Below are 57,671 nucleotides of genomic sequence, written 5' to 3'. Positions count from 1 at the left end.
ACTGGTCGGACTGGCACAGAAGTACAAAGCATTCCCGAAGGAATTGTCCGGTGGAGAACAGCAGAGAGTTGCAATTGCCAGAGCTGTTGTAAATGAGCCTGCCATTTTGCTGGCTGACGAACCGACAGGAAACCTGGATCCAACCAACTCATGGGAGATCATGAAACTTCTTGAAGAAGCGAACGAGAGAGGAACTACAGTTCTGGTAGTTACTCACAACCAGGAAATTGTAAACGAGATGAAAAAGCGCGTTATTACGATGAAGAAGGGTGTCATTGTCAGCGACGAACAAGAAGGTGGGTATAAGCATGAGGATTAGTACAGTTGGATACTCCGTGAAACAGGGAGTTAAGAATATTGGAAGAAATAAGATGTTTTCACTGGCATCTGTTGCAACTATGGCTGCATGTATCTTTGTGTTCGGACTGTTTTTCTCAATTATTATGAACTTCCAGTATATTGTACACAAAGCAGAAGAAGGCGTGGCAATCACTGTATTTTTTAATGATGATGCAACGCAGGAGCAGATTGATAATATTGGCGCACAGCTTAAAAAGCAGGATGGTGTAAAAGAGATCAAGTATGTGTCTGCGGACGAAGCATGGGAGACATTTAAAGATCAGTATTTTGGCGAATCAAGTGATCTTGCAGAAGGATTTAAAAATGATAACCCTCTGGCAGGATCTGACAACTATGAAGTATATATGACAGATGTGGCTTCACAGAAGAAGCTGGTTTCTTTTGCGGAAAGCCTTGATGGGGTTCGCAAGGTTAACAAATCAGATACCGTAGCCAATACACTGAACAGCGTGAACAAGCTGGTATGGTATGTATCGGTTGTTATCATCGCGATTCTTCTGGCAGTATCCATTTTCCTGATCAGCAATACGGTCACAATGGGTATTACTGTCCGAAGGGAAGAGATTGCAATTATGAAATATATCGGTGCGAAGGATGGTTTTGTACGGGCACCGTTCATCATTGAAGGTATCCTGATCGGTCTTGTCGGTGCGGCGATTCCGCTTGGTATCCTTTATGTACTTTATAATAAAGCAATTACTTATATTCTTACAAAATTCAGTCTGCTGAATAATATTCTGGATTTCCTTCCGGTGGGGCAGGTATACAAGACACTGCTTCCGGTCGGACTTTTACTGGGAATCGGAATTGGTTTTGTGGGAAGTTTCTTTACGATTAGAAAGCACTTAAGAGTCTAGTCGCATAATATTTAAGGGAGACGAATATGATAAGAGGGAAAAAGATACTTGGGGCGTTACTGACGTTTACGCTTTGCTTCAGTATGGTAATTCCGGCACAGGCTGATGATATTTCGGATGCGAAAAAGAAGCAGCAGGAGCTGGAACAGCAGAAGAATACGGCTGAGGCGGAGAAGTCGGAACTTTCTTCTGAACTGGATTCCATTGTATCAAAGATGGAGAAGACACAGTCAGATCTGACTGCAAAAGAGACGGAGATCAATGATGCAGAGACAGAGCTGGTAACTGCGAAAGCCAACGAAGATGACCAGTACCAGACGATGAAGCTACGTATCAAGTATATGTATGAGAACGGGAGCAATGAATTCCTGGAGATCCTGATGGAAGCTAACAGTATTGCAGATCTGCTGAACAAAGCAGAATACATCAACAAGATTTCCAAATGTGACCGTGAACTTCTTGTAGAATACGAAGATACAAGAAAAGATGTCGAGAACAGAGAAAATGCACTTAAAAAAGAGTATGCAGAGCTGGAAAGCCTGCAGGATGAACTTGCAGGAGAACAGGCAAACGTAGAAAAGCTTCTTGCTGATAAGAACATTCAGATCAATAACCTGACATCTGAGATCAGCAGTAATGCTGACAAGCTGAAGCAGCTGATTGCAGAAGCAGAGGCGGCAGAAGCCCGCAGAAAAGAAGCAGAAGCAACGGCAGCCGCTCAGGCTGCACAGGCAGCGGCGGCAGCTCAGGCATCAGCTTCGTCAGGCACAAGTAGTTCAGGCAATACGAGCAGCAATGCAAGTGCAACGGGAACCGGATCACTTACACATCCGGTACCGGGAGCAGCGATTACCAGTGGCTTTGGCGGACGTGTGGCACCGACTGCAGGTGCAACAACCGGTCATGACGGAATCGATTATGGTGCAGGATACGGAGCTGCGGTTTATGCGGCTGATTCTGGAACTGTTATTACCGCACAGTACAATAGTGCACGTGGAAATTACATCGTAATCAATCACGGTAATGGAATGCAGACATGGTATCAGCATCTGAGTTCGATGAATGTTAGCGTGGGACAGACGGTGGCAAGAGGTCAGGTGATCGGAAATGTCGGTACGACCGGAATTTCCACAGGACCACATCTTCACTTTGAAGTTCATGTAGGTGGTGTACCGGTCAATCCACTGAACTATCTGTAAGATAATACATAACAGGTATGAAAGAGTAAATGATGGAAAATAATAAAAAGAATTTTTGGAAGGGGGCGCTTACAGGCGCCCTCGCCATGTTTATGGTAGGTGCTGCGGCACTTGGAATTATGAATGTCGCAGGTGTAGACCTTGGGACCAGTCAGGAAAAGGTCGTAAATGCGCAGGAAGAGAAAAAACTGAATAAACTGAAAAAGCTGATTGATGAAAATTATCTTTATACAGATGATTTGAAAGAAGAAGATCTGGAGAACGGACTTTACAGTGGATACATTAATGCACTGGGAGATCCGTATTCTGTATATTATGATGAAGAACAGACCAGATCCCTGCAGGAATCAACTTCGGGAGAGTATTCGGGAATCGGAGTTGTTTTTTCGCAGAATCAGGAAACTAAGGTGATCACTGCAGTTCAGGTTTATGAGAACAGCCCGGCGAATGAAGCAGGTATCCAGGCAAATGATATTCTGTATAAGGTCGGAGATAAGGATGTAAGTGGAACGGATCTTTCCGATGTTGTACAGCTGATCCGCGGTGTAGAGAATACGACTGTTGATATCACAGTCCTGCGTGGGGATGATGCGAAGGAAGTGACAATGACGGTTACCCGGAGAAAAATCCAGGTGGAGACAGTCAAGTCTGAAATGAAGGATGACCAGATCGGTTATATCCGGGTTACGGAATTTGACAGTGTGACCTATGACCAGTTCAAGAGTGCACTCGGCAGTCTGGAGGACCAGGGGATGAAAGGACTTGTGGTTGATCTTCGGGCGAATCCGGGAGGCAATCTTGCGACAGTCACACAGATGCTGGATCTGCTGCTGCCAAAAGGTACGATCGTGTCAACAAAAGACAAGAGTGGTCACGAAGAGGTGATCTCATCGGATGATGAACACCAGTTTACGAAGCCGATGTCGGTTGTTGTTGACGGCAACAGTGCAAGTGCTTCCGAGATTTTTGCCGGAGCGATCCAGGACTACGGACTTGGATCGATCGTCGGAACAACAACTTACGGAAAAGGAATCGTTCAGCAGATTTTTGATCTTGGAGATGGAACCTGTGTGAAGCTGACAATGGCTGAGTACTATACTCCGAATGGAAGAAATATTCACAAAAAAGGAATTACGCCGGACGTAGAAGTTGAATATCAGCAGGATGAGAATAATCCGGATGCAGATAATCAGCTTGATGCAGCATTGGAACAGGTGAGAAATAAAATCAATCAATAACAGAAATCCGGAGGGAATGCCGAAAACGGCATTCCCTTTTAGTTTTTAATATGATATCATAAGTAAAGAATATTTTTTTTCAGGTAACAAAAGGACAATACTTTCTGTTACAGCAAAAATATAAATAGAAAACTGGAGGGAATAAGATGATTAACAAATTAGTCGCTAACATTAAAAAAACAGGAGCACCTATCGTTGTCGGACTGGATCCGATGCTTTCCTATGTACCAGAGCAGGTACAGAAAAAGGCATTTGCAGAGTATGGAGAGACTTTGGAAGGAGCAGCAGAAGCTATCTGGCAGTTCAACAAAGAGATCGTGGATAAGACTTATGATCTGATCCCGGCAGTTAAACCGCAGATCGCTATGTACGAACAGTTCGGAATTCCGGGACTTCAGGCATTCAAGAAGACGGTAGACTACTGTAAAGAAAAAGGACTTGTTGTCATCGGAGATATCAAGAGAGGTGATATCGGTTCTACTTCAGCAGCATATGCTGTTGGACATCTTGGAAAAGTTCAGGTAGGAAGCAAATCCTATGTACCGTTCGATGAAGATTTCGCTACTGTGAATCCGTATCTTGGATCTGACGGAGTAAAGCCATTTATCGAAGTATGTAAAGAAGAGAAGAAAGGTCTTTTTATCCTTGTTAAGACATCCAATCCATCCAGTGGAGAATTCCAGGATCGGTTGATCGATGGCCGTCCGCTTTACGAACTGGTCGGAGAAAAGGTTGCCGAGTGGGGAGCAGACTGCATGGGTGATGATTATAGCTACATCGGAGCAGTTGTGGGAGCTACTTATCCGGAGATGGGAAAAGTCCTTCGTAAAGTAATGCCGAAATCCTACATTCTGGTTCCGGGATACGGTGCACAAGGTGGAAAAGGAAAAGATCTGGTTCATTTCTTCAATGAAGATGGACTTGGAGCAATCGTAAACTCATCCAGAGGAATCATTGCAGCATATAAACAGGAAGCTTATGCAAAATACGGTGCAGAGAACTTTGGAGATGCATCCCGTGCCGCAGTAGAAGCCATGGTAGCAGATATCAAAGGCGCGCTTGAGAACAGATAAGAGAAAAGAATGAGCCGGTGTGACAGAAGCTTCTGACATACCGGCAAATCCGGATTATAGGAGAATAGAAGATGACTACAAAGAAAAAAGAACAGGCAAAGGTTGTATCGCAGGAGCAGCTTGCTGATGGAATCTTCAGTATGTGGATCCAGACAGAAGCAGCAGGGAGTGCAAGACCGGGGCAGTTTATTTCCATGTATACCAATGATGGAAGCAAGCTTCTTCCACGCCCGATCAGTATCTGTGAGATCGATAAAGAAGGTGGAAAACTTCGTGTGGTTTACCGTGTAACAGGGGAAAAAACCGGAACAGAAGAATTTTCACAGATGAAGGCAGGAGATACAATTCCGGTGATCGGACCACTTGGTAATGGATTCCCATTTGAGAAGGCCGAAGGAAAGAAGGTATTTCTGATGGGAGGAGGAATCGGTGTGCCGCCGATCCTGGAGCTTGCAAAACAGATGGAATGTGAAAAAAAGCAGATTGTGGTTGGATACCGTGATGCACATACCTTCCTGAAAGAAGAATTTGAACAGGCAGGAGAGCTTTATATTTCAACCGAAGATGGCAGTGTCGGAACAAAAGGAAATGTCATGGATGCAATCCGTGAGAATGCGCTGGAAGCAGATATGATCTATGCCTGTGGACCAACTCCGATGCTTCGTGCGATCAAACAGTATGCAGAAACAAACGGAATCGAATGCTATATTTCTCTGGAAGAGAGAATGGCATGTGGAATCGGTGCCTGTCTTGCGTGCGTGTGCAAATCAAGGGAAAAGGATGCGCACAGCAATGTGCACAACAAACGTATCTGTAAAGACGGACCGGTATTTCTTTCTACGGAGGTGGAAATCTAATGGATATGCGTGTAAATATTGCCGGAGTAGAATGGAAGAATCCGGTAACAGTGGCATCAGGAACCTTCGGATCAGGAGAAGAGTTTTCTGAATTTGTAGATCTGAACAAGCTTGGAGCTGTGACAACAAAAGGTGTGGCAAATGTACCGTGGCCGGGCAATCCGACTCCGCGTGTAGCCGAGGTTTACGGCGGAATGATGAACGCCATAGGACTTCAGAATCCGGGAATCGATCTGTTCTGTAAAAGAGATATTCCGTATCTGAAAAACTATGATACCAAGATTATTGTGAATGTCTGCGGACATGCACCGGAAGAGTATCTTGAAGTGGTAGAACGCCTTGCGGATGAACCGATCGATATGATGGAAATCAACATTTCCTGCCCAAATGTCAATGCAGGATTCCTTGCTTTCGGACAGGATGCAAAGCATGTAGAAGAGCTGACCGGACAGATCAAGAAGATCGCAAAGCAGCCGATCATCATGAAGCTGACACCGAATGTAACCGATATTACTGAGATAGCAAAAGCGGCAGAAGCAGGCGGTGCGGACGCAGTTTCCCTGATCAATACACTGACCGGTATGAAGATTGATATCAATCGCAAGACATTTGCAGTGGCAAATAAGACCGGAGGTGTATCAGGACCGATCGTCAAACCGATCGCTGTCCGCATGGTATATCAGGTAGCACAGGCAGTGAACATCCCAATCATCGGGATGGGCGGTATTTCCTGCGCAGAAGATGCGATCGAGTTCCTTCTTGCAGGAGCAAATGCCGTATCCGTAGGAACAGCCAACTTTCACAATCCGGCAGTGACGATGGAAGTGATCGATGGAATTGAAGCCTACATGAAGAAGAATGGCTTTGAGTCTGTGAAAGATATGGTTGGAATTGTAAAATAAAGAACATATAAGAGATGGAGGATAAATAAAATGGAAAGCTACAAACAGGAATTTATTGATTTTATGGTAGAAAGCCACGTGCTTAAATTTGGAGAATTTACACTGAAAAGCGGAAGAAAGTCCCCTTTCTTCATGAATGCAGGAGCTTATGTGACAGGATCACAGCTCAAAAGACTCGGTGAATATTACGCAAAAGCAATCCATGACAAATACGGGGATGATTTTGATGTATTATTCGGACCTGCTTACAAAGGAATCCCGCTTGGAGTTGTAACCGCGATCGCTTACAGTGAATTATACGGAAAAGAGATCCGTTACTGCTCAGACCGTAAAGAAGAAAAAGATCACGGAGCAGATAAGGGAAGCTTCCTCGGAAGCAAGCTTCAGGACGGAGACCGCGTGGTTATGATCGAAGATGTTACCACATCCGGCAAATCCATGGAAGAGACTGTACCGAAGGTAAGAGGAGCCGCTGATGTAACAATTGTTGGACTGATGGTATCCCTTGACCGTATGGAAGTAGGAAAAGGCGGTGTGAAATGCGCACTCGATGAAGTAAAGGATCTTTACGGATTTGAAACTAATGCAATCGTAACCATGAAGGATGTAGTAGAGCATCTGTACAACAAACCATGCAATGGTGAAATTGTTATCGATGACAAGATCAAGGCTGCAATCGACGCATACTATGAGCAGTATGGTGCAAAATAAGGAGGAGTTACAGTGACAGAAAAGACATATAAGGTGATGGGACTTGCCGGCGGTGCCAATATTGCGATCGGAATTATTTCTATTGTTGTTGGTGTGACAACCGGGATCATTTTGCTTGTCAGCGGTGGAAAGCTGCTTGGTGCGAAAAAGGGACTGACATTTTAGGAAGGGCGCTTTAAGTTGAAAGCAAAGAACAGAAAAAGACTTCGGGTTCTTGGGAAGATTTTATTTGTCCTGTATATTGGATTTTTATTTTACTTTCTGATTTTTTCTGACTGGTATGGACGGGAAGGAACCGGGGAATATCATTATAACCTGGTTCTTTTCTGTGAAATAAAAAGATTTTGGCTGTATCGAGATGTTTTGGGATGGGTATCTTATGCAAATCTGTTCGGAAATGTCCTGATTTTCATACCATTTGGATTTTTTATGCCGATGGCAAGCCGGTATCGCAGCTTTTTTCTTACCCTTTTCTACAGTTTTGGAGTGAGCTTCTTTGTGGAGTGCTTTCAGCTGGTAACAAGAGTGGGGAGTTTTGATGTGGATGATATGCTGCTCAACACCCTTGGCGGTGTGATCGGGTATATCGTCTTCGCGATTTGTAATATGATAAGGAGATGGCACGATGCGAAGCAGGAGAGATAAAAAAAGAGCACGCGAAAGAGATCGAAATAAAAGAAGCCGGAAGTATGGTCAGATAAAAAGAAAGCATTCCCGCAAGGGAATCTGGTCCTGTGTGATGGCAGTACTTGTTACGGCAGTGATAGCGGGATTGATTGTAATGGCATTTATGAATAAAGGGAAATCAGCAGCAATGGCAGGAAGCTTTGGGGTTTTCGATATGATTCTTGCCTGCATCGGTATTGTAACGGGTGTAAAAGGATTTAAAGAAAGAGATAAAAATTATCTGACCTGCAAGATCGGAATTGTTGTAAACGGACTTATTTTACTTGCCATGATCTTAGTATTTATAAGAGGATGTGTATAAATGGAAGAAAGATATAATCTGGCAATTGACAGAATGAAAGCAATAATAGAAGAAAAAACAGTAGCAGAGCCATATCGGGAGTATTTCCAGCATGTGGCTCGGTTTATTTTAAAGCTTGATGAGCTGAAACAGAATGTGGAAAGCGGAAAGCAGAAAGAGATGTCAGAAGAAGAGCTGCAGGAAGAGATGAAGGATCTTTATGCAGACGAACTGGAAGCAAACTATGAGAAATCTTATGCAAATCCGGCTTATGCGGTTTTGGTACTGGGAGGAGAACTGGGAAGCTTTTTGTCTGCGGTTTACACCGAGATCCGCGGAAGCATTTCTTATGTTCAGGAACAGCGTATGGAGTATGTTGTGATCGGAGCAGAGCTTTTGATTGAAATCTACAATAAATTTGAAGAAGAAAAGCAGCCGCAGCCGGAAAGCCTGAAGGAAATCTTTTACTGGTATGCAAGTGATTACTGCGATGTATTTGCGGCAGACCGCATCAAAGACCAGATCGATCCGGAAAGAGGATGCTTCATTGTGAATATGATCATGAATGAAGATCTTTCCGATCTGCGTTATCTCTACCGTATGGGAGAATATGTTGGGGTAAATGAAAGAGAGACAGCCGCATACTTAAATTCACTTTCACAGGAGAAGATTGATAAGATGGCAGATACCTTCAGTGAAGGATACAGGATTGGTTTTGTAAATACCGGAAAAGACCTGTCAAAAAAATCTGTAGTCAACATTTACTATGCAATGGGATTTGAACGGATCGTAAAAAAAGCCATTGAGAATTTTGCCAAAATGGGATTAAAGCCGAGTATTTTCCGGACAAGTCACAGCGTGATCACAAGAGGACGCAACAGCCAGATCGGATTTTTCAATATTTCCGGCAACAAGCAGTATGTCTATGACCACAGAGATGATATCGGGCTTGTGATGGATAAACAGTATGTAGAGCGAAAGCTGGAAGTGATGCGTACCACTTACGAGCAGAATAAAGAGATTGCAGCAGGCTATGCAGGACCGGCAGTGATCGACATTTTCGGAGAAAAGACTTTTGTTCCGCAGGCTAAACCAGAGGCAGTTAAATTAAGCGAAAAGCAGGAAGAACTTCTGGTTGCGATGAATGGAAGGGCCGGACGTCTGACCAATGAATATCTTCCGGGAGATGAGAGAAGTTTTACGATCATTTCCTGGCCGGTTCCGGAAATCGGAGAGCAGTATCATGAGATCTTTGATGAAACGATCAAGATCAATACTCTGGATTACAAGCTTTACCAGAAGGTGCAGCAGACAATGATCGATGCACTGGATAAAGGAGAGTATGTAAAAGTAACAGGCTCAGGCGAAAACCAGACGGATCTGAAAGTGATGCTTCATCCGCTTGCCGATCCGGCAAAAGAGACGATCTTTGAAAACTGTGTTGCCGATGTCAATATCCCGGTAGGTGAGGTGTTCACTTCCCCGGTACTGGAAGGAACAGAAGGTACCCTTTTTGTGAGCAAGGTATTCCTTCACGGACTTCCGTATTACAATCTGAAGATCAGTTTTAAAGAAGGAAAGATCACAGAGTATACCTGCACCAATTTTGATTCAGAAGAAGAAAATAAAAAATATATTTTCGATAACATTCTGCACAATCATCAGACACTTCCGATCGGCGAGTTTGCGATCGGAACCAATACCACAGCTTATGCGGTTGCGAAGAAATATGATATTGCAGATAAATATACGATTCTGATCGCTGAAAAGACGGGACCGCATTTTGCAGTAGGGGATACCTGCTACAGCTGGGCAGAGGATGTAAAGGTTTACAATCCGGATGGAAAAGAGATTATTGCAAGAGACAACAGCATATCGATCTTGAGAAAAGAGGATCCGTCGAAAGCATATTTCCAGTGCCATACCGATATCACCATTCCTTATGATGAGCTGGGAAGCATTGTTGTAGTGGCGAAAGACGGAACAGAGACAGAAATTATCCGTGATGGACGGTTTGTTCTTCCGGGAACAGAGATCCTCAATGAACCTCTGAATTAGTATTAGTTATGGATTTTCAATAATACCAATAAGTAAAATTAAATAATGGTCAGATAAGTAACGGTTGACATACCGCAACAGACTTAGTAAAATAACTTATAAGTGGTTAGCTATTTATTAAAATACTTATAGATAAAAGAAAAGGAGATCATTATGCCAAAAGTTGGAATCGTAATGGGCAGCGACTCAGATATGAAAGTAATGGGAAAAGCTGCTGACATGCTGGAAAAGTTTGGAATCGATTATGAGATGACGATCATCTCGGCACACCGTGAGCCTGACGTATTCTATGAATATGCGAAGTCTGCAGAAGCAAAAGACTTCAAAGTAATTATTGCAGGTGCAGGTATGGCAGCACATCTTCCTGGAATGTGTGCAGCAATCTTCCCGATGCCGGTTATCGGAATCCCAATGTCAGGGAAGAATCTGGAGGGTGTCGACGCACTCTATTCAATCGTTCAGATGCCGCCTGGAATCCCGGTTGCCACAGTTGCGATCGACGGCGGAGCAAACGCAGCAATTCTGGCTGCAAAGATTCTTGCAACCTCAGATCCTGAGCTTCTTCAGAAACTGAAGGATTACACTGCAGAAATGAAAGAAACCGTCCAGAAAAAAGCAGAAAAGCTTGAAAAAATCGGACACAAAGAATATATCAAGCAGATGTAGGCATACAGATGTCAGTGAAAATACCAGGAGGATATAGAAAATGTTGGATTATAAGACAGCCGGCGTAGATATCGAGGCAGGATATAAATCAGTAGAACTTATGAAAAAGCATGTAAAAGAAACCATGAGACCGGAAGTATTAGGTGGGCTTGGTGGTTTTGCAGGTGCATTTGATTTAAGTGGAATCAAGAATATGGAAGAACCAGTACTTCTTTCCGGAACAGATGGATGTGGAACAAAGGTGAAGCTTGCATTTGTAATGGACAAGCATGATACGATCGGTATTGATGCCGTTGCCATGTGTGTGAATGATATCGCATGCTCTGGTGGAGAACCGTTATTCTTTCTGGATTATATTGCCTGTGGCAAGAATTACCCGGAAAAGATCGCTACCATCGTAAGCGGTGTGGCAGAGGGCTGCAAGCAGTCAGGATGTGCACTTGTAGGTGGAGAGACAGCAGAGCATCCGGGACTGATGCCGGAGAATGATTACGACCTTGCAGGTTTTGCAGTCGGAGTTGTAGATAAGAAAGATATTATCGATGGTTCTGATATTAAGCCAGGTGATGTACTTGTTGCAATGCCGTCTACAGGGGTTCACAGCAATGGATTTTCACTGGTTCGTAAGGTATTCGACATTACAGAAGAATCCTTAAATACATACTATGATGAATTAGGAAAGACACTTGGCGAAGCACTTCTTGCTCCGACCAGAATTTATGTAAAAGCACTGAAGAACGTAAAAGAAGCCGGTGTAAGAGTCAAAGGATGCAGCCATATCACAGGCGGTGGATTCTATGAAAATATTCCGAGAATGCTTCCGGAAGGAATCCGTGCAGTGGTAAAGAAGGACAGCTATGAAATCCCTGCAATCTTCAACCTGATCGCAAAGACTGGCAACATTGCAGAAGAGATGATGTACAATACCTTCAATATGGGTATCGGTATGGTTGTCGCTGTCGATGAAAAGGATGTAGATGCTACAATTAAGGCAATGAAAGAAGCTGGAGATGAAGCATTTGTGGTTGGTTATGTAGAAGCAGGAGAAAAAGGAGTTACTTTATGTTAAGAGTTGCTGTACTTGTATCCGGAGGCGGAACCAATCTGCAGGCAATCATTGATGCAGTGGAAAATGGCACGATCACCAATACAGAGCTGGTCGGTGTCATCAGCAATAATAAGAACGCATATGCACTCACAAGAGCCGGGAATCATCAGATCCCGGCACAGTGCGTTTCGCCGAAGGATTTTGAGACAAGAGAAGAGTTTAACAAAGTTTTTCTTGAAAAGGTAGACGAACTGAAACCGGATCTGATCGTTCTGGCGGGATTTTTGGTTGTGATCCCGGAAGAAATGATCAGCAGATACCGGAATAAGATCATCAATATCCATCCATCTCTGATTCCGTCGTTCTGCGGAACGGGATATTATGGACTGAAGGTTCATGAGGCAGCACTTGCCAGAGGGGTAAAGGTGGTTGGAGCAACCGTACATTTTGTAGACGAAGGAACGGATACCGGTCCGATCATTCTCCAGAAGGCTGTCGAAGTAGAAGAAGGCGATACACCGGAGGTTCTGCAGAGACGTGTGATGGAGCAGGCGGAGTGGAAGATCCTTCCACATGCGATCGACCTGATCGCAAATGGAAAAGTAACAGTAAAAGATGGCAGAGTGTCAATTGCCCGTTAGAGAAGGAGGAGCACCAATGAAAGTATTGATCGTAGGCGGTGGCGGAAGAGAACACGCAATTGCATATTGTGTAGCAAAGAGCAGCAAGGTAGAGAAGATGTACTGTGCACCGGGAAATGCCGGGATTGCAGAGCTTGCAGAATGCGTACCGATTGGTGCGATGGAATTTGACAAGCTGGTTACATTTGCAAAGGAAAAAGAGATCGATCTGGCAATCGTAGGAATGGATGATCCGCTGGTTGGCGGCCTTATAGATGAATTTGAAAAAGCCGGGATCCGCGCATTCGGACCAAGAAAAAATGCAGCAATCCTGGAGGGAAGCAAGGCATTTTCAAAAGATCTGATGAAAAAATATGACATCCCGACCGCAGCATATGAGAACTTTGACAATGCAGACGAAGCGCTGGCTTATCTGGAGACAGCCAAATTTCCGATCGTTCTGAAGGCAGATGGTCTGGCACTTGGAAAAGGTGTACTGATCTGTAATACGTTGGAAGAAGCAAAAGCCGGCGTGAAAGAGATCATGCTGGACAAGAAATTCGGTGCATCCGGTAATACCATGGTTGTAGAAGAATTCATGACAGGACGTGAGGTTTCTGTTCTTTCCTTTGTAGATGGAAAGACCATCAAGACTATGACAAGCGCGCAGGATCACAAGAGAGCAAAAGACGGAGATCAGGGATTGAATACCGGTGGTATGGGAACTTTCTCACCGAGTCCTTTCTATACAAAAGAAGTTGACGAATTCTGCCGGAAATATGTGTACCAGAAGACGGTAGATGCAATGGCAGCAGAGGGAAGAGAGTTCAAGGGGATCATCTTCTTCGGACTGATGCTTACCGAAGACGGACCGAAGGTTCTGGAATACAATGCCAGATTCGGAGATCCTGAGGCACAGGTTGTTCTTCCGCGTATGAAGAATGATCTGATCGATGTGATCGAAGCCTGTATCGACGGAACACTGGATCAGGTAGATCTTCAGTTTGAAGACAATGCAGCAGTCTGTGTGGTACTTGCATCTGACGGTTATCCGGTCGCTTATGAAAAAGGACTTCCGATCACAGGTCTTGACGAGTTCAAGAAGCATGAAGGATACTATTGCTTCCATGCCGGAACCAAATTCGACGGAGACCAGATCGTGACAAACGGAGGACGTGTCCTCGGTGTGACAGCCAAAGGAGCAACGCTCAAAGAGGCCCGTGCCAATGCTTACAAAGCAACCGAATGGGTTAAATTTGATAACAAATATATGCGCCACGATATCGGAAAAGCGATTGACGAGGCTTAGGAATTTAGGGCGGGATCTTTCTTATTCAGAGGGATTTCGCCTTTTTTGAGTTAAGTGAAAAATTTAATCTTTAAGAAGTTCTAAAGATTTCATGAACTTCTTGACAAATCGGACTTTGAATACTATGATTATCAATAGTTATGGGAAAAGGCAATGAGAAAGAGGAGTATGCAGACTGGTCCGAAGAAGAGAAAACCGTTCACAGGCTGAGAGACGGTTTACGGGAAGTGGTTGCAGAAGGTAGCTTTGGAGCCGGGTATCTGAAAAAGGGCGAGTAGGATATCACGGGGTGGTTTCCGTTATAGAACTGTGAGAGATACGAGATGGATTTATTTCGTGGAACAAAGGTGGTACCGCGTTTATACACGCCCTTTACATATTGTAAAGGGCTTTTTTTATTCTTTAGAGAGAGAGCAAAAGTGCGCGGTGGACTTATAAGAGGAGGAAACAATGAGTAAGAATCTTGAAAAGACCTACAATCCGAAAGAGATTGAAGCGAAACTTTATGAAAAATGGTGTGAAGAAAAGTATTTTCACGCTGAAGTTGACAGAAGTAAGAAACCATTTACAACGGTAATGCCGCCACCGAATATCACCGGTAAGCTGCATATGGGACATGCTCTCGATAATACACTTCAGGATATCCTGATCCGTTACAAGAGAATGCAGGGATATAATGCACTGTGGATCCCGGGAACAGACCACGCTGCAATTTCAACAGAAGTAAAGGTTACAAACCAGTTAAAGGCAGAGGGAATTGATAAGAAAGAACTCGGAAGAGAAGGATTCCTTAAGAGAACCTGGCAGTGGAAAGAAGAGTACGCAGGAACCATCGAAGGTCAGTTGAAAAAGCTTGGTGTATCCTGTGACTGGGACAGAGAACGTTTCACCATGGATGAAGGATGCTCGAATGCGGTCAAAGAAGTATTCCTTCGTCTTCATGAAAAAGGATTTATCTATAAAGGTTCCAGAATCATCAACTGGTGTCCGGTATGTAAGACTTCCCTTTCTGACGCAGAAGTTGAGCATGAGGAACAGGCAGGACATTTCTGGCACATCAAGTACCCGATCGTAGGAACAGAACGTTTCCTTGAGATCGCAACTACACGTCCGGAAACTCTGCTTGGAGATACAGCGATCGCCGTACACCCGGACGATGACAGGTACAAAGATATCGTAGGAAAGAATGTCATCCTTCCGTTAGTTGGAAGAGAAATCCCGATCGTGGCAGACGCTTACGTTGATAAAGAATTCGGAACAGGTGCGGTTAAGATTACACCGGCACATGACCCGAATGACTTTGAAGTAGGAAAGAGACATAATCTTCCGGAAATCAACATCCTGAATGATGATGCTACCATCGTAGAAGGATACGGAAGATATTCCGGAATGGATCGCTACGAAGCAAGAAAAGCAATCGTAGAAGATCTGGAAAAAGAAGGATACCTTGTAAGCATCGAAGAACATGTACACAACGTTGGAACACATGACAGATGTAAGACAACCGTTGAACCGATGATTAAACCACAGTGGTTTGTTAAGATGGATGAGCTTGCCAAACCGGCGATCAATGCGATCAAGACCGGCGAATTAAAATTCGTACCGGAACGTTTTGGTAAGATCTACCTGAACTGGCTGGAAAATATCCGTGACTGGTGTATTTCACGTCAGATCTGGTGGGGACACAGAATTCCGGCCTACTATTGTGATGAATGTGGAGAAGTGGTTGTTGCACGTGAGATGCCGGAAAAATGCCCGCATTGCGGATGCACACATCTGACACAGGATGAAGATACACTGGATACCTGGTTCAGTTCAGCACTGTGGCCGTTCTCAACACTTGGATGGCCGGAAGAGACAGAGGACTTCAAGTATTTCTATCCGACAGATGTACTGGTAACCGGTTATGATATTATTTTCTTCTGGGTAATACGTATGGTATTCTCCGGATATGCACATACTGGAAAAGCACCGTTCCATACTGTTCTGATCCATGGACTGGTAAGGGATTCCCAGGGACGTAAGATGAGTAAATCTCTTGGAAATGGTATCGATCCACTGGAGGTCATTGATGAGTACGGTGCAGATGCACTCCGTCTGACTCTGATCACAGGAAATGCACCCGGAAATGATATGCGTTTCTACAACGAACGTGTAGAATCCAGCCGTAACTTTGCCAATAAGGTATGGAATGCATCCAGATTTATCATGATGAACATGGAAGATAAGGTAATTTCCAAACCGGATGAGGCAGACTTTGAAGTAACCGATAAATGGATTTTATCCAAGGTAAATACACTTGCAAAAGATGTAACTGAGAACATGGATAAATTTGAACTGGGTATTGCAGTACAGAAAGTATATGACTTTATCTGGGATGAATTCTGTGACTGGTACATCGAGCTTGTAAAATACAGGATCTACCATTCTGATGAAAATTATAAGAGCGCCAATGCAGCACTTTGGACACTGAAGACGGTTCTTGGTAATGCACTGAAGATGTTACATCCATTTATGCCATTTGTAACAGAAGAAATCTACAGCGCACTGGTACCGGAGGAAAAATCTCTGATGATGTCAGACTGGCCGCAGTTTAGCGAAGACTGGTGCTATGCAGACGCTGAAAATATAACAGATCATATGAAAGAAGTTATCCGTGGTGTCAGAAATGCGCGGGCAGAAATGAATGTACCGCCGAGCCGTAAAGCAAAGGTTTATGTAGTATGCGAAGATGAGAAGCTCTGTGAAGGATTCGAAGAGCTGGCAACATGCGCATGCCCGCTTATGAGTGCTTCTGAACTTGCTGTCCAGGCTGATAAGGCAGGTATTGCGGATGATGCCGTATCGATCGTAGTACCGGATGCTTCTGTATATGTACCACTGGAAGAGCTGATTGACTTCGAACAGGAAATCGAGCGTCTGACAAAAGAAGAAGAAAAGCTTACAAAAGAAATCAACCGTGCAAAGGGAATGCTTTCAAATGAAAAATTCGTCAGCAAAGCACCACAGGCAAAGGTTGATGAAGAAAAAGCAAAGCTTGAAAAGTATACACAGATGATGGAACAGGTGAAAGAACGTCTGGAGACTTTAAAGGCAGGAAGATAATCACTGCAGGAAAGTACTAAGGCATATTCTTTTTTAGCCGGATATACCGTCAGGCGTAGCATAAACTGCGCCTGACGGTACAGAAACACGTAAGGGGTTAAAAGACGATGAAGGAAATTCATTTTAAAAAGATTCAGTGGAAAAAACCGGATCTGAAAGGAAAATGGCAGAAGCTGAAGAATATGAAGCCAGGAGATATAAAGGCGCATTTAAAAAAGCAGCATGAGCGAAGACAGCAGATTCTTGAAAAGCGGAGAAACAGCAAATTCGCAAAAAAGATGGCACCGTACTATAAGATAATGAACCGGTTCTCTTTGCCGCTTCAGGCACTGTGGGCTTGTATCATTAACTTTATCATTGAAGCACTGTCCAGACATTCTGCAATTGCAGCTTGGCAGTATATGACAGGAACACCGCTGGTATTTTTGTACAATGCCGGAATGATTTTCGTTACACTTTTAATCGCTTATCTGGTGCGGCGCCGGGTGTTTACACGACTGATCATCAGTGCATTGTGGCTCTTTCTGGGTGTTGTCAACGGAGTGATGCTGGCAAAGCGTGTTACGCCGTTTAATGCACAGGATCTAAAGACATTTACAGAAGGACTGTCACTGTTTACAAACTATTTCTCGGTGGCAGAGCTTGTGATGATGGGAATTGGTGTTCCGGCACTGCTCATCTGGCTGGTTGCCATGTGGAGACGTGCCGGACAGTATGAAGGAAAGATGCACAGGATCCCGATGCTGATTATTGTTGTTGCAGCGTTTTTTGGATATTCTGTACTGACAAATGTTGCTGTAGATAAGAGGATTATTTCTACTTACTTTGGAAATATCGCATTTGCTTATCAGGATTACGGACTTCCGTATTGTTTCTCAGCCAGCCTTTTTAATACAGGTATTTCAGAACCGAATGATTATAACAAAGACACGATCGAGAAGATCACGGATAATGGAGAGATGACAGAGAGTACATCCGACAATGGTGTGAGACCGAATGTTTTGTTTGTACAGCTGGAATCTTTCTTTGATCCTATTGAATATGAGGATCTGCAGATGTCAGAGGATCCGATTCCGAATCTGCGCAAGATGTTTGAAAATTATTCTTCCGGATATTTTAAGGTTCCTTCCGTAGGAGCCGGAACAGCCAATACAGAATTTGAAGTGCTGACAGGTATGAACCTGCGTTATTTCGGACCGGGCGAGTATCCTTATAAGACAAAGCTTAAGAATCAGGTATGTGAAAGTGCAGCAACTGCATTTTCTGCATTCGGTTACGGAACCCATGCGATTCACAACAACGGTGGTAATTTCTACAGCCGTGCGAAGGTATTTAACAATATTGGTTTTGACAGCTTTACAAGTAAAGAGTTTATGAATATTCTCCAGACAACAGAGAATGGATGGTCGAAGGATGATATTCTTCTGACGCACATCAAAGACGCTCTGGACTCTACCGAGCAGGAGGATTTTGTATTTACAGTCAGTGTACAGGGACATGGAAATTATCCGACAGAAAAGGTGATTGAGAACCCGAAGATCACCGTAACAGGAGCACCGACAGAAGAGAAGAACAATGCCTGGGAATACTATGTGAACCAGGTATATGAGATGGATCAGTTTGCCGGTAATCTGGTAAAAATGATGGAAGAACGCGGTGAGCCGACTGTGATCGTATTCTATGGTGACCATCTGCCGACAATGGGACTGGAAGCAAAGGATATGAAGAACCGTTATCTGTACAATACAAATTATGTGATCTGGGACAATCTTGGACTTCAGAAAGAGGACCGGAACATTCCGTCCTACCAGATCATGGCGGATGTGATGGACCGCCTGGGATTACATTCCGGTACGGTATTCAACTATCACCAGCAGAGACGCCAGACAAAGGATTATCTGAAGGATCTGGAGCTGTTACAGTATGATATTCTGTATGGAGACCAGTATGTATACAATGGTAAGCCGCCGATCACAGAAGGCCATATGCAGATGGGGATCAAGGAGGTTACGCTCACGGATCTTGTAGAAAATCTGGATGAGACCTATAGTCTCTACGGAACAAACTTTACTAAATGGAGCAAGGTTTACATCAATGATGAAAAGCAGGAATCTACTTTCCTCAATAATACAAGGATCGAACTTCCGGACAGTAAGCTGAAGGATGGAGACATCATTACGGTCAGCCAGGTCGGATCAAGCAATACCATCTTCAGGACTTCAAGCGAATATATTTACATGGATGGAAAAATCCTGGAATATACAGATGAAGTAAAAGAACAGCTAAAGAAAGAAAAAGAACAGAAGAATTCTGTAAAGACGGACGGCGATCAGCAGAAGACAGAAAATGCCGGACAGTCCGGAGAACAGCAGGATCAGAATAATAAAGAAGAAAAGAGCGGGCAGCAGTAGAGTTCCGCTTAAGAAAGACGGGAAAGATTGTGAAGTATGAAGAAGTAGTCCGATATATAGAGGACATACCAAAATTTACAAAGAAGCATACGCTTTTGCATACCCGTGAATTTATGAGAAGATTGGGGAATCCCTGCCAGGGAAGAAAGGTTCTTCATGTGGCAGGGACGAACGGAAAGGGAAGCGTCTGCGCATATATGCAGGCGATTCTTCTTTTTGAGGGAAAGCGTGTTGGATTTTTTACATCACCACATCTGGTGAAGCTCAACGAGCGGATCCGGATCAATGGAAAAGATATTGACGATGATACCTTCTGCCGGATTTTTGCAAAGGTGCGGCAGGTGGCAGAAGAACTGGAAAAGGAAGGGCTGGAACATCCTTCTTATTTTGAATTCCTGTATGGAATGGGTATGCTTGCATTTGAAGAGAATGATGCAGAGTATATTGTACTGGAGACAGGACTTGGCGGAAGGCTGGATGCGACTAATTCCTTCGAGCATCCGTTCCTGAGCATGATCACATCGATCGGACTGGATCACACAGAGATCCTTGGAGATACGATTGAAAAGATCGCGGGAGAAAAAGCCGGAATCATCAAAAAAGGCGTACCGGTATTTTTTGACGGCTCTGATGAAAGAAGTAGTCGGGTTATAGAAGAAACTGCCGAAAATGTAGAAGCACCGTGGTATAAAATGGAAAAAGATGCGTTGAAAATTCAAGAAATTACAGACAAACATATTGCTTTTTCTATTTTGGATGAGTATGATAATAATACCGTATGGCAGGTGGCCAGCACCGGAATCTATCAGGTGATGAACGCAGCACTTGCAATCCGGGCGATGAGATATACATTTGGTGACAAGGCAGAAATCTGCAAATGGCAGAAGGTGGTTGCATCTGTTAAATGGCAGGGAAGAATGGAAGAGGTTCTTCCCGGAGTTATCTTTGACGGGGCGCATAATCTTGCGGCAATCCGTGAATTTACAAAGAGTATCCGGATGCAAAGAGAGGCGGAAGGGGAAATCCATCCACTGATAATCCTTTTTTCAGCCGTTGCAGATAAGGATTATAGTCATATGATCGAGCTTTTATGCAGAGAATCGAAAGCAGATGCTTATGTCATTGCCAAAGTAGACAATAAAAGGGGAGCGCAGGCAGATACACTTGCCGCGTTGTTCCGGAAGTATACAGACAGACCGGTCTATCGGGAGGACACGCTTGCTGATGCATTTACACGTGCACTGAATGAAAAGGGCAGCGAAGGGAAACTTTACTGTCTGGGGTCGCTCTATCTGATAGGGGAGTTAAAAGAACTGATAGGAGGACAAGATGCTTAATTTTGAAGAAGAACTTAAGAAGTTTAAACCAAGTCTGGAAGTAGAAGATATCGAGAATGCAGTATATCAGGAGGATCTGTCTGATATGACAGATATCTTAAGAGAGATGATGGATCAGAAAAAATAGGGGAGATTTTGATGGACTATAAGCAGAAACTCGAGTACCAGTCGAACTACTGGTACAATGATGGACTGAAGAAAGCGCAGATCCGGGATCTGTCCGGGGCAATTGTGTCGTTAAAAAGAAGTTTGCAGTTTAACAGAGAAAATATCACAGCGAGGAATCTTCTCGGACTTGTCTATTATGGACGTGGAGAAGTAGCGGAGGCTCTTGTAGAGTGGATCATCAGTAAAAACTTCAGGGCTTCAGAGAATATTGCCAGCTACTATATCAGTAAGGTTCAGGATAATCCAAGTGAGCTGGAGAAGGTGAATCAGGCAGTTCACAAATACAACCAGTGCCTTGGATACTGCAGACAGAATGGAGAAGATCTTGCGATCATCCAGCTGAAAAAGGTGGTTGTGGCACATCCGTCTTTCCTGAAGGCATATCAGCTTCTGGCACTTCTTTATATGCATTCCGGACAGTATTCCAAAGCAAGACAGAGCCTGAAGACGGCACTCAAGCTGGATGTGACGAATGATATTACGCTCCGGTATATGCATGAGCTGAACCGTCAGCGGAATCGGCAGGTTGCACATATTAAAGAGGAAAAGCATGGCAGACAGTCGGTTGTCACATACAATCTGGGAAATGAGACGATCATTCAGCCTGCAGCAACACTGCGAGACAATGCGGCAGTGATGACAGTTGTCAATATTCTGATCGGTATGGTGGTTGGAGCGGCAGTGGTGTGGTTCCTGATCGCTCCGGCGGTAAACCAGACAAAGTCGTCTACAAAAAACCGGAATGTCATTGCACTAAGCGAGCAGATAGCTTCACAGAAGACACAGATCCAGACGCTTAAGGATGAACTGGAGGGATACCGTAACAGCAGTGATGAGGTAGAATCGGCAAAGCAGACCGCCGCATCCACACAGGACAGCTATGATGCCCTGATCAAGGTATATCAGCAGTATTATGGCGGAACAACGAGCAATGCGGATATGGCAGATACGTTGCTTGGACTGAACAGGGATTCGTTGGGAGAAGAGGGACAGAAAATCTACGATTCGATCTCCGGTTCCGTGTTCCCACGAGTATGTGTGAGCCTGTATTCGACCGCGCAGTATGAAGTGCAGAGTGGAAATTATGATGATGCCATTTCGGATCTTGAAAAGATCCAGAAGATGGATGACTCTTATAGTGATGGTGGTGTGTACAAGCTTCTTGGAGACGCGTATGCCGGTAAAGGTGATAAGGACAATGCAAAGAGCAATTACGAAAAAGCAGCGACCGATTATCCGGGAACACAGGCAGCATATTCGGCACAGAGCGCACTGGATGCAATGGGATCAGATGGAACTTCGGAGAATACTTCCGGTGGAACAGGCACCCAGGGACAATAAAATATAAAAGGCACAAAAGAGAAAGTAGCGAAAAAAGGCGTTACTTTCTCTTTTGTTTTTATAGGAAATTCCGAAGGAACTTCCTATAAAACAAAAGGCACTACGTGCCGTAAATGCGCACTCTTTTTATAAATCCATCAAGGCTATTGGCGTATTTGTATAAATAAAAAAGACAGAAAGGGGTTTAACCAAAAATGCAGTATCAGATCAAAGAAAATTGTCTTACGATTTTTCTTCCAGCAGAGGTGGATCATCACAATGCGGAGGAGATCAAACGGGAGGCGGATAAGGTGATCGAGGAGCAACATATCAAATATGTGATTTTTGATTTTGGAAGAACGAATTTTATGGACAGTTCCGGGATTGGAGTGATCATGGGACGGTACCGGCATATCTTTCTTCTTGGCGGGGAAGTATGGGCGATACATACAAGTGAACGGATGCGGCAGATTCTGAATATGTCCGGCGTGACGAAGATCATACAGATTTATGAGGAGGGAATGATGTAATGGAATATTTTAACGAGATGGAAGTAGTTTTTGACAGCAGATCGGAGAATGAGGGATTTGCAAGGGTGGCAGTGGCTGCGTTTATGACGCAGATGGATCCGGTTCTGGAGGAAGTGGCAGACGTGAAGACAGCGGTCTCCGAAGCAGTGACGAACAGCATTATTCATGGATATGAGGGCCGGACGTCCGGAAAGATCACGGTCTGGTGCGGGATTGAAAAAGATAAGAAGACCATTCTGGTCACAGTGAAGGATCAGGGCATCGGTATCGAAAACGTGGAGCAGGCGATGGAGCCACTCTATACGACCAGGCCGGATATGGATCGGTCCGGGATGGGATTTGCATTTATGGAGGCATTTATGGATGAAGTACAGGTGGAATCTGTGCCTGGAAAAGGGACTACGGTTTGGATGAAGAAAACGACAGGAGGGGAAAAGAAGGAAGCTGTATGGACCACACAATCGCATTGATCAGACGGGCTCACGAAGGGGATGAAAATGCGAGGGCACAGCTTGTGGAGGAAAACACCGGTCTGATCTGGTGTGTGGTGAAAAGATTTTACGGACGGGGCACAGAGGCAGAGGATTTATTTCAGATCGGAAGCATCGGGCTTTTAAAAGCGATCGATAAGTTTGATCTGGGCTATGATGTGAAATTTTCAACCTATGCAGTTCCGATGATCACGGGAGAAATAAAGCGTTTCCTGCGTGATGATGGGATGTTGAAGGTCAGCCGTTCCTTAAAAGAGATTGCATATAAAGCATATCAGGCAAAGGAGGCGCTCACGGAAAAGCTTGGAAGAGAACCGCTGCTGGAAGAAATTGCGGAAGAAACGGGTGTGGAAAAAGAGGAGCTGGTGATGGCGATGGAGGCAGCAGGAGAAGTGGAATCGCTTCACAGACCGGTCGGTATGAAAGATGGAAATGAAGTAATGCTGCTGGAAAAGATTGCAGATACAGGCGGTGCAGAAGAAAAGATCCTGGATCATCTTCTGCTTACAGAGCTGATAAAAGAATTAAAAAAAGACGAGAGAAAGCTTCTGTATCTGCGCTATTTTGCAGATAAGACGCAGACAGAAATCGGCGAAGAGCTTGGAATTTCCCAGGTGCAGGTATCGCGGATGGAGAAAAAGATCCTGAAAACCATGCGGGAACACGCAAAAGAATAAAAGGATGTATGTTTTCTGGAAAAACAGGGATACTATTTCCTATCTGAAACAGATCACAAAGGAGGCGGATGCGATTGGAAAGAAGAAAAAAATATATCTGGGGCTGTGTTCTTTGTGCCCTGCTGACAGCTGTTCTGATCGGAATGATCTACTATTATAATGACGTCCGGGGGACAGACCAGGTAAGTGAAGGAACGCTGATCTGGCAGGCACTACCGGTAAAAGAAAGGACGGATACAGATGTCTTCGGGAAATGAAATACTTTATATCAAAGGGGAAAAGAATACCGAGGTGAAAGAACCAAATGTGACATTAGGAGATATCCTGACAATGGAATGCAGCAATTCTTCCATCATGAACAGGATTAAACCACTGCGGATCCTGAAAATCCCGAAAAAAGAACAGCACAGATATGTGGTGTCTGTTCTGAAAATCATAGAATGTATCCATCGGGAAATTCCCGGACTACAGATTCAGAACGAAGGAGAAAGTGACCTGATCATTACCTATGAAGGGGAGAAAAAACGAAATGCTATCTGGCAGGGAATTAAAGTGGTTGTAGTTGCGGGAATCACATTTATCGGAGCAGCATTTTCCATCATGGCATTTAACAATGATGTGTCGGTGACAAAGATGTTTTCCCGGATTTATCTGCTTCTTACCGGAGAAGAATCGAATGGATTTACCCTGATAGAGCTGACTTACTGCATCGGGCTGATCGTAGGGATCCTGATTTTCTTCAATCATTTAGGAAGAAAGAAATTTACAGCAGATCCGACGCCGATGGAAGTGGAAATGCGTTTGTATGAAAATGATATTCAGGAAACTTTGATCGAAGCTTATGCGAGAAAGGAAAAAGAAGTCGATGTGGATTAGGCAGATTTTGGTGGCGGTGGTTGGTCTTGCATCCGGATTTGCAGTCGCGGCAGGACTGTTTTCATTTATTATCGGACTTGGCGTAGTGTCAGATTTTGCAGACCGGACACATACCGGGAAGCATGTCATGCTGTATGAAAACTGCATTATGGCAGGTGGGATCCTTGGAAATATTTTCTGGATATACGGGCTCGCGATGCCTGGCGGCAAATGGATTGTCCCGGTGTTTGGACTTTTTTCCGGAATTTTTGTTGGTTGCTGGTCAATGGCACTTGCGGAAATCCTGAATATTTTTCCGATCTTTATCCGGAGGATCAAAATCCTGAAATGTGTGCCATGGCTGATTTTTGGGATGGCGCTTGGGAAAAGCCTTGGAGCACTTCTGTTTTTCTATAAAAGATGGTAACTGGAGGAGAAAATGAAGCAACAAGAGAAAGAAAAAGAGTATGAAACATATGTAAAAGAGAAAACACCGGTCAGGAAGCCTGGACCTGCGATGGCAAAAGCATTCGTGACCGGCGGGATCATCTGTACGATTGGACAGACGATCTTAAATGCGTGCGAAAAGGCGGGAATGTCAAAGGATATTTCTGCAAGCTGGTGTTCACTGATCCTGATCCTGGCAAGTGTGGTGCTGACCGGATTTGGAATCTATCCGAAGATCGCGAACTGGGGAGGAGCGGGAGCACTGGTGCCGATCACCGGATTTGCCAATTCCGTTGCGGCGCCGGCAATTGAATACAAAAAAGAGGGGCAGGTTTTCGGAATTGGCTGCAAGATATTTACGATTGCAGGACCTGTGATCCTGTACGGAGTTTTCACCAGCTGGGTTCTGGGACTGCTCTACTGGATTGGGACGCTGATCGGAATTGTGTGAGCAAGGAGGGATGGACATGAATGCGATGAAAGGGACACAGAGTATTGCATTTTCGGAAAGTCCGTATCTGGTAAGCGCCGGATCGGTTGCCGGAAAAAAAGAAGGAGAAGGACCACTTGGAAAATATTTTGATATTGCATCGGAGGATGACCTTTTCGGAGAGAAAACCTGGGAGCTTGCAGAAGGAACAATGCAGAAGCTTGCGTGTAAGCTGGCATTGAAAAATGCGGGAGTACAGCCGGAGGAGGTACGCTATCTCTTTGGCGGCGATCTTTTAAGACAGGGAATTGCTACATCGATGGGGGCGGAAGAACTTCAGATCCCGGTGTTTGGTCTTTTCGGCGCATGTTCCACATCCGGAGAGGCACTTGCCCTTGCTGCAATGACTGTGGCGGCAGGCTATGGAGATCTGGTGCTTGCTGCAACATCGAGTCATTTTGGAAGTGCAGAAAAAGAATTCCGTTTTCCACTTGGCTATGCGAATCAGCGACCACTTTCTTCTACCTGGACAGTGACAGGAAGCGGAGCCTTTCTGGTAGGAAAAAAGAAAAGCCGGGTGCGGATCAGTGGAGTGACGATTGGGAAAATTGTGGATTATGGGCTGAAGGATTCACAGAACATGGGAGCGTGTATGGCACCGGCAGCGTGTGATACGATTCTGCAGAATCTTATGGATTTTGGAAGAGGTGAAAAGGATTACGACCGGATCATTACCGGAGACCTGGGCTATGTGGGACAATCGATTTTATTTGACCTGCTTCGTAAGAAAGGGCTGGATATCAAAGAAAATCATATGGACTGCGGAATGACGATCTTCGATCAGCAGACACAGCATACCAATTCCGGTGGAAGCGGCTGCGGCTGCGCGGCGATCACTCTTGCAGCATATATTATGCCACAGCTGATATCGGGGGAGTGGAAAAGGATCCTTTTTGTACCAACGGGGGCGCTGATGTCGACGGTCAGCTTCAATGAAGGAGAAAGCGTTCCGGGAATTGCACATGGAATTGTGCTGGAACATTGTTAAAGGAGGAAAGAAAATGGACTATATCAATGCATTCTGGGTAGGAGGACTCATCTGTGCACTGGCGCAGATCCTGCTTGACCGGACGAAAATGATGCCGGGAAGAGTCATGGTAAGCCTGGTGGTACTTGGCTGCATTCTTGGTTTTGTACAGATATTTAAACCATTGCAGGAGTATGCGGGGGCAGGAGTGAGCGTGCCACTGCTCGGTTTTGGAAATACTTTATGGAACGGGGTAAAAGAGGCAGTCGACAAGGAAGGATTTATCGGAATTTTTCTTGGAGGATTCAAGGCAAGTGCGGCAGGAATCAGCGGCGCATTGATTTTTGGGTACATTGCATCATGGATATTTGAACCAAAGATGAAGGGGTAATGGGAATAATTTTCGTCAGAACTACGAAAGAAAATTTATTGTACAGAGAGAAAAATGATGTTAAGATGAAATCGTGGCTGTGTAAATGGCCTGTAAAATAAGAATCAGAGTGAAAAAGAAAAAGTACATAAGAGGAGATAACACGACTATGAAGTACACAAGTATCATTATTCCGTTTGTCGGAGGCCTTGGTATGTTCATTTATGGAATGCAGATCATGGCACAGGGGCTGGAGAATGCTGCCGGCAACCGGATGAAGTCATTGCTTGAAGCACTTACAAAGAATAAGTTCTTCGGTGTATTGCTTGGAGCGTTCATTACCGCAGTGATCCAGAGCTCATCTGCGACGACTGTCATGGTAGTCGGTTTTGTAAATGCCGGTATCATGAACCTTCAGCAGGCGATGGGAGTTATCATGGGTGCGAACATCGGTACAACAGTTACCGGATGGCTGGTATCCAGTGTAGAATGGGCCAAATTTTTAAGTCCGTCCAATCTGGCACCGGTTGCGATCATGATCGGTGTGATCATTATGCTGACCGGAAAGAGGCGTTCGACAAAAGATATCGCAAGTATTGTGGTTGGTTTCGGACTTTTATTTGTCGGGATTTCATCCATGTCCTCAGCGGTGGAACCACTGAAAGATAATGCAGCATTCTGCAATATTTTCGTATCACTGGGACACAATCCGTTGCTTGGAATTGTGGCGGGTGCAGCAGTTACGGCGATCATCCAGAGCTCATCTGCATCGGTCGGAATCCTGCAGAGCCTTGCAGCAGCAGGTCTTGTACCGTTTGGCGCAGCAATCTATATTATCATGGGACAGAATATCGGTACCTGCGTAACTGCAATCCTGTCCAGTGTGGGTGCAAAGAAAAATGCGAAAACCGCAGCGCTGATGCATCTGATCTTTAATATCATCGGAACGATCATTTTCAGTATTATTGCGATCGCATATCTGAGTATTGTGAATCCGGCATGGGCGCATGGAAATATCACCCAGACACAGATCAGTATGGTGCATACGGTATTCAATATTGTGACAACCGTTCTGCTGTTCCCGGTTTCTGACTGGATCATCAAGCTTGCCAAGAAGATCGGACATGTGGAAGAAGAGGTACAGGATGAAAGTGTAGTCCTTCTGGATGACCGTATGCTGGAGACCCCTGGTATCGCGATTCAGTCAACCGTTTCCGAGCTTGTCCGAATGGGACATGTGGTTGCGGATTCTCTGGAGGTTGCAAGAAAAGTTATGTTCGAACGAAAAGAAGAACAGATTGCGTTCCTGAAGGAAGAAGAAAGCAAGGTAGACCGGTTAAGTGCCGGTATCACATCCTATGCGATCAAGCTGTCGACTCTGCAGATCAATGAACGTGAGCATGAAGAGGTGGCGCATATGCTCCAGATCGTGTCAGATATGGAACGTATCAGTGATTACTGTGAAAACATTTCTGAGTTCGCGGAATCACTGCTGGAAAAGCAGGTGGATTTCTCTGAGGTTGGAGTGGAACATCTGAACAAGATGCTGGATGTCTGCATTGCAAGTTATCTGTATGCGTTGGAAGCCTTTGAGTCCAATGACCGCGAAAGTGCGTTAAAGACCATCGAGAAAGAAACAGAGGCAGACGGGCTGGAGATTTCCCTCCGCGCAAAGCATATCAAGCGTCTTACCAACCAGCAGTGTAACACAGAAGCCGGAGTGGTATTCCTTGATTCTCTGGTATGCCTGGAAAGAATTTCCGACCATGCCAGAAATATTGCGGAAGAAGTGCTGGCGGAATAGAAGATAGGAAAATGCAAAAGTGCATGTGGCCTGACGGCTACATGCACTTTTCTGAAAGATATGAACAGCAAATATGTATATCCAAATGTATTCATGAGTATCGAAGATACCAATAAAGTGTCACAGTATGATACCGACATCAAAAAATATGCAGAGCAGAAGAAAGCCGACTGGATCTTAAATGGTGGAATCGAAAAAGAGTGGGATTCTTACCTTGATAAAATGGAAAAGTACGGACTTTCCGATTATCTGGCTATTAAACAGAAGTATTTCGATCAGTACCAGAAATCGCTTTCAGAAGAGAATAAGTAGCAGGAGAAAATGCATGAGTGAGATGTTAGAAAAAGCAAGAAATTATGAGACAGAAAAACAAGTGTATGTAAAGAAAACGACCAAACCACTGTTCCATGTTACGGCACCGACCGGATGGATCAATGATCCGAATGGTTTTTCCGTATATGATGGGAAAATACATTTGTTCTATCAGTACAATCCATATCAGAGAGAGTGGGGACCAATGCATTGGGGACATAGTGTGACTGATGATATGGTCCGCTGGGAGCAGCTTCCGGCAGCGATTGCACCGGATCAGGAATATGATAAGGCAGGATGTTTTTCCGGAAGTGCGATCGAAGCAGATGGAAAGCATGTACTTGTATATACCGGAGTTACCAGAGTAAAGCAGGCAGATGGAAGTGAGCAGGAACGGCAGAATCAGTGTATTGCATTTGGTGATGGAAAAGATTATGTAAAGTATGAAAAGAATCCGGTTGTGACAGGTGAGATGCTTCCGGAAGGATGCAGCCGGATTGATTTCCGTGATCCGAAGATCTGGAAAGAAAACGATACCTATTATCTGATCGTTGGAAATAAGAATGATAATCAGGTTGGGCAAGTTGTGCTTTGTTCGAGCAAAAATCTGACAGACTGGAAATTTGAGACAATTCTGGCATCAAATGAAAATGGTGATATAGGAACGATGTGGGAATGCCCGGATTTCTTTGCTTTAAAAGACAAACATGTGCTGATCTGTTCGCCACAGGATATGAAGGCGCGGAAATATGAGTTTCACAATGGACATAATTCGGTGTATTTTTTGGGAGACTACGATGCAAACAGATGCAGATTCAGCAAAGAACAGCCGCATACACTTGACTATGGTATGGACTTCTATGCTCCACAGACAACAGAACTTCCGGATGGCAGACGGATCATGATCGCATGGATGAAATCATGGGATGCCTGTGTGATACCGAATTCGCAGGACTGGCAGGGAATGATGACATTTCCGAGAGAATTGGAGATAAAAGAAAACCGTATCTGGCAGAATCCGGTGAAAGAACTGGAAAATTATCATCAGAATCCATGTTGCTATGAACACGCAGAAATCGAAGGCGAGACAGTGCTTGCAGGAGTAGAGGGACGCACAATTGATCTTACGGTGACACTGGAAGATGGAGAAAATACAATCTTTTCTATCAAACTGGCAGCAGATAGTGAGTATGAAACGAGTTATACCTATAATAAGGAAACCAGACTTCTGGAAATCGACCGTACATACTGCGGTGTTACAAAAGATGTGGTATGTGTACGAAAATTCAGAATTGAGGATCCGGTAGGGCTTAAAAAGATGCGTTTTATCCTGGATTATCATTCGATCGAACTTTTTATTAATGATGGACAGCAGACGGCGACCACTGCAATCTGTACGCCTCTGAATGCGAAAAATATTTATTTTTTCAGCGATAAGAAAATGACAATGAGTGTTGAAAAGCATGATATTATAATGTAAAAAGCAGGAGAATAAGAAATGGACGTAGTAGCTTTAGGGGAATTGCTGATTGATTTTACAGAAAATGGTATTAGTAGACAGGGAAACCCATTGTTTGAGGCAAATCCGGGAGGGGCACCATGCAATGTCCTGGCAATGTTAACGAAGTTGGGACACAAAACGGCTTTTATTGGAAAAGTAGGAAATGATTTTTTTGGAAAGCAATTGGAAGATGCAATTAAAGAAATTGGAATCAATGTGACCGGTCTGAGGAAAGATGATAAAGTACATACGACATTGGCATTGGTTCATACTTATCCGGATGGAGACAGAGATTTCTCTTTTTATCGAGATCCGGGAGCGGATATGATGCTGACAGAAGAGGAAATTCCAGAGGAATTAATTCTTGAGACACGGATTTTTCATTTTGGAACCCTGTCTATGACACATGAGAACGTACGCAGAGCGACAAAAAAAGCAGTTGCAATTGCAAAACAGGCTGGTGCGATCATTTCATTTGATCCTAATATACGTGAGCCACTGTGGAATTCAATGGATGAGGCAAGAGAGCAGGTATTGTATGGTCTGGGACAGTGTCATATCCTGAAAATTTCAGATAATGAAATTCAGTGGCTGACAGGAAAAAATGACTATACAGAGGCTGTAAAATGGATCAGGGAGAAATATGATATCCCGCTTATCCTGGTATCTATGGGAAAAGAAGGCAGTAGAGCTTATTATCAGGACAGGATGGTTGAAAAAGCACCTTTTATAAACGAAAATACAATAGAAACAACTGGTGCCGAAGATACATTTTGTGCATGTGTTTTGCATTACATATGTAAACATGGACTAGAAAATCTGACTGAGAAAAATTTAAAGGAAATGCTGACTTATGCAAATGCTGCCGCATCAATTATCACAACACGTAAGGGAGCATTGCGGGTGATGCCACGACCGGAAGAAATTGAGGCATTGATTGCAGGACATCACTAAATGTGGAGAGAAAGGGGATGTGAAAAAAGAATAATCCCCAAAAAAGAAAGACCAAGAGTTTATAATGAACTCAAGGTCTTTCTTTCTGTTATAATTAACTTGTGATGCATATGATATTTAAGCCAAAGGATATTCGAAAGTCATGCAGCGGATATCAATGGAGATGGAAACGTAACGATTACAGATTTAATGCGATTGCTGAATTATGTAAGTGGAAAAAGCGCAACTTTATAATTTTAAACAACTTTAAAGAACTGTATACAGAAATCCTATAGCAGAGAGTTCCCCTCTCTGCTATAATCATATCAGAAGATAAAAAGTACGAACCAATATATCTATCGGGGAGGTTATTACACATGCAGACAACTATTTTACAGGAAAGTAACTACAAAGAAGAAATGCAGACCATCGTAGAACCGTTTCTTGCATCTATCGGAATGGAATTCTATCTGGAAAGACGCGCAGGGCAGAAGATCCACTGTATGCATTATGTTCCGGAAAACCCACATGCGGTTGTGATGTTGTCACATGGATTTGTTGAAAACGCGGAAAAATATGAGGAGATCGCCTATTATTTTGCAAAGGAAGGGTTTAGCGTATATCTTCCGGAGCATTGCGGACATGGCTTCAGCTACCGTCTGACAGAAGATGAATCCCTGGTGCATCTGGACAATTTTGAGCGTTATGTAGAGGACTTCATCTTTGTAACCAAGAAGGCAAAAGAGGACAATCCGGGGATGAAGATTTATCTGTACGGACATTCTATGGGAGGCGGAATTGCGGCAGCAGTTGCGGCAAGAGCGCCGGAAATATTTGAGAAGGTAATTCTGTCGTCACCGATGATCCGCCCACTGACCGGAGGGGTGCCGTGGCATGTGGCAAAGGCGATCGCAAAGACATCCTGCAAGGTTGGTAGAGACGCAAAATATGTAGTCGGTCAGAAACCATACAAGGAGCCAGGAAAATTTGAAGAGAGCTGCTCCCTTTCCCGTCCGAGATTTGAGTATTATGAAGAAAAAAGGACGAAGGAAGCCCATTATCATCTGAACGCACCGTCTTATGGATGGCTCGGAAATGCAATGCGTCTGAACCGGTATCTGGAAAAGACCGGATGGAAGAAGATCGAAGCACCTGTCATGCTCTTTTCGGCAGGCAAGGATAATCTGGTGTCGAATGCAGCGCAGGAACGTTTTGTGCGAAAACTAAACAAGAACAGACCGGAAAGTGCCGAGCTAGTGAAGTTCCCAGAGTCCAAACATGAGATATTCAATGCGGAAAATACGATTGCGGAAGAATACTGGAAGAAAGTGTTTGATTTTTTGAATCATGATTTTTAAAGATTGTAAAGTAGCTGTAAATTATACAAATTGCTTATTGATAAATGCAAGAAAAGTGGTAAGATAAAATTTACAGAAAGGAATGAGACAAATGGGATTTTTTGATAATCTGAAAAACAGCCTGACAGAAACCGGTCAGGATTTATCACAGAAGGCAAAAGATACGACAGAGATTTTCCGCCTGACAAATTTAAATAAGACGAAAGAAAAAGAAATTGAAAAAGTCATTTACCAGATAGGCAGTACATACTATGCCAATTACAGGGACGAATGCATGGAAAAGATGCCGGAGCTTGCCGCACAGATCAAATCCCTGCAGGATGAGATCGCGGTCAACAAAGAGATGATTGAAAAATTATCGACAGAAGAGGTCTGCCCGCAGTGTGGAAAGAAAGTGAACCCTGGAAGTAAATTCTGTATTTACTGTGGAGCGGCACTGGAAGCACCGACAGAACAACCGGAGGAAAAGGCAGAAGTGAAAGTGTGCAAGTCCTGTGGAAAGCCGCTGGAAGAGGGGGCTGTATTCTGTACAAACTGTGGAACAAAAATAGAAGATGATAAGGCAACTGAGGAAAACTAGAAGGCAAAGCATCGAGTGATGAAATGCAGGTCAGAATATGAAAAAATGAAAGAGTATATGCAAAAAGCCGGATAGGAGTTATTCTATCCGGTCTTTTATGTATATGATGAGCCGGTTACAGATTTGTGCTTACACAGGAACGACCGGTTGATGCGTTGGAGGACAGAAAACATGTATTGCACCAGATGTGGGAAAGAAATCAGGAGTGATCAGAAGTTCTGCGGAAACTGTGGAGCGAAGAATGTCAATTATCAAGAAAAAAATGATCTGAAAGAGATGATAGAAAAAGCTGCCGCCGGAGAAGAGAACGCTCTGGAGAAAATTTACAATCTGACTTATGTGCAAGGGTTTGCAATCGCACTTCAGATGGTGAAAAATGAGCAGGATGCAATGGATATCATGCAGGATGCCTATATTTCTGCATTCCGTAATCTGAAGCAGATTGAGGATCCAAAGCGGTTGAAAAGCTGGTTCAACTGCATTGTGGCAAACAAATGTAAAGACTGGCTGAAAAAGAAGTCACAAATAAGAAATATGAAAAGAAATTAAAGAAATTGTTTGGAAACAGAAAGCCGGAAGCACTGGGCAATGAAGCTGTTTCATACCATGAGATCATCAACCAGATCAGTCATTATTAAAAAAATAAAAATTTTTTCTTGTTTTTAAAACCAAACTAGATTTTGACTCGTCTTAATAATATAAACGAGAAAAATATAACATACAGAAAGGATGTAAAAGAGATATGAGGTGCAAAAATTGTGGAACTGAGAATCCAGATGGTTCAAGATTCTGTGCAACATGCGGAAAACCATTGGAACAGGAAGAACCTGCTAAAAATGTAGCAGAACAGAAAGAAGAGGCTGTCCAGAATGCAGAAGAGCAGAAAGAAGAGGTCGCCCGGAATACAGAAGAGACGCTAACAAGTACAGCAGAAACAAAATCACTCACACATAAAAAATCAAGAGGACTGAACAAGTTCCTGATCGGTCTGGCATGTGCGGTTGTCGTTGTAGTGATCGCAGCAGGGTTTTTGATATCGCGTGCAAGAAGAACAATCGATCTGAACAAGTATGTCACCTTTGAAACAACAGGATATAACGGATATGGAAATGTATATCCGCAGATCGACTGGGAGAAGATTCAGAAAAAATATGATTCCAGACTGAAGTTTACAAAAGAATTTGAAGAACAGTATGGAAAAAATACAGATTCCATATCACCGGTAGCGGTACTGCAGTCCTATGTTAGTGTGGAAATGAAATCGGACAGCAATCTTTCCAACAAAGATAAAGTCAAATACAACTGGAATGTCAATAAAGATTATGCAAAATATGTGAAATGCAACCTGAAATATAAAAATAAAACCTATAAAGTCAAAGGGCTGGAAGAGGTTAAGACATTTGATGCATTCAAAGACCTGCAGGTATCATTTAACGGAATAAGCCCGGGAGGAGCTGTTTCGTTTGATTATACAGGATCTGATCTTACATCTGCCGATTTTCAGACAGATGCATCAAATGGAACATTGGCAAACGGAGACAAGATTAAAGTATATCTGGATAAATCTATGGCAGACAGCTATGCCGCCAACATAGGAAAGCTGCCGGAAAAATGGGAAAAAGAATATACCGTAAAAGGACTGTGGTATTATGTCACATCAGCCAGTGACATCGATGATGATACAATGCAGCAAATGAAGGACCGGGCGGAACAGGAATACAATGATCATGTGGAGAGCAGCTGGGTAGATTCCGAATCTCTGGAGAGCCTTACTTATATGGGAGATTATCTGCTGGAGCCTGTTGTGGGCAATGGAAATGAACTGTATCTTATTTATCATGTAAAAGTACGGGATCAGTACAGTAATGATGATGGATCTTATGACAAGGTGAATGATGTTTACTGGTATATGCATTATGGAACGATTCTTGCAGACGGGGAAGGAAATACAGATATTGATCTGTCTGACTATGGAACACCTGGCAATTTCTTTAAGATCAAGACTGATACAAAGACAGACGGTATTTCCAGCATGGTATGGAAATATTATGGATACCCGACACTGGATGATCTGTACGCAGATGTTGTGGGCGATAATGCCGATTACTCTTTGGTGGAGGATGCGGTAGACAATACAAAATAGAAGCCTTTGGCGGAAAAGAAGGTGGACTATGAAATGGGACGAATGGTTGAAAAAGATCATTAAAGAGATAACGTCAGATTATACGATTTCAGAAGAAACCTCAAAAAGCTTTTTTGAAGAGCTGATGCAATTGTTGAAATAATACAGGAACCGGGTAGAAATGCAAATTTTTATCCGGTTTTTTAATTTGAGCTGTAAAAGTATGATATGATGAGAAAAAGTACGGGATTGATATCCAGAAGGAGAAAGGTGGAATAACAACAGATGGAATATTTAGTAGAATCAGCATTATTGACACATGGATTAAAATCGGTATCAAATGAAACAATAAAAAAAGAATGGCAAGATCCGGGAAAAAAGATCACCTGGATTGATCATGGGGAAATCAGGATCGGGGATATCGATGAGTTTCTTGAATTTAGAAGCCGGGCATCCGCTTATCCAAGAATTGACTGTGATCTGCTGGAAAAGGCATTAGTGGAAAAGCAATCAGGCGCACTTACCGCTTCCGGGACAATGGCGGTCTGTGTGAAAATGGGAATTCCGGTTGCAATTACCTGTGGAATGGGTGGAATCGGGGACATCAAAGGAGAAGAACTCTGCCCGGATCTTCCGGCTCTTCAGCAGATTCCGGTGATCCTGATCTCGGCAGGACCAAAAGATATGCTGGACCGGAAAGCAACGATCGATTGGCTGATATCGCACGGAGTGAAGGTGATCGGAACAGAAAGAAATTACTGTACCGGCTATGTATTTTGTGGAGAAAAAGTTGAACTGCAGGGAAAGGCAGAAAACGGTACAGAAACGGTAAAGCCACCAATGCTCATCATCAATGAAATCCCGGAAGAAAGGCGGATAGAAGACAGGGAGATTTTGAGAGAAGCAATTGCCGAGGGAAAGAGAGCGGAGAAGAAAGGACGCTATTTCCATCCTGCGGCAAATGGAAAGATTGATGACTGTACTGATGGATATTCTTCATTGATTCAGCTGCGGGGACTGATTGCAAATATGAAAGTGGCAGAAACACTTTAAAGAGCGAAAAAAGAAGCTGGGATCTGGCTGATAACAGAAAAGCCTGAATATAGGCAGTTGTGTTATCGGTCAGACTCCGGCTTCTTTGCGTACACATAAAGTTTTGACTCCTAATTATAGATTACAGGAAAGGTAATCAGATATTCTGTTTGAAATGTTGTTGCGTGAATCCTAATTCGCCTGTGGCATCTGTGATTTATGTACAAAGAGACTGATTCCGGCACCGATGATTGCCAGAACAGCACCAATTCTTCCCCAAAGAGCAGTTTTGTGGCACATCATACCTGCCTTGGCACAAATACCAATGCCAATTGAAGTATTGCTAAGAAGCAGGATCAGAACAGCAGTGATAATGATGACAACCGGTAATTTAAAATCGTGTGTTCCGAAGAAAAGAAGAACGGATTCTGCAAGCAGGAGCAGACCGAAAAGAAACAGTGCAATTCCATAATAATGACACCGCATCATGCATTCTCCTCCGTTTGCAAGTTCCATGGTTCCTTTGCATACCGGGGCAAAGATCTTATCTGCTGCAAGAATAAGAATTGCTGCAAGACAGGAAACTGCTCCGGATAATTTTTGTGAATTCATAATTCATATCTCCTTTAAAAATTTATTGTATTTAGTATAACATACTTATGGTTAATAAGTTTACTTTTACCAGATAAAAACTATAGAAAATTGTAATAAATCAAATTGTATATAAGAAATAACAATTTTACATTTGTGCAAAATGCTGATATAGTTAAAAAGCATTTAAAGGAAATGGTAAAAATTTACAAAGGAGTCAAATGAAAAATGGAGAGTAAAAGACAGCTTACGAGAGAAGAGTTGCTAGAAATGGAAAGTGCTCCGAAGACGAAGATGCAACATATGTTGGATGTGGTAATTTGTTTTTGTCCGTATTTTGCAGCGATAATTATGTTTTTAATATATTATCTGATGCCGGATGCCGTTCAGAATTTTAATCCGCATGTGTTTACTATTGTCGTCTGCTTTTTTTTGGCATTATATCTGATCATGGTAATGAGAGGATTACTGAATAAAAGTTATTTTGCAAAAGTACGTCATAAAGCACCGCTTTACTCTGTGATCATACTGGTAATTATGCTGTATGATTTTCTGACGGTTAAGACAGGTATTTTAAAACAGCCGTTCTTCCCATGTGTGAATACGATTTTGTGTGCGATCATTGATGACCGGGCATTGTTATTGAAAAGTACATTGTACTCACTGCGATTATTATTCACGGGATATTTTATTGGAGCGATCCTTGGACTGATCACAGGTGTTGCCTGTGGATACAGCAAAAGGATTAACTACTGGGTTTCACCGATCATTAAGATGCTTGGACCGATCCCTTCCACAACATGGATCCCGATCATCATGGTTCTGGTATCCTCACTGTTTAAAGGAAGTGTATTTATCATCGCTCTTGGTGTATGGTTTGCACTTACGATCGCATCGTCAACCGGTATCCAGAATGTAGACAAGGCATATCTGGAAGCGGCCAGAACATTAGGTGCCAAAGGTCACCAGCTGGTATTCCGGGTGGCAATCCCACATGCAATGCCAAACATTCTTCAGGGGATGACACAGGGAATGAGTTCTGCCTGTACAGCACTTCTGGTTGCTGAGATGATGGGAGCCGAGGCAGGTCTTGGATGGTATATCCAGTGGCAGAAATCATGGGCGATCTATTCTAAAATGTATGCAGCTATCGTTTTAATTTGTCTTATTTTCACAGCAGTTACCTTTATACTGAATGTGATCAAAAGAATAGTGCTTCGCTGGCAGGAAGGAGTTGTGAAATAAGATGGCATCAGTGGATGAGAAGCAGGGACACGGGCGTGTCCTGGAGTTTGACAAAGTAACAAAGAGTTTTGCAAAGACAGACAGTAACGAGATCACACATGCGCTGGCAGAGGTGAATCTGACGATCCAGCCGGGTGAGTTTGTCAGTATTGTTGGAACAAGTGGATGTGGAAAATCAACAATTTTGCGATTGATCGCAGGACTGATCAGACCGACTACCGGTGAGATCAGACTTGGCGGAAAACCGATTGCTGGAGCCGGACCGGATCGTGGAATGGTATTCCAGAAAGCAACATTGTTTCCGTGGCTTACGGTAGAGAAGAATGTATCCTTCAGCTTGCGTATGCAGAAAAAGCAGGATAAAGAACTGGTAGAGCATATGCTGAAAATGGTAGGACTTGAAGATTTCCGAAAAGACTATCCGCATCAGCTCTCCGGAGGTATGGCGCAGAGAGTGGCGCTGGTAAGATCGCTGATCAATCATCCGGATATTCTGCTTCTGGACGAGCCTCTTGGCGCGCTGGACGCATTTACCAGAATGAATATGCAGGATGAGATTCTGAATATTTGGAGAGAACAGAAACAGACGGTCGTCATGGTTACACATGATGTAGAAGAAGCAATTTATATGGGAACAAGAGTGCTGGTTATGGAGCCAAGACCGGGACGTGTAAAGGCAGATATACCGATTGAACTGGCTGAACCAAAGCAGAGAGACAGCGAAGAGTTCCAGGCATATCGGAACAGGATTCTGAAGATGCTTGATCTGAAGCATCATACAGATCATTAAATGGATATTTATTGAAAGATAAATATAAAAGCAACAAAGTAAAAACATGAAGAGGAGAAAAGAATTATGAAAAAAAGATTGTTTGCAACGTTACTTGCATGCGCAATGACCGTATCACTGGTTGCATGTGGCGGTTCATCAAGCTCATCAGAAAAGAAGGAAGACACAAGTGATTCCAAAAAACAGGAAGCTTCTACAGAGAAAGAAGTGACTGATATCACAAAAATGTCAGATGATGAAATTAAAGAAGCAATGAAAAAAGAGCCGGCATGGGGAACAACCATCACAGCCGAATATGATGGTGGTGACTGTACATCAGGACCTAGCATGGCAAAAGCACTCGGATACTATGATAATTGGGGATTAGATGTTCAGATCGCAGCTGGTACTGAAATCACAGAAGCACTTGGAACTGGAAAAGCTCAGTTTGGAGTACACCATATTGCACATATGTTAGTTCCGATCACAAACGGAATGGACATCGTATTTACAGGAAGTGCGCAGACAGGATGCAAATCATTATATGTACTTGCTGATTCAGGAATCGAATCAACAAAAGACCTGGAAGGCACAACTGTTGGTATGGATAGCCCGATCGGTGGATCTTCACACAACATGATCATCCGTTTCTTCCTTGCAGATGGATTGAAACAGGATGCAGCAACATGTGTACAGGTTGAATCAAGTGCAGCAATCCAGTCTCTTCAGTCAGGTGACATCAAAGCTTGCCTTCTGAGTGACCGTTTTGCAAAGAAATTCGTAGATGACGGAACATTAAAAGTTCTTCGTTCTATCACATGGGATGATGATTTCAAAGATGAAACATGCTGCGTAATGGCTATGAGCGGAAAATTCGTAAAAGAAAATCCGGTAATCTCTCAGGTACTTACAAAATGTGTAATGGATGCATATATGTACATTGCAGAAAACAAAGACGAAGCTGCACAGATCATGCTTGATGAGGGTATGGTATCTGGTGACATCGAGCTTACAAAATACATGCTTGATCAGCAGAACTGGGCAGTATCCAATGCAGATACAAAGGAAACAATTAAAGCTGTTGCAAAGGACTACATTGAGGCAGGAATCATTACCTCTGACTGGACTGTAGATAAAGTCGTAGAGACAGCATGGCAGCCACTTGCTGAAAAAGTAAGCACAAAATAATCAAACACATAAATGAATGAGGTGGAGGAGCTTTGAACTCTGGGATGAGTGGAAGCTCCTCTTTTGTCTTATATATTAGGAAAGTGCCAAGGCACATTCCTTATTTTAATTGGAAAATTACGGGGGTTTTCCGAACAAAATGTTAAAAAAGGAAGGAAAGAAAAATGGAACAGAAAATGTTGACTGTACCTGGACTTGCAGTCAGAAATCTGCGGCATCGAAGAGTCAGGACGATGTTTCTGGCAGCACTGGTGCTGATTTTATCGGCAGCGCTGTTTACCAGTAGAGTATTGACAGAAAGTATGAAAACTTGTATTGATAAGACAGTAGATCGGATTGGGGCGGATGTGATCGTAGCACCGGGAGAATATGAATCAGATTTAAGCGATTCTCTGTTTTCGGGAGGGTTGTGCAGTTTCTATTTTGAAAAGTCTTTGGTGGATCAGGTGAAAAAGACGGATGGAATTGACAAAATTTCTCCGCAGCTCTACATTGCATCACTGGATGCGGCATGCTGTTCAGTTCCGGTACAGATTGTTGCTTTTGAACCGGAAAGTGATTTTATTGTACAGCCGTGGATGTCTGGAAGCAATGTGAGTGAATTGAAAAAGGGTCAGACTGTTGTTGGAAGCAAGATTACGGCAAAAGCGGGAGATAAAATTTCTTTCTTTGGACAGGAATACGAGGTTGCAGGAAAACTCGAAGAAACAGGAACCAGTTATGATAACTGCGCATTCATGAATTTTGAGACGGCATATACATTATTTGACAGTTTTCAGATCAAGTATGTGACGGATCTTACAGAACCGCAGAAATATGTTTCCCTTCTGACGATCCGGACGAAAGACGGAGCAGATCCGAAAGAAGTGGCGAACACGATCAACACAAAGATGAGAGATTCCGGTCTGAAAGCTTATACGGCAAAAGCAATGTCCGGAAAAGTTTCAGATACACTGGAACAGATGCGGTCTTACAGCGCGCTTCTGATCGGACTGTTGTTTTTAATGGCAGTCCTGGCACTGATCTGCATTTTTAACATTACTGTGAATGAACGTTTGAAGGAGTTTGGGGTACTACTTTCTATTGGTGCACGAAAAAGCCAGATTTTCCAGATGCTTCTTCTGGAAGCAGGAATGATCGGTGTGCTTGGAGGATTTCTTGGAGTGGTGTTCTCCGGAGGCGGAATCCTGTTATTTAAAGACGTGATCATGGAAAGTATGAATATGCCATATCTGAATGTAAATGTTTCCCAATATGTGATTCTTGCATTGCAGAGCCTGGGGCTTGCGGTTGGTGTCAGCCTTCTTGCCACCTTATATGCGGCAGTCAGAGCGAATCGTATGGAACTATATAAACTGATCCAGGAGGTGGAATCATGATTGTAAAGACAGAAAATCTGAGTCGGGAATTTGTACGTGGAAAGAATCAGTTTTACGCAGTAGACCACGTGAATCTGGAAGTGGAAGAAAAAGAACTGGTTGCGATCATGGGACAGTCGGGAAGTGGAAAATCCACCCTCTTCCATATGCTGACCGGGATCCTGAAACCGACAGAAGGAAAGATCACAGTACTGGATCATGAGATTGAAAAAATGAATGACAGACAGTTATCGGTTCTGCGGGGAGGCGACCTTGGTTATATCATGCAGGGACAAAATCTTCTCCAGAATCTGACGGTCATGGAAAATATCCTGCTGCCACTTTCGCTGGGGAAAAACCGGAAACCGGATAAAGAAAGGATCACGTATCTGACGGAGCTTCTTGGAATCCAGAATATGCTTTCCGAATATCCGGCAAATCTGTCCGGCGGAGAGCAAAGGCGTGTATCGATCGCAAGGACATTTGCGCAGAACCCGAAACTGGTAGTCGCAGATGAACCGACAAGCAGTCTGGATATGGAAAATTCAGAGATCATTATGAAATATTTTCAAAAAATGGCAAAAGAAGGAACGACAATCCTGGTCAGTACCCACGACAGAGAATTTGCAAATTATGCGGACCGGTGTCTGTGGATGAAAAAAGGAAAATTAGAAAAAAGAGAATTGGAGTAAAGAGATGCAGACCGAATTTATAAAGCTGGCAGTGATTTTTATTGTCATTATGGTGATGGTCCTGGCAAAATTAAAACTGCGTGATGCGATGATCGCTGCTATTTTGCTGACTGTGATCCTGTTTGGAATTCCGCTTGGGGATGCAGCAAAATTGATGATACAGTCGGTTTATGAAAAGGATACGCTGCTGGTGGTCGGAAGCTTTATTCTTGTAACTTTTTTGCAGCGGATCATGGAGAACCGGAAACTTCTGGAAAGAGCGGAGATGGCACTGCAGAGGCTTAGCGGAGACAGGCGTATGGTGTGTGTAATTGCGCCGGTGATCATTGGATTCCTTCCGTCTGCAGGAGCTGTCAATATCTGTGGGGCGATCGTAGATAAGGCGACAGGAAAAGATCTGGATGTGGAAGAAAAGACGTTTGTGACCAGTTACTACCGCCATATTTCAGAAAGCTTTTCGCCGACTTATAATGCAATTCTGCTGGCACTTTCCATTACAGCGGTATCAACCGGGCAATTTGTACTTTTTATGGCGCCGATGGTTGTGGTGCTTCTGGTACTGGGATATGTATTTTATCTGCGGAAGCTGTCGAAAGGATATGAAGCAAGTGAGGATGAAATGATAGACAAAAAAGAAGAATTCAAACAGCTTCTGTACTGTTTCTGGCCACTGGTGCTTTGTATTGTGCTTGTGATCGCACTGAATCTTTCTGTGATCAAGGTACTGCCGTTTATTATTGTGCTTTCGATTATTGTATATCGGTTAAGTCTGAAGGAAGTGCTGGATTTTGCAAAGACATCGGTAGAGTGGAGAATCATCTTCAATACGATCATTCTGATGATGTTCAAGAACATTCTTACCTATACAGGGGCAATCGGAAAACTTCCGGATTTGTTTGCAGGATCTGCAATTCCACAGTTTGCGGCATTTGGAATCATTATGTTTCTCGGAACGATTATCAGTGGAGCAAATTCTATGATTGTGCTATTGATTCCGCTGGCATTTGCAAGCATACCGCATGCAGGAGCCGGACTTCTGGTGTACCTGATGGCACTTTCTTATGCGGCAATGCAGATTTCACCGACACATATCTGTCTTGCAATCATTACGGAATATTTCCGGGTATCCTGGGGGCAGCTGATGAAGAAGACAATCCCGGTTATTGTGGTGTTTGTAGTGATCTTGACAGGATATTATGTATTGCTGAGTGGATTTGGAATATAGAAAATATGTTATATGATGCTGATAGAAATAGAAAAATTCTATCGGCATCATTTTTCTTTGGGTGGATAAAATGACTGAATATATGATAGAATAAAAGAAAAAGGCAGACTATTCAAAACGGGAGGTGGATGAGATGAAAAAGAGAAAATATGCTATATTTTTGGGAATTATTTTGATCGTAGCAGGAACCATTGCCTGTGGTGGAAAGGATACGGCGTCTGAAAAAGATCGTATAAAGGAGATAGAAGTATATGATGATGACAATGAACCGGTAACGATACAGGAGAATGAAATTGTAAATACAGAATTTTATGAATTATCAGGCGATAAATTCCGTTCATACATAAAGAAAGAGAAGTTTACGAAAGAGAACTGGAAGGAATTTTTCAGCATTAGAGAAGAACATTTAGAATATAATGAATATCAGTCAGAAGGAGATCTGTATCATCTTGGAATCTATAAGGTACACCAGAAAAAGGATTTCTGCATGGTATTTGATATTGTAAATGATGATATGGAGTCCAGAGATAATGTATTTGAAAAAGGAACAGGTACATTGGGTTGGGGGCAGAATAAATCGGACGGAACAAAATTTCAGCTTACAATTGATGATGTTTCGTGTACAAAGGCAGAAGGAACGATTATTTATGTAGATATTCCGGAGGAACTATGGCAGCCTTGTTCGGACGGAACGGACAGAAAGGAATTTCGGGTAAAGGACGGAGAAAAGTTGTATGAATTTTATGATGATGGAACGCCGGTAAAACTGGATATGTTCAGGTAGCAAAAGAGAGAAGCGTATAATTGCAAGAAGCCCGTCGGCAGATTTGAAAATCGTGCTGACGGGCTCCTTTTATTGGGGGCTTCGAACGTAAATTAGAATCCAACGTATTCTGGTAAAAAATATTGAAAATTACATAATCTTCGTCTCTTCCAGCTTCTTTGAGAACGCCTCATTTACCTTAATGATCGGCTTTCTAAGCACCAGTCCCATGATCAGGAATACAACAAGGAAGATACAAAGCTTTCCAAGATCGATCCAGTAATCCATACCATACAGTCCACCGACTGCTTCGCGCAGTGCTGCCATACTGTGGGTAAATGGAAACAGTGAATATACCGCTTTGAAGAATCCCGGGGCAACCTCGATCGGGAAAGTTCCGCCGGTTCCGGCTACCTGCATAACTAGAAGTACGACACTGACCGCTTTTCCGATATCTCCGAAGGAGACAGTCAGCGTGTAAATGATGTTGACATATACGATGCTGGATACCCATCCGGCAAGGAGGAAGAGGAACGGGTGCTTGCACTGGATGCCAAGGTAGAACAGATCACCGAGGCAGATAAGGGTGCTCTGCAAAAGCCCGAGAATCAGGAAGATAAGGTATCTTCCAAGATAAATCTGATGGAGCTTCAGATGTTTAAGCCCGGTGGTGCCGTTTTCGGATACAGTGACCTTGAGCATGGCAACCAGGACAATTCCGCCGATCCAGATGGAAAGTGTAGAGTAGAATGGGGCCATGGAAGAACCGTAATTTTCAATCGGGTACACTTTGTTGGTTTTCAGCTCTACCGGTGCAGCGAGGAAGGAGCTGATGCTGTTCTTATCGCCGGAAATCAGGTCTTCCAGTTCGGAAAAGTCTCCGGTTGCCTCCATCTGGCTTAACCTGGAAGTTGTATCGGTAATCTTTTTGGATGCTGTCTCCAACAGATCAGAAGAGGTCTCCAGAGCCTTCTGGATTTGTGACAGATCAGAACCTGCGGAGGAGACAAGGGTATAAATTCCATCTGCACTTGCACCAAGCTGGGAGAGCAGATCGGACAGATCATTTTTTGTAGAACCAAGGGAGCCAGACAGATGTTTTAAAGAAGCAGATACATTGGTTTCATAGTCGGATTTGACAGCTGCAATTCCGGAAATACTGGAGCTGATCAGATCATCCAGCTCTTTTTTAGAGGTTGTTACATTGCCTGCTGTATCCCGCAGAGAGGAAGCAGCGTTCGTGAGTTTATCACGAAGTTCTTCCTGAACAGCAATGGAATCGTCTAATTTAGCAAGAATCGGTGCGGTAAGATCAGACAGCTCCGGGTGTGCATCTGCAATCTGTGCAATGCTGTCACGGATTCCCTGGTAAGACTGTACGATTGCATTGACACGGTCGCTAAGAAGGTCAAGGGTGCTGGCAACAGAAGAAGCATCCTGTGACTGCGACTGGAATGCCTGATCGATCGTCTGTGATATCTGCTCGTAAAAGCTTTTGGTAGAGGTCAGCGCAGTATTGATTCCGTCCGTAGCTCCGTCCAGAGTCTCCTGAATCCCGGAGAAAGACTGCTGTGTACCGGAAAGCGTATCCGCATTTGCAGAAGCCTGTTCTTTCGTTACTTTTAAGAACTCGGCAGTTGTGTCCAGAAGCTGCTGCGCAGAATCGGTCATCTGTGAGAAGGAATGCAGAGTCGTCGAAGAAGCAGACAGATCAGAACCGATTTTATTCAGGTTTGTGATTAGTGTACCTGCAAGCTCATCCGAATCCCTGGAGTCTGCGGTATTTGCAACAGTCTGGAGCGCGGTCAGCACCGTGTCGGAAATGGTTTCGATAAATATTTCGTTGACCTGTGTCTGGACTGCGGTTGCTCCTTTGTCTGTTACTTTCGGCGCAATGGCATTTTCTTTTGCATTGGAGTAATAGGTAATTTCTGGTTTCTTAATATCACTGGAAAATACACTCATCAGGTTCGTACTGAAATCTTCCGGGATTACGATCGCTGCGTAATATTCTCCGGATTTTACACCCTTCATTGCTTTACTTTTGGTTGTAAATACCCAGTTGAGCTGTGTATTCTCCCGAAGAGCAGACAATACCTGATCGCCAAGATTCAGCTGGAGCGGGATCAGGTTTCCGATATAGCCTTCGTCTACGCTTGCCACGGCGACCTTCAGATTCCCGGTATTCCCATAGGGATCCCAGCTTGCCGCAATGTTGTACCATGCATAAAGGCAGGGAACCACTGTGACGCCAAGAACGACGATCAGCGCAATGACATTTGTTCTTATTTTCCGGATATCTCTTGTGAAGATGGTCCATATATTTCTCATTTGTCTTTTCCCTCCTTTACTTTTTTAAAAAATTCTTCCTCAGACAGATGGATATAGGAAAGCTGTCTGGAGGTCTTGTCGTGAATATATTCCATACAGATCAGATAGACGGCAAGTACGATCAGGGAAATGATCCACAGTGTCAGGTATATGATCTTGGATTCCAGACTGAACATCAGAAGAAGAAAGATCAGTGGAATTACAAGGATCAGGATAAAACCGGTACGGATCAGCTTTGGATACCGTTTTTCGAAGCGGTTGGCACGTCGGATAAAATCAGCCCGTCCGTATTCATCCTGCATCATGGTTTTCATCATCAGTGTAAGCTGTGGGCGGGAGAGCTCACCGGTTGCAGTCTCTCCCAGCATCAGATCTGTCTCGGCAAGACGTTTGTCGAACAGATGGTTCAGATTCATCAGAAGTGGTCTCAGTAGCAGTCCGATGAAGAATGCAAGGAGAAGGAAAAGCAGCAGGGTCAGCAGATCCTTTGCGTAGTTATTTTTGTAAAATCCGGCAATACACTCACGCATAGCGCCAATTCCGTAAGAGAACGGAAGAAGCGGATGCAGTCTCTGGAAAAAGACCGGTGTCATCTCGATCGGATAGGTTCCGGAAGAACCAGGTATCTGCAGGATGACCAGGACAACGGCAAGTGCTTTTCCAATGTGCTTGAAGGTCAGCGCCATTGCATAGATCAGATTGACATACACAAAGGAGCAGAGCATACCAGCGCACACAAATGCAACCGGGTGGACACACTGTACTTTCAGAAGCAGCAGATCTCCTATGCACACAATAAATCCCTGGATCAGTCCGACCACGACAAAGAGCATCCAACGTCCGAAATAAGCAGTTGTCGGAGTAAAACGGGAAATGGTTTCGTCTTTGTCTACTTCCTGTTTCAGGATGGATACCAGGATCAGTCCACCAACCCAGAGTGCCAGATTAGTGTAGAACGGAGTCATTCCGGAACCGTAATTTTCCACATCATAAAGTACCTTTGAATTGATCGAAACCGGTGAGGACATAAAATCAGAAATGGAATCTGAGTCGATGCCTTCCAGTGAGATCAGATGCTGGTAGGTTTCGGAGCTCTGCAGAGCTTTTAGATCAGCGGTAATATTTTTCAGAGCAGTATCTACGCTTTCAAGAGTTCCTCCGGTCTGACCAAGTGCGTCTGCACTTTCGTTTAAACTGCTCTTTAACTGGGTAAGGATCACCTTTAACTGTATGATCGTCGGATTTACCCCGGTTAAAGTAGAAGAAAGGCTTCCGCTCAATGTGGCAAGCCCGTCAAGTGACTGGTTCAGCTGTGGCAGAAGCGACTGGTTCAGACTGCTTCTGTAATTCTGCAGAGACTGTCGGTTCTGGGCAGTGAGTGTCTCAAGAGAACTTCTGGTATTACTTGCTGTAGTCAGTGCATTTCCTATGCTGGAATTGCTGTTCCCAAGAGAATCAATGAGTTCCTGAAGAGAATCATTCTGTACCTGGAGTTCTGCAATTTTTTCGCTGACGATACCGGACAGGGAAGAATCACTTCCGATCTGCTGCTGAAGGGCGGCAAGCTTTTCCAGAATTTCTGCATTTTTCTTATTTAAAGAGCTGGCAGAAGAAATACTGTCTCCGATCGCAGTGTTGACCTGTGTGGCTTTTGTCTCAAAAGTTCCGAGCTTTAAGGCTGCGGAGGTGTAGACATTGGTTAAAAGCGTCTCGCCATCTGACAGGCTGGTAGAAAATTCTGTGGAAAAGGTTCCGATTGCTGTCCGGCTGGTGGCAAGCAGATCTGATGTATCTGCAAGGGCAGCAGAACCGGAAGAGGCAACAGCATTTACAGAGTCCAGTGTTTTCAGAGTGTCATCGATCAAAGAACCGGAATCTTTTACCGTAGCCTGGAAATCCTTCAGGGCGTTCTGATAGTCAGCAAGATTCTTACGGGTATCGGTAAGCGCCTGCATCAGCGTAGAATTTGTTCCGTCAAGCTTGCCGGTCAGTGTACCGGCCGATTTCTGCACGATCTTCGCAATGGAGTCAGCGGCAACGGACGAAAAGGTGTCATTGATCTGCTGCTGGATCGTGCTTGCGCCGGTGGCGGTGATCTTCGGAGCGATCGCGTTTTTCTTTTCATTAATATAATAGTCGAGCTGCGGCTGTTTTAAATCCCCGGAAAGGATGCTGAGGAGAGACTCGCTGAAATCCTCCGGGATTACAATGGCAGCGTAGTATTTGCCGGAACGGACACCGCTTTTGGCTTTCTTTTCATCAACAAAGGTCCAGCCAAGCTGGTGATTTTTTTTCAGATTCTGTACGATGGTGGCTCCGGCATTCAGATCCATCGAACCGGTGTGTCCACCGGTGTCACAATTTGCAATTGCCACTTTTACATTTTTTGTATTGCCGTAGGGATCCATGTTGGCGGCAATGTTGAACCATGCATAGAGAGAAGGGAGAATGCAGACTCCCACCATGACGAGAGCAGCAGCAGGGCTACGTAAGAGTCTCTTTAAATCTCTCTGAAATATTTGAAGCACTTTCTTCATGTGAACCTCCTGTGTAATGTCGTTAATAGTGCCAGTATTGAGAATAGTATAGCAAAAAGTGTGGAAAAAATCCATGAGAAAAAATGACGTTCGGTCAGAAACGCAATCTGGATAAAGTTAAGCGTAAGATGATATTTGAAAAAACAGTGTTTTATGATATTCTATATTTATCTATAATACAAATAAAAAGGGATGGAATAGAAAGTGTCAATAAAAGTAAAAGAGGTATTAGAGCTGGCACAGTCGAAAGGATGTACATTAGCAGCCGGAGAAGGTGGAATTGATAGGATTGTTCGCTTTGTGGATTGTATGGAAATACCAGATATGAAAGTATGGATGCGCCCAAATGTTTTGTATATTACAACTGGATATGCATATAGTGACACAAAAGAAGAAATAATGAATCTGATAAGAAATTTGTATGAAGCAAAGGCAGCTGCGCTCGCGACAAAATATAGATATATTGGTTGTTTTTTGGATGATGCGATCAAACTGGCTAATGAATTACAGTTCCCAATCATTTTGTGGCCGGAAGATTTGCCTTTCATAGAAATGAATTATCTTGTGATGGAGGCATTGATAAAATCACAGAACAATTTGATGGATACCATTCATTCTCGAATTGAAAAATATAACCGTCGGGAAATGGATAAAAGATTGTTTATTGATCTTTTGACAGGAAATATCACATGTAATGAAGAAGGAAACTATCGGATTAAAGAACAAAAATGGCCATCACCTCCGTACCAGATCGTTTATATTGAAATTGATGGAATTAAACAAAAATTACATGAACTACAGGAAGAGATTGTTCATGAAAAAATTGAGAAAATCGAAAATATGATAAAAGAATCTTTTGGTGGGGAAAAAGTAATTGTTTTGTCGAATAATGATAATTTTCAATGCATATTAAAACGGACAAAAGAGAAAACTATAACGAAAGAGTATTTCGAGAAGATTCAGAAAAATATTTCGGAAAAGACAGGATATACTGCAGCGATAGGTGTTTCGAGAGTAGAAAATTCCTACCAACGTTTCGGAAAGGCTTATCAGGATGCAAGGGATGCAGTAGAAATTGCAGTGTGCCAGGAATTCAATTCAAAAGTACTTTGTATAGAAGATGCAGGCTTTTGGAGAATCATGAAAGAAATCAGTAAGCATGAGCTGTGTCAGGAGTTTATGGAGGACAAGTTGAATGCATTTATTGAATATGATCAAAAAAATGAAAGTGAACTTTTAGAAACGCTGGAAGTTCTCGTGAATAATTTAGGGGCAAGAAATATAACAGCAAATGCACTTCATTTGCATCGAAATACTTTGATATACAGAATTAAAAAAATTGAAAATCAGACAGGATATGATTTGTCAGATCCGAATAGTATTCTTGAGATAGCGCTTGCGCTTCGAATAAAGAAATTTTTGAAATAAAAGATGCCTTTTCAGGGCATCTTTTATTTCAAAACAGTATGTATCTATTACGAGAAAGGATTCAGTTTTTGGAAATGATTCATTGAACCGTATAAACTTTGTAATTTTTTGAATTCTTCTTCGTCGTATAATTTAAGAGAACGACGGCCAAAGGATTTGGCAACTTCTAACATAAAGCGTGCAGCTTCATCAAGATCAGTCATATGACTGGCTCCGGTTGCACAACCGGGAACAGTTGTTTCTGTTGTGATGGCAATCCCGACTACAGGTGCATTAGTAGCAGTTGCCGGTTGCAGAATACTGTTTAGATGATGAAGATCATTGCCATAAGGAGTGATATCCTGCTGTGTTAATGGAAATACTTTTGGAAGTTTTCCCGTAGTAATCTGCATTAAATCAAGAAGATCTTCGGAAGTACGAAGGATGTAGCCTTCTTTTACTGTAGGTGAGATTGCAAATCCATTGTGATTGATCACGCGATTTCCTTTAGTAGTATCTACAGAGAGAACTGCGTCAAGTTCCGGTGTGAGCTCTTCTGCATTTACCTGTGCCATTTCTACAGGTGATCCCATAAATGGAACCGGAACATGTGGCGCGGTCGGTGCATCCGGACAAATATGTGTAGAAATGAATACGTCACCTTCTAAAAAATCCCCTTTATTCTGCATATCTAATAATTTGGCAGCAAGAGCAATTGCAACGAGGGCACCATCACCGTCAGATACATACCCGATTCGCTCAGGACGAGCACCAAGTCCGCCTAATCTCCCAAGAAGTCCAATTGTCGGAGCATCGCCTCCGGAAGTCTTTCCGTGAAGACCCGGGATGCGAATTTTTAACATATCTGTAGAACCTTTTGGTCCAACTAAAGGATAAACCTGAATATCCGCATCTTGTTTTATGGATTTTAAATAAGATGCGACAGAGTTGCCGTTTACGTTCTTACTGTCTATAATGTCGAAAGCTTCTATTAATTGTTTGAATAACATCTTAAATCCTCTCTTTCTAACTAAAATAGTTTTTTAATTGACAAGCAAAGTTTAGCATTACTAAATAGGAAAGTCGATATTGTGCGTGCCTAAAAAGAAAGAAAATAGTTGGGCGAAATGCACATGCTATATTTTTGAAAGAATAATAAATGTGCAAAGTGCATAAAAAACAGGGACATTATGGTGCATGGAGAGTGTCGACACTTTAAGAAGTCAATGTTATACTGTAGTCAAATAAGAATTCGGAAGAAACGGAGGAAGGAAATGTGAAAGAAAGAACAGGGACTGTAAATTGCATGATCGCAACTATTATTATTTGCATTATTGCGGAGCTGATTGGTCCACTTCAATTTAAGGTGATGGGGATTGACGTGAAGATATTGACGATGATTTGGGTTATCATCATGGGAATTCTTTTATCTCCAACATTATTAGGAAAAGTGATTCCCCCACTGAAGAAATTTATTAGTAACGCAGAAATTAAACGGGCACCGTTTTTGTTGTCTCTTACATTATATCCGCTTGGAATTATGTTTGGTATCAATGCAGGTCCAAAGGTTGGAATTGTTTTACAGGCAGGTCCTGCTTTACTGTTTCAGGAAGCGGGAAATATGATGACGATGCTGATTGCATTACCACTTGGCTTACTCCTTGGATTAGGAAGAAGTGCTGTGGGTGGAACGTTCTCTCTTTGCAGAGATACGGCACTTGGTATTATCGGAGATAAATATGGTCTGGAATCCAGAGAAGGAATGGGAACACTTGGAACTTATATTAGCGGAAGTGTATTTGGTACTCTCTTCTATTCTTTCCTGGCACCGATCGGGTTAGCAATCGGATTTCATCCTTATGCACTTGCGATGGCATCAGGTATGGGAAGTGCATCTATGATGAATGCGGCTACTGCAGCGTTGACAAATGCAGCGGCACCTATGTATTCAGAACAAATTCTTGCATATTCTGCAACCAGTGGACTTTTAACTGCAGTAACAGGTGTGTATGTGGAAATGTTTTTGGCATTGCCATTAGCGAACTGGTATTATAATCGTGTTAATCCAGGTATTGAAAAATTAAGGGCTAAATTATTTAAAAAAGCATCTGAGGAGGCATAAGATGGAAAATACAAAACAAACTCCACAAGAAAAATCGACATTAAGTAATATTTTAGAACAAATTAAAATAGTATTGGTGATTTATGGAATTGTCATAATTATACATATGGTTTCTATTGGAAGCAAACTTCCGGATTTGGCAAAGTCGACAGTGGTAAGCTTTGTAATGGTAGTGATTGCGATTACCTTGAAAAATGTTGTGAAAAAACCTAATCTTCCAGGATTTGCGTGGGCTACACTGGTATCCTTTGTTTTGACATTGCCGATATCTCCGATTGCAGATTTTATCGTAAATGCAATGAGTGCATATAGTTTTGGACTTGTAGGACTTCCGCTACTTGCTTTTGCTGGAATTGCTGTAGGAGACCAGCTTGAGGTTTTCAAAAAACTCAGCTGGAAAATTGTAATTGTATCCTTTGTGGTTATGGCATCTACTTATTTTGGATCAGCAGCAATTTCAAATATTATCTTATCTTTAAAAGGAATGATCTAAAACCATACAGATAAAATGAGAGGTGAAGAATATGGATAATTTAGAATTAATGAAACAGGAAATCAGTAATCTTGCAAAAGAGAAAAAGGAAGAATTTGAAAAAGTAAGTGATTATATTTTTGCAAACCCTGAACTGGCATTTAAAGAATATAAATCACAGGAAGCACTTTGCAAACTGTTGGAAAGCCATGGCTTTGTTGTTAAACGAGGAATTGCAGAAATGCCGACGTCTTTTGAAGCAGTTTTTGATTCTGGAAAACCAGGGAAAACAGTAGTACTTATGGGAGAATATGATTGTCTTCCGGAAATCGGACATGGTTGTGGACATAATCTGATCGGAACATCAGCAGCCGGTGCAGGAATTGTATTAAAGGAAGTTATGGAAAAGCATGAGATAGGTGGCGTGTTAAAAGTATTAGGTACTCCGGCCGAAGAAAAGGGCAGTGGCAAAGCGATTATGGTTCGCCATGGAGTATTTGAAGGAGTTGATGCTGCACTTCTGATGCATCCGTGTGATGAATCTATGCCAGATGATATTTCTTTTGCAGCAATTACATTGGAATTCACCTTCAAAGGAAAACCGGCCCATGCGGCAGCTTGCCCATGGAAGGGAGCAAATGCACTGAGTGGAGTTCAGTTAATGTTCCATGCGGTTGATATGATGCGTTTACATTTTAAGGATTACAGCAGAGTACACGGAATTATTACAGAAGGCGGAGTAGCTCATAATACTATAACAGATGAAGCGAAAGCAGTATTTAATATTCGTTCACTGGAATATGATTATATGATGGAAATGGTTGATGCTATTCGTGATTGTGCGAAAGGAGCGGCAATTGCAACCAGGACAGAAGTTGAAGAAAGACAGTTGGATGAAGTTATCAAAGATGTGCGTAATGATAAGAAACTGGTTCAGTATGTTCGTAAGAACATGGACTTTATTGGTGAAGAGTATATAGAGCGTGACCTGACTCAGGGAATCGGTTCGACTGATGTTGGAAATGTAACCCATGAAATACCGGCAATTCAGTTTTATGTGAAATTGAAAGAGCATGTAGGGACACATACAAAAGAGTTTGCAGTAGCAGCAGGCGGAGAAGAAGGAAAAAGAAATCTGCATGCTTCTGTTCAGCTCTTGGCAATGAGTGCATTGGATGTATTAAGTGAGTAAATAGAAAGTGTATCATTTTTTAGAGAGTTCTAAAAAGTGATACACTTTTTTTGAAATATTGTCTTGAATGAATATTTCGCATTTGTTTAAAAATTCTTTAGAAATGCCCTTTCCATATCTTAACAATCTCCTGTTAAACTATGCTCATAAAAAGATAACGGGAGGAATTAATAAATGAGAGTATTGATTACAACAGACTGGTACGAACCGGTTATAAACGGTGTTGTTACTTCAGTTATGAATCTTTCCAGACAGCTAAGAGAAAGAGGACATGAAGTAAAAATTCTTACATTATCAAGAACATTTCATTCTTATATAGAAGGCGATGTGGTTTATGCAGGATCAATTGGACTTGGATGCATTTATCCGCAGGCAAGATTAAAAATTCCAAAGGCAGCAGGTGACTATATGGAAATGTTGCTTGAGTGGAAACCGGATATTGTGCATTCACAGTGTGAATTTTCCACATTTTTCTTAGCGAAAAGGATCGCATCTGAACTTCATGTTCCGATTGTACATACGTACCATACAGTTTACGAGGACTATACCCATTATTTTTCACCGCAGAAAGTATGGGGAAGAAATATTGTGCAGTTGATGACAAAGAAACTTGCAAATGCGGTAGAAACCCTAATTGCACCCAGTGATAAGATCCGTAAGATATTGGAAGGATACCAGGTGTCTTGTCCGGTGGAAGTTATTCCATCTGGAATCCATCTGGAAAAATATCAGCTATGTAAAAAAGAAGACTGGCGTAAAAAAATCCGTATGCAGCTTGGTATATCACAGGATGCACTGGTGTTGGTATATGTAGGCAGAATGGCAAAGGAAAAAAACATTGAAGAGCTTCCTGGAATATCAGCAAGATGCAGCAAAATCCGGGGTGATTTTAGCCCTTGTAGGGGATGGACCATATCTTCCGGAGCTGAAAAAAAAGGTCGAAGAGCTAAAGCTTGCTAAAAATGTGATTTTTACGGGAATGATCATACCGGAAGAAGTGGGACGCTATTATCAGGCAGGAGATCTCTTTGTCAGTGCTTCTACCAGCGAGACACAGGGAATGACTTATGCAGAAGCGCTTGCAGGTGGTATTCCGCTCCTTTGCAGAAGAGACGGATGTCTGGAACAAGTTGTGACAGATGGGGAAAATGGATGGCAGTATGATAAAAAAGAAGATTATCTTATGAGAATCCAAGAATGGAAGGGGATGGGTGAAAATGCAAGAGGCAGGATGCAAAACAAGGCTGCTATTTCAGCAGAAAAATTTTCTTCCGGAAATTTTGCCGAAAGAGTGGAAAAAATCTATGAACAGCAAATACGAAAATACCGATATGAAAATGCAGCCTAAGAAACAGAGAAATCTGACTGGATTTTTCAATCTGCTTTCGATAGCCGGACTAGCCGGATGTACGCTTCTTGCAATCTGGGCATATAAAAACGGCATTTTAAATTCGGTAGATTCTTTGCAGACATTTATCTGGAAATTCGGTTATACTGGAATGCTCGTTTTTATTCTGATCCAGGTTGTGCAGGTTATTATTCCAATCCTACCGGGTGGAGTCAGTTGCCTGGGTGGTGTGATCTTTTTTGGGCCGTGGCTAGGATTTCTTTATAATTATATTGGTATCTGTATAGGATCAATTGCAGTGTTTGGAATTTCAAAGACAATAGGAAGGCCGGTTTTATACAAAATGTTTTCTGAAAAAATGATAGAAAAATATGATGGATGGACCCAGAAGGACGGTAAGTTTTTGAAATTATTTGCGCTGGCAATCTTTTTCCCGGTGGCACCGGATGATTTCTTGTGCTATCTTGCGGGAACTACAAAAATGACGTGGAAACAGTTTACAGCAGTTATTGTACTTGGAAAACCATTTTCTATTGCACTTTACAGTCTGGGACTTACGACAGCATTTAAGATGTTATTTTCATTATAAAAGGAATAGGGTAAAGATTATGAAAACATATATATACAGAGGTGGGTTTCCGATTGTAGAAAAAAGTGGTGTCGGAAAAGCAATCGAGCATCAGGAGAAAATGCTGAATGCAGTAGAGGCACCGCGTGCAGCCAGGTGGAAAGAAGCAACCGTGGTTCATATGAATACAGTTTTTCCAGATTCGGTGATTGCGGCCTTTATAGCAAAAATGCAGAAGAAAAAAGTGATTTATTATGGGCATTCTACAATGGAAGATTTTAAAAATTCCTTTATTGGTTCTAATCTTGCAGCGCCGATTTTTAAAAAATGGATCTGCTTTTGTTATAATTTGGGGGATGTTGTTGTGACGCCAACCGAGTATTCCAGAAAATTGTTGGAAGGGTATGGATTGAAACGAAAAATTTATTCGATTACTAATGGTGTGGATACAGAATTTTTCAAACCTGATCCAGAGGGGAGAATACGCTTCCGCGCAAAATATCAGCTAACGGAAGAGCAGAAGGTTGTGATATCTGTGGGACATTTGATTGGAAGAAAAGGAATTCTGGATTTTCTTGAACTGGCCAGAATGATGCCGAAAGTACAGTTTATCTGGTTTGGAGGCGGTAATGAAAACCTGGTGACAGCAGAAATCAAAGAGGCGATATCAAAGAAACCAGATAATGTATTGTTTGCAGGATTCGTAAAGTCTGATGAACTGCGTGATGCATATTGTGGGGCAGACGTATTTTCGTTTATGAGTTATGAGGAAACGGAAGGAATCGTTGTTTTAGAAGCTCTTGCCTGTGAAATTCCGACAATAGTAAGAAACATTCCTGTGTATGAAGGATGGCTTGAAGATGAAAAACAGGTATATAAAGCAGAGACAATAAAAGAGTTTCAGGAAAAGATAACTGCGGTTTTCAGTCGGGATGTTCGTTTGATGAAAAAGGAAGAACGGAAAATTGCTTGTAATAAAAGTCTTGGAAAAGTTGGAGAACAATTGCTGAGGCTATATTTTGAAATGGAATAAGGGACGTTTAGCCGCGCCATTCGCAAAAGCGTGCCTGCGGCACTTGTCGCTGCTGCGCAGCTATTTTGCTCATAGAGTGGCGCTCATCTCATTCGTATAATCAGCCGTCTTTTCATGCGAGCATGAAATCCGTCTGACTATACGGATGACTGAAC

At 42.9% G+C, this 57,671-nt stretch carries 58 protein-coding genes, 1 pseudogene and 1 other annotated feature (1 of these 60 only partly in view); of the genes and pseudogenes, 55 read left to right on the top strand and 4 right to left on the bottom strand.

Going from position 1 to position 57,671, the window contains the following annotated elements; translation table 11 throughout:
* The 40 genes and pseudogenes from ftsE to PGU50_RS13950 form a co-directional block, all read left to right on the top strand.
* On the top strand, positions 1–319 hold the end of the coding sequence (gene ftsE / locus PGU50_RS14140; RefSeq protein WP_008372900.1) for a cell division ATP-binding protein FtsE. Its footprint begins 368 nt before the window's first position; 319 of the gene's 687 nt are visible here — the last part of the coding sequence; its start codon lies off the left edge, out of view; it ends in the stop codon at positions 317–319.
* Positions 309–1,217 carry a permease-like cell division protein FtsX gene (ftsX, locus tag PGU50_RS14135; protein ID WP_118199623.1) on the top strand — a complete coding sequence of 303 codons (909 nt, stop codon included), beginning with the start codon at positions 309–311 and terminating at the stop codon, positions 1,215–1,217. Before ftsE ends, ftsX begins: the two co-directional genes overlap by 11 nt.
* Positions 1,218–1,243: 26 nt before the next feature.
* Positions 1,244–2,416 (top strand): murein hydrolase activator EnvC family protein, encoded by a 1,173-nt coding sequence (locus PGU50_RS14130; protein ID WP_270247242.1) that lies wholly within the window; start codon positions 1,244–1,246, stop codon positions 2,414–2,416.
* A gap of 29 nt (positions 2,417–2,445) precedes the next feature.
* Positions 2,446–3,654 (top strand): S41 family peptidase, encoded by a 1,209-nt coding sequence (locus PGU50_RS14125; protein WP_442872533.1) that lies wholly within the window; start codon positions 2,446–2,448, stop codon positions 3,652–3,654.
* 146 nt (positions 3,655–3,800) lie between these two features.
* Positions 3,801–4,727, top strand: coding sequence for an orotidine-5'-phosphate decarboxylase (gene pyrF, locus PGU50_RS14120; RefSeq protein WP_117557768.1), 927 nt, complete (start codon positions 3,801–3,803; stop codon positions 4,725–4,727).
* Between the two features lie 71 nt (positions 4,728–4,798).
* Entirely contained in the window at positions 4,799–5,584 is a 786-nt protein-coding gene (locus tag PGU50_RS14115) for a dihydroorotate dehydrogenase electron transfer subunit (RefSeq protein WP_270247240.1), read from the top strand.
* Complete coding sequence (locus PGU50_RS14110) at positions 5,584–6,486, top strand: dihydroorotate dehydrogenase (protein WP_270247239.1); 903 nt, start codon at positions 5,584–5,586, stop codon at positions 6,484–6,486. Before PGU50_RS14115 ends, PGU50_RS14110 begins: the two co-directional genes overlap by 1 nt.
* Positions 6,487–6,516: 30 nt before the next feature.
* Entirely contained in the window at positions 6,517–7,197 is a 681-nt protein-coding gene (pyrE, locus tag PGU50_RS14105) for an orotate phosphoribosyltransferase (protein ID WP_008372917.1), read from the top strand.
* Between the two features lie 12 nt (positions 7,198–7,209).
* Positions 7,210–7,362 carry a hypothetical protein gene (locus PGU50_RS14100; RefSeq protein ID WP_008372918.1) on the top strand — a complete coding sequence of 51 codons (153 nt, stop codon included), beginning with the start codon at positions 7,210–7,212 and terminating at the stop codon, positions 7,360–7,362.
* A gap of 15 nt (positions 7,363–7,377) precedes the next feature.
* On the top strand, positions 7,378–7,842 hold the full coding sequence (locus PGU50_RS14095; RefSeq protein WP_008372920.1) for a VanZ family protein: 465 nt from the start codon (positions 7,378–7,380) through the stop codon (positions 7,840–7,842).
* Positions 7,823–8,185 carry a DUF6142 family protein gene (locus PGU50_RS14090; RefSeq protein WP_270247237.1) on the top strand — a complete coding sequence of 121 codons (363 nt, stop codon included), beginning with the start codon at positions 7,823–7,825 and terminating at the stop codon, positions 8,183–8,185. The genes PGU50_RS14095 and PGU50_RS14090 overlap by 20 nt, the downstream gene beginning before the upstream one ends.
* Positions 8,186–10,222: an aminopeptidase gene (locus tag PGU50_RS14085; RefSeq protein ID WP_055156369.1), complete on the top strand. Its 2,037-nt coding sequence runs from the start codon at positions 8,186–8,188 to the stop codon at positions 10,220–10,222.
* A gap of 153 nt (positions 10,223–10,375) precedes the next feature.
* A complete protein-coding gene (purE, locus tag PGU50_RS14080) occupies positions 10,376–10,888 on the top strand; it encodes a 5-(carboxyamino)imidazole ribonucleotide mutase (protein WP_008372927.1) in 513 nt (170 codons plus the stop codon).
* Between the two features lie 43 nt (positions 10,889–10,931).
* Positions 10,932–11,957 (top strand): phosphoribosylformylglycinamidine cyclo-ligase, encoded by a 1,026-nt coding sequence (purM, locus tag PGU50_RS14075; protein ID WP_055156423.1) that lies wholly within the window; start codon positions 10,932–10,934, stop codon positions 11,955–11,957.
* A complete protein-coding gene (gene purN, locus PGU50_RS14070; RefSeq protein WP_022220988.1) occupies positions 11,951–12,577 on the top strand; it encodes a phosphoribosylglycinamide formyltransferase in 627 nt (208 codons plus the stop codon). The genes purM and purN overlap by 7 nt, the downstream gene beginning before the upstream one ends.
* Positions 12,578–12,593: 16 nt before the next feature.
* Positions 12,594–13,865 carry a phosphoribosylamine--glycine ligase gene (gene purD, locus PGU50_RS14065; RefSeq protein ID WP_022220987.1) on the top strand — a complete coding sequence of 424 codons (1,272 nt, stop codon included), beginning with the start codon at positions 12,594–12,596 and terminating at the stop codon, positions 13,863–13,865.
* A gap of 144 nt (positions 13,866–14,009) precedes the next feature.
* Positions 14,010–14,241 (top strand) — a binding site (T-box leader).
* A 74-nt stretch (positions 14,242–14,315) separates the two neighbouring features.
* Entirely contained in the window at positions 14,316–16,970 is a 2,655-nt protein-coding gene (locus PGU50_RS14060) for a valine--tRNA ligase (RefSeq protein WP_270247236.1), read from the top strand.
* 182 nt (positions 16,971–17,152) lie between these two features.
* Positions 17,153–19,381 carry an LTA synthase family protein gene (locus PGU50_RS14055; protein ID WP_117823585.1) on the top strand — a complete coding sequence of 743 codons (2,229 nt, stop codon included), beginning with the start codon at positions 17,153–17,155 and terminating at the stop codon, positions 19,379–19,381.
* A 29-nt stretch (positions 19,382–19,410) separates the two neighbouring features.
* A complete protein-coding gene (locus PGU50_RS14050) occupies positions 19,411–20,718 on the top strand; it encodes a bifunctional folylpolyglutamate synthase/dihydrofolate synthase (protein ID WP_270247235.1) in 1,308 nt (435 codons plus the stop codon).
* Positions 20,711–20,845, top strand: coding sequence for a hypothetical protein (locus PGU50_RS14045; protein WP_022220983.1), 135 nt, complete (start codon positions 20,711–20,713; stop codon positions 20,843–20,845). The genes PGU50_RS14050 and PGU50_RS14045 overlap by 8 nt, the downstream gene beginning before the upstream one ends.
* Before the next feature lie 11 nt (positions 20,846–20,856).
* On the top strand, positions 20,857–22,227 hold the full coding sequence (locus PGU50_RS14040) for a tetratricopeptide repeat protein (protein WP_008372948.1): 1,371 nt from the start codon (positions 20,857–20,859) through the stop codon (positions 22,225–22,227).
* A 194-nt stretch (positions 22,228–22,421) separates the two neighbouring features.
* Entirely contained in the window at positions 22,422–22,736 is a 315-nt protein-coding gene (locus PGU50_RS14035) for an STAS domain-containing protein (RefSeq protein WP_008372950.1), read from the top strand.
* Positions 22,736–23,206, top strand: coding sequence for an anti-sigma F factor (gene spoIIAB, locus PGU50_RS14030; protein WP_008372952.1), 471 nt, complete (start codon positions 22,736–22,738; stop codon positions 23,204–23,206). Before PGU50_RS14035 ends, spoIIAB begins: the two co-directional genes overlap by 1 nt.
* Entirely contained in the window at positions 23,185–23,904 is a 720-nt protein-coding gene (gene sigF / locus PGU50_RS14025) for an RNA polymerase sporulation sigma factor SigF (RefSeq protein WP_008372953.1), read from the top strand. Before spoIIAB ends, sigF begins: the two co-directional genes overlap by 22 nt.
* 74 nt (positions 23,905–23,978) lie before the next feature.
* Positions 23,979–24,161 carry a hypothetical protein gene (locus PGU50_RS14020; protein ID WP_044999057.1) on the top strand — a complete coding sequence of 61 codons (183 nt, stop codon included), beginning with the start codon at positions 23,979–23,981 and terminating at the stop codon, positions 24,159–24,161.
* On the top strand, positions 24,145–24,780 hold the full coding sequence (locus PGU50_RS14015; RefSeq protein ID WP_022220981.1) for a stage V sporulation protein AA: 636 nt from the start codon (positions 24,145–24,147) through the stop codon (positions 24,778–24,780). The genes PGU50_RS14020 and PGU50_RS14015 overlap by 17 nt, the downstream gene beginning before the upstream one ends.
* On the top strand, positions 24,770–25,186 hold the full coding sequence (locus PGU50_RS14010; RefSeq protein ID WP_270247234.1) for a stage V sporulation protein AB: 417 nt from the start codon (positions 24,770–24,772) through the stop codon (positions 25,184–25,186). Before PGU50_RS14015 ends, PGU50_RS14010 begins: the two co-directional genes overlap by 11 nt.
* A gap of 12 nt (positions 25,187–25,198) precedes the next feature.
* Positions 25,199–25,657, top strand: a complete 459-nt coding sequence (locus PGU50_RS14005) for a SpoVA/SpoVAEb family sporulation membrane protein (protein WP_008372960.1) — start codon at positions 25,199–25,201, stop codon at positions 25,655–25,657.
* A gap of 16 nt (positions 25,658–25,673) precedes the next feature.
* Positions 25,674–26,684: a stage V sporulation protein AD gene (spoVAD, locus tag PGU50_RS14000; RefSeq protein WP_022220979.1), complete on the top strand. Its 1,011-nt coding sequence runs from the start codon at positions 25,674–25,676 to the stop codon at positions 26,682–26,684.
* A 13-nt stretch (positions 26,685–26,697) separates the two neighbouring features.
* Positions 26,698–27,054, top strand: a complete 357-nt coding sequence (locus PGU50_RS13995) for a SpoVA/SpoVAEb family sporulation membrane protein (protein ID WP_022220978.1) — start codon at positions 26,698–26,700, stop codon at positions 27,052–27,054.
* 148 nt (positions 27,055–27,202) lie between these two features.
* Positions 27,203–28,837 (top strand): Na/Pi cotransporter family protein, encoded by a 1,635-nt coding sequence (locus tag PGU50_RS13990; RefSeq protein ID WP_044999060.1) that lies wholly within the window; start codon positions 27,203–27,205, stop codon positions 28,835–28,837.
* A gap of 48 nt (positions 28,838–28,885) precedes the next feature.
* A pseudogene (locus tag PGU50_RS13985) lies at positions 28,886–29,149 on the top strand (ABC transporter substrate-binding protein); the annotation flags it as partial.
* Positions 29,150–29,162: 13 nt separating this feature from the next.
* Entirely contained in the window at positions 29,163–30,629 is a 1,467-nt protein-coding gene (locus PGU50_RS13980) for a glycoside hydrolase family 32 protein (RefSeq protein WP_270247233.1), read from the top strand.
* A gap of 18 nt (positions 30,630–30,647) precedes the next feature.
* Positions 30,648–31,604 (top strand): carbohydrate kinase family protein, encoded by a 957-nt coding sequence (locus PGU50_RS13975; protein ID WP_270247232.1) that lies wholly within the window; start codon positions 30,648–30,650, stop codon positions 31,602–31,604.
* 129 nt (positions 31,605–31,733) lie between these two features.
* Entirely contained in the window at positions 31,734–31,838 is a 105-nt protein-coding gene (locus tag PGU50_RS18260) for a dockerin type I domain-containing protein (RefSeq protein ID WP_082424237.1), read from the top strand.
* 122 nt (positions 31,839–31,960) lie between these two features.
* Complete coding sequence (locus tag PGU50_RS13970; protein ID WP_270247231.1) at positions 31,961–32,941, top strand: alpha/beta fold hydrolase; 981 nt, start codon at positions 31,961–31,963, stop codon at positions 32,939–32,941.
* Positions 32,942–33,032: 91 nt separating this feature from the next.
* Entirely contained in the window at positions 33,033–33,521 is a 489-nt protein-coding gene (locus PGU50_RS13965; protein ID WP_270247229.1) for a zinc ribbon domain-containing protein, read from the top strand.
* Positions 33,522–33,692: 171 nt separating this feature from the next.
* A complete protein-coding gene (locus tag PGU50_RS13960; RefSeq protein ID WP_270247228.1) occupies positions 33,693–34,070 on the top strand; it encodes a sigma factor in 378 nt (125 codons plus the stop codon).
* A 193-nt stretch (positions 34,071–34,263) separates the two neighbouring features.
* Positions 34,264–35,664: a zinc ribbon domain-containing protein gene (locus PGU50_RS13955; RefSeq protein WP_270247227.1), complete on the top strand. Its 1,401-nt coding sequence runs from the start codon at positions 34,264–34,266 to the stop codon at positions 35,662–35,664.
* Positions 35,665–35,928: 264 nt separating this feature from the next.
* The gene (locus PGU50_RS13950; RefSeq protein WP_270247226.1) at positions 35,929–36,696 is read left to right on the top strand and encodes a pseudouridine-5'-phosphate glycosidase; all 768 of its coding nucleotides are present in this window, start codon (positions 35,929–35,931) and stop codon (positions 36,694–36,696) included.
* Between the two features lie 171 nt (positions 36,697–36,867).
* Here PGU50_RS13950 and PGU50_RS13945 read toward each other — a convergent pair whose 3' ends face one another.
* Positions 36,868–37,287: a DUF4418 family protein gene (locus tag PGU50_RS13945; RefSeq protein ID WP_055261133.1), complete on the bottom strand. Its 420-nt coding sequence runs from the start codon at positions 37,285–37,287 to the stop codon at positions 36,868–36,870.
* 207 nt (positions 37,288–37,494) lie between these two features.
* Between PGU50_RS13945 and PGU50_RS13940 the strand changes: the two genes are divergently transcribed.
* The 7 genes from PGU50_RS13940 to PGU50_RS13910 all read left to right on the top strand — a co-directional run bounded on the left by PGU50_RS13940 (position 37,495) and on the right by PGU50_RS13910 (position 44,527).
* The gene (locus PGU50_RS13940; RefSeq protein ID WP_195502496.1) at positions 37,495–38,511 is read left to right on the top strand and encodes an ABC transporter permease; all 1,017 of its coding nucleotides are present in this window, start codon (positions 37,495–37,497) and stop codon (positions 38,509–38,511) included.
* A 1-nt stretch (position 38,512) separates the two neighbouring features.
* Positions 38,513–39,301, top strand: a complete 789-nt coding sequence (locus PGU50_RS13935) for an ABC transporter ATP-binding protein (protein WP_117557801.1) — start codon at positions 38,513–38,515, stop codon at positions 39,299–39,301.
* 66 nt (positions 39,302–39,367) lie between these two features.
* Positions 39,368–40,468, top strand: a complete 1,101-nt coding sequence (locus tag PGU50_RS13930; protein WP_243006403.1) for an ABC transporter substrate-binding protein — start codon at positions 39,368–39,370, stop codon at positions 40,466–40,468.
* Between the two features lie 164 nt (positions 40,469–40,632).
* A complete protein-coding gene (locus PGU50_RS13925) occupies positions 40,633–41,847 on the top strand; it encodes an ABC transporter permease (RefSeq protein ID WP_117557803.1) in 1,215 nt (404 codons plus the stop codon).
* Positions 41,844–42,518: an ABC transporter ATP-binding protein gene (locus PGU50_RS13920; protein ID WP_117557805.1), complete on the top strand. Its 675-nt coding sequence runs from the start codon at positions 41,844–41,846 to the stop codon at positions 42,516–42,518. The genes PGU50_RS13925 and PGU50_RS13920 overlap by 4 nt, the downstream gene beginning before the upstream one ends.
* Before the next feature lie 4 nt (positions 42,519–42,522).
* Positions 42,523–43,743, top strand: a complete 1,221-nt coding sequence (locus tag PGU50_RS13915) for a DUF401 family protein (protein ID WP_195250977.1) — start codon at positions 42,523–42,525, stop codon at positions 43,741–43,743.
* Between the two features lie 133 nt (positions 43,744–43,876).
* Complete coding sequence (locus PGU50_RS13910) at positions 43,877–44,527, top strand: hypothetical protein (protein ID WP_270247225.1); 651 nt, start codon at positions 43,877–43,879, stop codon at positions 44,525–44,527.
* A 129-nt stretch (positions 44,528–44,656) separates the two neighbouring features.
* On the opposite strand, the gene PGU50_RS13905 is transcribed toward PGU50_RS13910, so the two are convergent.
* Together PGU50_RS13905 and PGU50_RS13900 are read right to left on the bottom strand one after the other, a co-directional pair.
* A complete protein-coding gene (locus tag PGU50_RS13905; protein WP_270247224.1) occupies positions 44,657–46,837 on the bottom strand; it encodes a YhgE/Pip domain-containing protein in 2,181 nt (726 codons plus the stop codon).
* Positions 46,834–49,374, bottom strand: coding sequence for a YhgE/Pip domain-containing protein (locus PGU50_RS13900; RefSeq protein WP_270247223.1), 2,541 nt, complete (start codon positions 49,372–49,374; stop codon positions 46,834–46,836). The genes PGU50_RS13905 and PGU50_RS13900 overlap by 4 nt, the downstream gene beginning before the upstream one ends.
* 204 nt (positions 49,375–49,578) lie before the next feature.
* Between PGU50_RS13900 and PGU50_RS13895 the strand changes: the two genes are divergently transcribed.
* A complete protein-coding gene (locus tag PGU50_RS13895) occupies positions 49,579–50,802 on the top strand; it encodes a PucR family transcriptional regulator (protein WP_270247222.1) in 1,224 nt (407 codons plus the stop codon).
* 47 nt (positions 50,803–50,849) lie between these two features.
* On the opposite strand, the gene PGU50_RS13890 is transcribed toward PGU50_RS13895, so the two are convergent.
* A complete protein-coding gene (locus tag PGU50_RS13890) occupies positions 50,850–51,791 on the bottom strand; it encodes a DUF1177 domain-containing protein (protein ID WP_270247221.1) in 942 nt (313 codons plus the stop codon).
* Positions 51,792–52,057: 266 nt separating this feature from the next.
* On the opposite strand from PGU50_RS13890, the gene PGU50_RS13885 reads away from it, so the two are divergent.
* From PGU50_RS13885 to PGU50_RS13855, 7 genes are all read left to right on the top strand, one after another.
* Positions 52,058–52,903: a DUF3100 domain-containing protein gene (locus PGU50_RS13885; protein WP_270247220.1), complete on the top strand. Its 846-nt coding sequence runs from the start codon at positions 52,058–52,060 to the stop codon at positions 52,901–52,903.
* 1 nt (position 52,904) lies between these two features.
* On the top strand, positions 52,905–53,396 hold the full coding sequence (locus PGU50_RS13880) for a hypothetical protein (protein WP_117823568.1): 492 nt from the start codon (positions 52,905–52,907) through the stop codon (positions 53,394–53,396).
* A 31-nt stretch (positions 53,397–53,427) separates the two neighbouring features.
* Entirely contained in the window at positions 53,428–54,567 is a 1,140-nt protein-coding gene (locus PGU50_RS13875; RefSeq protein ID WP_270247219.1) for a M20 family metallopeptidase, read from the top strand.
* A gap of 174 nt (positions 54,568–54,741) precedes the next feature.
* Positions 54,742–55,527, top strand: a complete 786-nt coding sequence (locus PGU50_RS13870) for a glycosyltransferase (protein ID WP_270247218.1) — start codon at positions 54,742–54,744, stop codon at positions 55,525–55,527.
* Entirely contained in the window at positions 55,451–55,915 is a 465-nt protein-coding gene (locus tag PGU50_RS13865; protein WP_270247217.1) for a glycosyltransferase, read from the top strand. Before PGU50_RS13870 ends, PGU50_RS13865 begins: the two co-directional genes overlap by 77 nt.
* Positions 55,899–56,504 (top strand): TVP38/TMEM64 family protein, encoded by a 606-nt coding sequence (locus tag PGU50_RS13860; protein WP_117557850.1) that lies wholly within the window; start codon positions 55,899–55,901, stop codon positions 56,502–56,504. The genes PGU50_RS13865 and PGU50_RS13860 overlap by 17 nt, the downstream gene beginning before the upstream one ends.
* A 19-nt stretch (positions 56,505–56,523) precedes the next feature.
* On the top strand, positions 56,524–57,516 hold the full coding sequence (locus PGU50_RS13855) for a glycosyltransferase (protein ID WP_270247216.1): 993 nt from the start codon (positions 56,524–56,526) through the stop codon (positions 57,514–57,516).
* The last annotated feature ends 155 nt before the right edge of the window (positions 57,517–57,671 follow it).

The organism is Coprococcus sp. AM11-30B, assembly GCF_027674365.1.
Lineage (GTDB): Bacteria > Bacillota > Clostridia > Lachnospirales > Lachnospiraceae > Allocoprococcus > Allocoprococcus comes.
Note: the sequence above shows the minus strand (reverse complement) of the source record. Positions and strands in the feature narration are given on the sequence as shown.

Bases quoted from the DNA above. Each gene is read 5' to 3' on its own strand.
- PGU50_RS14060 (WP_270247236.1), top strand. From the start codon at position 14,316: ATGAGTAAGAATCTTGAAAAGACCTACAATCCGAAAGAGATTGAAGCG.
- purD (WP_022220987.1), top strand. From the start codon at position 12,594: ATGAAAGTATTGATCGTAGGCGGTGGCGGAAGAGAACACGCAATTGCA.
- pyrF (WP_117557768.1), top strand. From the start codon at position 3,801: ATGATTAACAAATTAGTCGCTAACATTAAAAAAACAGGAGCACCTATC.
- PGU50_RS13890 (WP_270247221.1), bottom strand. From the start codon at position 51,791: ATGTTATTCAAACAATTAATAGAAGCTTTCGACATTATAGACAGTAAG.
- ftsX (WP_118199623.1), top strand. From the start codon at position 309: ATGAGGATTAGTACAGTTGGATACTCCGTGAAACAGGGAGTTAAGAAT.
- PGU50_RS13920 (WP_117557805.1), top strand. From the start codon at position 41,844: ATGATTGTAAAGACAGAAAATCTGAGTCGGGAATTTGTACGTGGAAAG.
- sigF (WP_008372953.1), top strand. From the start codon at position 23,185: ATGGACCACACAATCGCATTGATCAGACGGGCTCACGAAGGGGATGAA.
- PGU50_RS13990 (WP_044999060.1), top strand. From the start codon at position 27,203: ATGAAGTACACAAGTATCATTATTCCGTTTGTCGGAGGCCTTGGTATG.
- PGU50_RS13915 (WP_195250977.1), top strand. From the start codon at position 42,523: ATGCAGACCGAATTTATAAAGCTGGCAGTGATTTTTATTGTCATTATG.
- PGU50_RS13970 (WP_270247231.1), top strand. From the start codon at position 31,961: ATGCAGACAACTATTTTACAGGAAAGTAACTACAAAGAAGAAATGCAG.
- PGU50_RS13925 (WP_117557803.1), top strand. From the start codon at position 40,633: ATGGAACAGAAAATGTTGACTGTACCTGGACTTGCAGTCAGAAATCTG.
- PGU50_RS14035 (WP_008372950.1), top strand. From the start codon at position 22,422: ATGCAGTATCAGATCAAAGAAAATTGTCTTACGATTTTTCTTCCAGCA.
- PGU50_RS13960 (WP_270247228.1), top strand. From the start codon at position 33,693: ATGTATTGCACCAGATGTGGGAAAGAAATCAGGAGTGATCAGAAGTTC.
- PGU50_RS14055 (WP_117823585.1), top strand. From the start codon at position 17,153: ATGAAGCCAGGAGATATAAAGGCGCATTTAAAAAAGCAGCATGAGCGA.
- PGU50_RS13965 (WP_270247229.1), top strand. From the start codon at position 33,033: ATGGGATTTTTTGATAATCTGAAAAACAGCCTGACAGAAACCGGTCAG.
- spoIIAB (WP_008372952.1), top strand. From the start codon at position 22,736: ATGGAATATTTTAACGAGATGGAAGTAGTTTTTGACAGCAGATCGGAG.
- PGU50_RS14085 (WP_055156369.1), top strand. From the start codon at position 8,186: ATGGAAGAAAGATATAATCTGGCAATTGACAGAATGAAAGCAATAATA.
- PGU50_RS14125 (WP_442872533.1), top strand. From the start codon at position 2,446: ATGATGGAAAATAATAAAAAGAATTTTTGGAAGGGGGCGCTTACAGGC.
- PGU50_RS13940 (WP_195502496.1), top strand. From the start codon at position 37,495: ATGGAGAGTAAAAGACAGCTTACGAGAGAAGAGTTGCTAGAAATGGAA.
- PGU50_RS13910 (WP_270247225.1), top strand. From the start codon at position 43,877: ATGAAAAAGAGAAAATATGCTATATTTTTGGGAATTATTTTGATCGTA.
- PGU50_RS13980 (WP_270247233.1), top strand. From the start codon at position 29,163: ATGAGTGAGATGTTAGAAAAAGCAAGAAATTATGAGACAGAAAAACAA.
- PGU50_RS13930 (WP_243006403.1), top strand. From the start codon at position 39,368: ATGAAAAAAAGATTGTTTGCAACGTTACTTGCATGCGCAATGACCGTA.
- PGU50_RS13855 (WP_270247216.1), top strand. From the start codon at position 56,524: ATGAAAACATATATATACAGAGGTGGGTTTCCGATTGTAGAAAAAAGT.
- PGU50_RS14130 (WP_270247242.1), top strand. From the start codon at position 1,244: ATGATAAGAGGGAAAAAGATACTTGGGGCGTTACTGACGTTTACGCTT.
- PGU50_RS14110 (WP_270247239.1), top strand. From the start codon at position 5,584: ATGGATATGCGTGTAAATATTGCCGGAGTAGAATGGAAGAATCCGGTA.
- PGU50_RS13900 (WP_270247223.1), bottom strand. From the start codon at position 49,374: ATGAAGAAAGTGCTTCAAATATTTCAGAGAGATTTAAAGAGACTCTTA.
- PGU50_RS13935 (WP_117557801.1), top strand. From the start codon at position 38,513: ATGGCATCAGTGGATGAGAAGCAGGGACACGGGCGTGTCCTGGAGTTT.
- PGU50_RS13945 (WP_055261133.1), bottom strand. From the start codon at position 37,287: ATGAATTCACAAAAATTATCCGGAGCAGTTTCCTGTCTTGCAGCAATT.
- PGU50_RS14005 (WP_008372960.1), top strand. From the start codon at position 25,199: ATGAAGCAACAAGAGAAAGAAAAAGAGTATGAAACATATGTAAAAGAG.
- purN (WP_022220988.1), top strand. From the start codon at position 11,951: ATGTTAAGAGTTGCTGTACTTGTATCCGGAGGCGGAACCAATCTGCAG.
- PGU50_RS13955 (WP_270247227.1), top strand. From the start codon at position 34,264: ATGAGGTGCAAAAATTGTGGAACTGAGAATCCAGATGGTTCAAGATTC.
- PGU50_RS13905 (WP_270247224.1), bottom strand. From the start codon at position 46,837: ATGAGAAATATATGGACCATCTTCACAAGAGATATCCGGAAAATAAGA.
- PGU50_RS14115 (WP_270247240.1), top strand. From the start codon at position 4,799: ATGACTACAAAGAAAAAAGAACAGGCAAAGGTTGTATCGCAGGAGCAG.
- spoVAD (WP_022220979.1), top strand. From the start codon at position 25,674: ATGAATGCGATGAAAGGGACACAGAGTATTGCATTTTCGGAAAGTCCG.
- PGU50_RS13975 (WP_270247232.1), top strand. From the start codon at position 30,648: ATGGACGTAGTAGCTTTAGGGGAATTGCTGATTGATTTTACAGAAAAT.
- PGU50_RS14090 (WP_270247237.1), top strand. From the start codon at position 7,823: ATGCGAAGCAGGAGAGATAAAAAAAGAGCACGCGAAAGAGATCGAAAT.
- PGU50_RS14015 (WP_022220981.1), top strand. From the start codon at position 24,145: ATGTCTTCGGGAAATGAAATACTTTATATCAAAGGGGAAAAGAATACC.
- PGU50_RS14010 (WP_270247234.1), top strand. From the start codon at position 24,770: ATGTGGATTAGGCAGATTTTGGTGGCGGTGGTTGGTCTTGCATCCGGA.
- PGU50_RS13860 (WP_117557850.1), top strand. From the start codon at position 55,899: ATGAAAATGCAGCCTAAGAAACAGAGAAATCTGACTGGATTTTTCAAT.
- purE (WP_008372927.1), top strand. From the start codon at position 10,376: ATGCCAAAAGTTGGAATCGTAATGGGCAGCGACTCAGATATGAAAGTA.
- PGU50_RS14045 (WP_022220983.1), top strand. From the start codon at position 20,711: ATGCTTAATTTTGAAGAAGAACTTAAGAAGTTTAAACCAAGTCTGGAA.
- PGU50_RS13950 (WP_270247226.1), top strand. From the start codon at position 35,929: ATGGAATATTTAGTAGAATCAGCATTATTGACACATGGATTAAAATCG.
- PGU50_RS13880 (WP_117823568.1), top strand. From the start codon at position 52,905: ATGGAAAATACAAAACAAACTCCACAAGAAAAATCGACATTAAGTAAT.
- PGU50_RS13870 (WP_270247218.1), top strand. From the start codon at position 54,742: ATGAGAGTATTGATTACAACAGACTGGTACGAACCGGTTATAAACGGT.
- PGU50_RS13875 (WP_270247219.1), top strand. From the start codon at position 53,428: ATGGATAATTTAGAATTAATGAAACAGGAAATCAGTAATCTTGCAAAA.
- PGU50_RS14040 (WP_008372948.1), top strand. From the start codon at position 20,857: ATGGACTATAAGCAGAAACTCGAGTACCAGTCGAACTACTGGTACAAT.
- pyrE (WP_008372917.1), top strand. From the start codon at position 6,517: ATGGAAAGCTACAAACAGGAATTTATTGATTTTATGGTAGAAAGCCAC.
- PGU50_RS13995 (WP_022220978.1), top strand. From the start codon at position 26,698: ATGGACTATATCAATGCATTCTGGGTAGGAGGACTCATCTGTGCACTG.